The 57,671-nt window shown below is 42.9% G+C and carries 55 protein-coding genes and 2 tRNA genes (2 of these 57 running past the window's edge); 11 read left to right on the top strand and 46 right to left on the bottom strand.

Annotated elements, in window-relative coordinates; genetic code table 11:
- The 7 genes from mutS to Ami103574_RS08775 all read left to right on the top strand — a co-directional run.
- On the top strand, positions 1 to 1,632 hold the 3' portion of the coding sequence (gene mutS / locus Ami103574_RS08745; RefSeq protein WP_163066655.1) for a DNA mismatch repair protein MutS. 1,101 nt of this gene lie to the left of the window's left edge; the window shows 1,632 of its 2,733 coding nt (coding positions 1,102-2,733); its start codon lies beyond the left edge, outside the window; it ends in the stop codon at positions 1,630 to 1,632.
- The gene (gene mutL, locus Ami103574_RS08750) at positions 1,625 to 3,613 is read left to right on the top strand and encodes a DNA mismatch repair endonuclease MutL (protein ID WP_163066657.1); all 1,989 of its coding nucleotides are present in this window, start codon (positions 1,625 to 1,627) and stop codon (positions 3,611 to 3,613) included. The genes mutS and mutL overlap by 8 nt, the downstream gene beginning before the upstream one ends.
- A gap of 35 nt (positions 3,614 to 3,648) precedes the next feature.
- Positions 3,649 to 4,581 (top strand): tRNA (adenosine(37)-N6)-dimethylallyltransferase MiaA, encoded by a 933-nt coding sequence (gene miaA / locus Ami103574_RS08755; protein ID WP_246213117.1) that lies wholly within the window; start codon positions 3,649 to 3,651, stop codon positions 4,579 to 4,581.
- Positions 4,560 to 5,690: a tyrosine-type recombinase/integrase gene (locus Ami103574_RS08760; RefSeq protein WP_163066660.1), complete on the top strand. Its 1,131-nt coding sequence runs from the start codon at positions 4,560 to 4,562 to the stop codon at positions 5,688 to 5,690. The genes miaA and Ami103574_RS08760 overlap by 22 nt, the downstream gene beginning before the upstream one ends.
- A gap of 61 nt (positions 5,691 to 5,751) precedes the next feature.
- A complete protein-coding gene (locus Ami103574_RS08765) occupies positions 5,752 to 7,047 on the top strand; it encodes a methionine gamma-lyase family protein (protein ID WP_163066661.1) in 1,296 nt (431 codons plus the stop codon).
- 24 nt (positions 7,048 to 7,071) lie between these two features.
- Positions 7,072 to 7,812, top strand: a complete 741-nt coding sequence (locus Ami103574_RS08770; RefSeq protein WP_163066662.1) for a TVP38/TMEM64 family protein — start codon at positions 7,072 to 7,074, stop codon at positions 7,810 to 7,812.
- A 307-nt stretch (positions 7,813 to 8,119) separates the two neighbouring features.
- The gene (locus Ami103574_RS08775) at positions 8,120 to 8,428 is read left to right on the top strand and encodes a LysM peptidoglycan-binding domain-containing protein (protein ID WP_163066663.1); all 309 of its coding nucleotides are present in this window, start codon (positions 8,120 to 8,122) and stop codon (positions 8,426 to 8,428) included.
- Here the strand turns inward: Ami103574_RS08775 and Ami103574_RS08780 are convergent.
- The 3 genes from Ami103574_RS08780 to Ami103574_RS08785 all read right to left on the bottom strand — a co-directional run bounded on the left by Ami103574_RS08780 (position 8,419) and on the right by Ami103574_RS08785 (position 10,163).
- Positions 8,419 to 9,321, bottom strand: a complete 903-nt coding sequence (locus Ami103574_RS08780) for a 4Fe-4S binding protein (protein ID WP_163066664.1) — start codon at positions 9,319 to 9,321, stop codon at positions 8,419 to 8,421. The two genes, Ami103574_RS08775 and Ami103574_RS08780, sit on opposite strands and share 10 nt — an antisense overlap.
- On the bottom strand, positions 9,314 to 9,463 hold the full coding sequence (locus Ami103574_RS16095) for a CD1871A family CXXC motif-containing protein (RefSeq protein ID WP_408609080.1): 150 nt from the start codon (positions 9,461 to 9,463) through the stop codon (positions 9,314 to 9,316). The genes Ami103574_RS08780 and Ami103574_RS16095 overlap by 8 nt, the downstream gene beginning before the upstream one ends.
- Before the next feature lie 79 nt (positions 9,464 to 9,542).
- Positions 9,543 to 10,163: a TlpA family protein disulfide reductase gene (locus tag Ami103574_RS08785; protein WP_163066665.1), complete on the bottom strand. Its 621-nt coding sequence runs from the start codon at positions 10,161 to 10,163 to the stop codon at positions 9,543 to 9,545.
- Positions 10,164 to 10,679: 516 nt separating this feature from the next.
- On the opposite strand from Ami103574_RS08785, the gene Ami103574_RS08790 reads away from it, so the two are divergent.
- From Ami103574_RS08790 to arsA, 3 genes are read left to right on the top strand one after another with little or no spacing between them, the layout of a single operon-like run.
- Positions 10,680 to 10,982 carry an ArsR/SmtB family transcription factor gene (locus tag Ami103574_RS08790; RefSeq protein ID WP_163066666.1) on the top strand — a complete coding sequence of 101 codons (303 nt, stop codon included), beginning with the start codon at positions 10,680 to 10,682 and terminating at the stop codon, positions 10,980 to 10,982.
- 57 nt (positions 10,983 to 11,039) lie between these two features.
- Complete coding sequence (gene arsD, locus Ami103574_RS08795; RefSeq protein WP_163066667.1) at positions 11,040 to 11,411, top strand: arsenite efflux transporter metallochaperone ArsD; 372 nt, start codon at positions 11,040 to 11,042, stop codon at positions 11,409 to 11,411.
- A complete protein-coding gene (arsA, locus tag Ami103574_RS08800) occupies positions 11,408 to 13,147 on the top strand; it encodes an arsenical pump-driving ATPase (RefSeq protein ID WP_163066668.1) in 1,740 nt (579 codons plus the stop codon). Before arsD ends, arsA begins: the two co-directional genes overlap by 4 nt.
- A 179-nt stretch (positions 13,148 to 13,326) precedes the next feature.
- Here arsA and Ami103574_RS08805 read toward each other — a convergent pair whose 3' ends face one another.
- The 13 genes from Ami103574_RS08805 to alaS all read right to left on the bottom strand — a co-directional run bounded on the left by Ami103574_RS08805 (position 13,327) and on the right by alaS (position 25,609).
- The gene (locus Ami103574_RS08805) at positions 13,327 to 13,755 is read right to left on the bottom strand and encodes a zinc-ribbon domain-containing protein (protein ID WP_163066669.1); all 429 of its coding nucleotides are present in this window, start codon (positions 13,753 to 13,755) and stop codon (positions 13,327 to 13,329) included.
- 63 nt (positions 13,756 to 13,818) lie between these two features.
- Positions 13,819 to 14,157 carry a hypothetical protein gene (locus Ami103574_RS08810; protein ID WP_163066670.1) on the bottom strand — a complete coding sequence of 113 codons (339 nt, stop codon included), beginning with the start codon at positions 14,155 to 14,157 and terminating at the stop codon, positions 13,819 to 13,821.
- A gap of 179 nt (positions 14,158 to 14,336) precedes the next feature.
- Complete coding sequence (locus tag Ami103574_RS08815) at positions 14,337 to 14,837, bottom strand: hypothetical protein (RefSeq protein WP_163066671.1); 501 nt, start codon at positions 14,835 to 14,837, stop codon at positions 14,337 to 14,339.
- 230 nt (positions 14,838 to 15,067) lie between these two features.
- Positions 15,068 to 16,171 carry a hypothetical protein gene (locus Ami103574_RS08820; RefSeq protein ID WP_163066672.1) on the bottom strand — a complete coding sequence of 368 codons (1,104 nt, stop codon included), beginning with the start codon at positions 16,169 to 16,171 and terminating at the stop codon, positions 15,068 to 15,070.
- Between the two features lie 327 nt (positions 16,172 to 16,498).
- Positions 16,499 to 16,804 carry a GIY-YIG nuclease family protein gene (locus tag Ami103574_RS08825; protein ID WP_163066673.1) on the bottom strand — a complete coding sequence of 102 codons (306 nt, stop codon included), beginning with the start codon at positions 16,802 to 16,804 and terminating at the stop codon, positions 16,499 to 16,501.
- Positions 16,805 to 17,245: 441 nt separating this feature from the next.
- Positions 17,246 to 17,542, bottom strand: a complete 297-nt coding sequence (locus Ami103574_RS08830) for a barstar family protein (protein ID WP_163066674.1) — start codon at positions 17,540 to 17,542, stop codon at positions 17,246 to 17,248.
- A gap of 100 nt (positions 17,543 to 17,642) precedes the next feature.
- Positions 17,643 to 18,584: a TRM11 family SAM-dependent methyltransferase gene (locus Ami103574_RS08835; protein WP_163066675.1), complete on the bottom strand. Its 942-nt coding sequence runs from the start codon at positions 18,582 to 18,584 to the stop codon at positions 17,643 to 17,645.
- 194 nt (positions 18,585 to 18,778) lie between these two features.
- A complete protein-coding gene (locus tag Ami103574_RS08840; RefSeq protein WP_163066676.1) occupies positions 18,779 to 20,620 on the bottom strand; it encodes a M56 family metallopeptidase in 1,842 nt (613 codons plus the stop codon).
- Positions 20,592 to 20,963 (bottom strand): BlaI/MecI/CopY family transcriptional regulator, encoded by a 372-nt coding sequence (locus Ami103574_RS08845; protein WP_163066677.1) that lies wholly within the window; start codon positions 20,961 to 20,963, stop codon positions 20,592 to 20,594. The genes Ami103574_RS08840 and Ami103574_RS08845 overlap by 29 nt, the downstream gene beginning before the upstream one ends.
- A gap of 259 nt (positions 20,964 to 21,222) precedes the next feature.
- On the bottom strand, positions 21,223 to 21,747 hold the full coding sequence (locus Ami103574_RS08850; RefSeq protein ID WP_163066678.1) for a CarD family transcriptional regulator: 525 nt from the start codon (positions 21,745 to 21,747) through the stop codon (positions 21,223 to 21,225).
- A gap of 310 nt (positions 21,748 to 22,057) precedes the next feature.
- Positions 22,058 to 22,510, bottom strand: a complete 453-nt coding sequence (ruvX, locus tag Ami103574_RS08855; protein WP_163066679.1) for a Holliday junction resolvase RuvX — start codon at positions 22,508 to 22,510, stop codon at positions 22,058 to 22,060.
- Positions 22,511 to 22,602: 92 nt separating this feature from the next.
- On the bottom strand, positions 22,603 to 22,851 hold the full coding sequence (locus Ami103574_RS08860; protein WP_456298132.1) for an IreB family regulatory phosphoprotein: 249 nt from the start codon (positions 22,849 to 22,851) through the stop codon (positions 22,603 to 22,605).
- A gap of 127 nt (positions 22,852 to 22,978) precedes the next feature.
- The gene (gene alaS, locus Ami103574_RS08865) at positions 22,979 to 25,609 is read right to left on the bottom strand and encodes an alanine--tRNA ligase (RefSeq protein ID WP_163066680.1); all 2,631 of its coding nucleotides are present in this window, start codon (positions 25,607 to 25,609) and stop codon (positions 22,979 to 22,981) included.
- 152 nt (positions 25,610 to 25,761) lie between these two features.
- Between alaS and Ami103574_RS08870 the strand changes: the two genes are divergently transcribed.
- A complete protein-coding gene (locus tag Ami103574_RS08870) occupies positions 25,762 to 26,718 on the top strand; it encodes an aldo/keto reductase (protein WP_163066681.1) in 957 nt (318 codons plus the stop codon).
- A gap of 1 nt (position 26,719) precedes the next feature.
- Here Ami103574_RS08870 and Ami103574_RS08875 read toward each other — a convergent pair whose 3' ends face one another.
- From Ami103574_RS08875 to Ami103574_RS09020, 30 genes are all read right to left on the bottom strand, one after another.
- The gene (locus tag Ami103574_RS08875) at positions 26,720 to 27,106 is read right to left on the bottom strand and encodes a SpoIIIAC/SpoIIIAD family protein (protein ID WP_163066682.1); all 387 of its coding nucleotides are present in this window, start codon (positions 27,104 to 27,106) and stop codon (positions 26,720 to 26,722) included.
- 10 nt (positions 27,107 to 27,116) lie between these two features.
- Complete coding sequence (gene spoIIIAC / locus Ami103574_RS08880; RefSeq protein WP_330586982.1) at positions 27,117 to 27,314, bottom strand: stage III sporulation protein AC; 198 nt, start codon at positions 27,312 to 27,314, stop codon at positions 27,117 to 27,119.
- 30 nt (positions 27,315 to 27,344) lie between these two features.
- The gene (locus Ami103574_RS08885) at positions 27,345 to 27,863 is read right to left on the bottom strand and encodes a stage III sporulation protein AB (protein WP_163066683.1); all 519 of its coding nucleotides are present in this window, start codon (positions 27,861 to 27,863) and stop codon (positions 27,345 to 27,347) included.
- 32 nt (positions 27,864 to 27,895) lie between these two features.
- Positions 27,896 to 28,813, bottom strand: coding sequence for a stage III sporulation protein AA (gene spoIIIAA / locus Ami103574_RS08890; protein ID WP_163066684.1), 918 nt, complete (start codon positions 28,811 to 28,813; stop codon positions 27,896 to 27,898).
- 111 nt (positions 28,814 to 28,924) lie between these two features.
- Entirely contained in the window at positions 28,925 to 30,286 is a 1,362-nt protein-coding gene (locus Ami103574_RS08895; RefSeq protein ID WP_163066685.1) for a hemolysin family protein, read from the bottom strand.
- 129 nt (positions 30,287 to 30,415) lie between these two features.
- Entirely contained in the window at positions 30,416 to 31,639 is a 1,224-nt protein-coding gene (locus tag Ami103574_RS08900) for a peptidase U32 family protein (protein ID WP_163066686.1), read from the bottom strand.
- Between the two features lie 48 nt (positions 31,640 to 31,687).
- On the bottom strand, positions 31,688 to 32,344 hold the full coding sequence (locus Ami103574_RS08905) for an O-methyltransferase (protein ID WP_163066687.1): 657 nt from the start codon (positions 32,342 to 32,344) through the stop codon (positions 31,688 to 31,690).
- Positions 32,345 to 32,355: 11 nt separating this feature from the next.
- Positions 32,356 to 33,399, bottom strand: a complete 1,044-nt coding sequence (mltG, locus tag Ami103574_RS08910; RefSeq protein WP_163066688.1) for an endolytic transglycosylase MltG — start codon at positions 33,397 to 33,399, stop codon at positions 32,356 to 32,358.
- Positions 33,400 to 33,495: 96 nt separating this feature from the next.
- Entirely contained in the window at positions 33,496 to 34,056 is a 561-nt protein-coding gene (gene efp, locus Ami103574_RS08915; protein WP_163066689.1) for an elongation factor P, read from the bottom strand.
- 136 nt (positions 34,057 to 34,192) lie between these two features.
- Positions 34,193 to 34,531: a YlbF family regulator gene (locus Ami103574_RS08920; protein WP_163066690.1), complete on the bottom strand. Its 339-nt coding sequence runs from the start codon at positions 34,529 to 34,531 to the stop codon at positions 34,193 to 34,195.
- A gap of 3 nt (positions 34,532 to 34,534) precedes the next feature.
- Entirely contained in the window at positions 34,535 to 36,214 is a 1,680-nt protein-coding gene (locus Ami103574_RS08925; protein WP_163066691.1) for a ribonuclease J, read from the bottom strand.
- Positions 36,215 to 36,244: 30 nt separating this feature from the next.
- Positions 36,245 to 38,716, bottom strand: coding sequence for a leucine--tRNA ligase (leuS, locus tag Ami103574_RS08930; RefSeq protein ID WP_163066692.1), 2,472 nt, complete (start codon positions 38,714 to 38,716; stop codon positions 36,245 to 36,247).
- Between the two features lie 3 nt (positions 38,717 to 38,719).
- Positions 38,720 to 39,070, bottom strand: coding sequence for a ribosome silencing factor (gene rsfS, locus Ami103574_RS08935; protein ID WP_163066693.1), 351 nt, complete (start codon positions 39,068 to 39,070; stop codon positions 38,720 to 38,722).
- Positions 39,063 to 39,641 carry a bis(5'-nucleosyl)-tetraphosphatase (symmetrical) YqeK gene (gene yqeK, locus Ami103574_RS08940; protein ID WP_163066694.1) on the bottom strand — a complete coding sequence of 193 codons (579 nt, stop codon included), beginning with the start codon at positions 39,639 to 39,641 and terminating at the stop codon, positions 39,063 to 39,065. Before yqeK ends, rsfS begins: the two co-directional genes overlap by 8 nt.
- On the bottom strand, positions 39,619 to 40,221 hold the full coding sequence (nadD, locus tag Ami103574_RS08945; RefSeq protein ID WP_163066695.1) for a nicotinate-nucleotide adenylyltransferase: 603 nt from the start codon (positions 40,219 to 40,221) through the stop codon (positions 39,619 to 39,621). The genes yqeK and nadD overlap by 23 nt, the downstream gene beginning before the upstream one ends.
- Positions 40,222 to 40,232: 11 nt before the next feature.
- Positions 40,233 to 42,017 (bottom strand): aspartate--tRNA ligase, encoded by a 1,785-nt coding sequence (gene aspS / locus Ami103574_RS08950; protein ID WP_163066696.1) that lies wholly within the window; start codon positions 42,015 to 42,017, stop codon positions 40,233 to 40,235.
- Positions 42,018 to 42,032: 15 nt separating this feature from the next.
- Positions 42,033 to 43,286 carry a histidine--tRNA ligase gene (gene hisS / locus Ami103574_RS08955; RefSeq protein WP_163066697.1) on the bottom strand — a complete coding sequence of 418 codons (1,254 nt, stop codon included), beginning with the start codon at positions 43,284 to 43,286 and terminating at the stop codon, positions 42,033 to 42,035.
- Positions 43,287 to 43,291: 5 nt separating this feature from the next.
- Complete coding sequence (hemZ, locus tag Ami103574_RS08960) at positions 43,292 to 44,704, bottom strand: coproporphyrinogen dehydrogenase HemZ (RefSeq protein WP_163066698.1); 1,413 nt, start codon at positions 44,702 to 44,704, stop codon at positions 43,292 to 43,294.
- Positions 44,697 to 45,317, bottom strand: coding sequence for an MBL fold metallo-hydrolase (locus Ami103574_RS08965; RefSeq protein WP_163066699.1), 621 nt, complete (start codon positions 45,315 to 45,317; stop codon positions 44,697 to 44,699). Before Ami103574_RS08965 ends, hemZ begins: the two co-directional genes overlap by 8 nt.
- A gap of 14 nt (positions 45,318 to 45,331) precedes the next feature.
- Entirely contained in the window at positions 45,332 to 45,781 is a 450-nt protein-coding gene (gene dtd, locus Ami103574_RS08970; protein WP_163066700.1) for a D-aminoacyl-tRNA deacylase, read from the bottom strand.
- 62 nt (positions 45,782 to 45,843) lie between these two features.
- Positions 45,844 to 48,030: a RelA/SpoT family protein gene (locus Ami103574_RS08975; protein WP_163066701.1), complete on the bottom strand. Its 2,187-nt coding sequence runs from the start codon at positions 48,028 to 48,030 to the stop codon at positions 45,844 to 45,846.
- Between the two features lie 36 nt (positions 48,031 to 48,066).
- Positions 48,067 to 50,277 (bottom strand): protein translocase subunit SecD, encoded by a 2,211-nt coding sequence (gene secD, locus Ami103574_RS08980; RefSeq protein ID WP_163066702.1) that lies wholly within the window; start codon positions 50,275 to 50,277, stop codon positions 48,067 to 48,069.
- Positions 50,278 to 50,480: 203 nt separating this feature from the next.
- On the bottom strand, positions 50,481 to 50,846 hold the full coding sequence (locus Ami103574_RS08985) for a TIGR04086 family membrane protein (protein ID WP_163066703.1): 366 nt from the start codon (positions 50,844 to 50,846) through the stop codon (positions 50,481 to 50,483).
- 163 nt (positions 50,847 to 51,009) lie between these two features.
- Positions 51,010 to 51,438: a preprotein translocase subunit YajC gene (yajC, locus tag Ami103574_RS08990; RefSeq protein WP_163066704.1), complete on the bottom strand. Its 429-nt coding sequence runs from the start codon at positions 51,436 to 51,438 to the stop codon at positions 51,010 to 51,012.
- Positions 51,439 to 51,551: 113 nt separating this feature from the next.
- Positions 51,552 to 51,638: transfer RNA gene (locus tag Ami103574_RS08995), tRNA-Leu, on the bottom strand.
- Between the two features lie 107 nt (positions 51,639 to 51,745).
- A tRNA-Leu gene (locus tag Ami103574_RS09000) sits at positions 51,746 to 51,827 on the bottom strand.
- Between the two features lie 94 nt (positions 51,828 to 51,921).
- Positions 51,922 to 53,601 carry an ABC transporter substrate-binding protein gene (locus tag Ami103574_RS09005; protein WP_163066705.1) on the bottom strand — a complete coding sequence of 560 codons (1,680 nt, stop codon included), beginning with the start codon at positions 53,599 to 53,601 and terminating at the stop codon, positions 51,922 to 51,924.
- A 78-nt stretch (positions 53,602 to 53,679) separates the two neighbouring features.
- Complete coding sequence (gene coaE, locus Ami103574_RS09010) at positions 53,680 to 54,288, bottom strand: dephospho-CoA kinase (RefSeq protein WP_163066706.1); 609 nt, start codon at positions 54,286 to 54,288, stop codon at positions 53,680 to 53,682.
- Between the two features lie 19 nt (positions 54,289 to 54,307).
- The gene (polA, locus tag Ami103574_RS09015; RefSeq protein WP_163066707.1) at positions 54,308 to 57,046 is read right to left on the bottom strand and encodes a DNA polymerase I; all 2,739 of its coding nucleotides are present in this window, start codon (positions 57,044 to 57,046) and stop codon (positions 54,308 to 54,310) included.
- Positions 57,031 to 57,671, bottom strand: partial view of an anti-sigma factor family protein gene (locus tag Ami103574_RS09020; RefSeq protein WP_163066708.1) — the 3' portion only. The gene runs 256 nt beyond the window's last position; only the last 641 of its 897 coding nucleotides appear in the window; the start codon falls outside the window, past its right edge; it ends in the stop codon at positions 57,031 to 57,033. The genes polA and Ami103574_RS09020 overlap by 16 nt, the downstream gene beginning before the upstream one ends.

Below are 57,671 nucleotides of genomic sequence, written 5' to 3' on the forward strand. Positions count from 1 at the left end.
AAAGATTTAATTGCCTTAGGCAATTCCCTCTTTATTCTTCCGGAATTGAAAGCGGAATTAGCTTCGGTGGATAATCCCTTGCTGGCCAGTTTAAATCAGGAGATAAGCATCCAGCTGATGGAAGTCTATGAACTGATTGAACAAGCGGTGGTAGAAGAACCTCCTTTTACGATTAAAGAGGGCGGTATCATCAAAGCAGGATTTTCCAAAGAGTTAGATGACTTACGCTTTTCCATCAAGGATGGGCAAACTTGGATTGCAGAGCTGGAAGGAAAAGAGCGGGAACGGACCGGGATTAAGAATCTGAAAGTCCGCTTCAATAAGGTCTTTGGCTATTATATCGAGATAACCAAATCTAATTTAGATATGGCACCGGAGGACTATATTCGGAAGCAGACTCTGGTCAACTGTGAACGCTTTATTACCCCGGAGCTGAAAGAGATGGAAAGTTTGGTCCTTCATGCTGAATCTAAGATTAACCAGATGGAATATGAGATTTTCGCAGAGCTTCGAAGCAGTATTCAAGAATACATTGGCCTGATTCAGAAGGCTTCCGGTGCAATTTCTACTATTGATGTACTTACTTCATTTGCCCACGTGTCTGCCGCCTTAGGTTATGTAAAGCCGGAGGTTAACGACAGTGGCCTTTTGAATATTCGCAACGGTCGGCACCCGGTCATTGAAGAAATGATTCGTGATGGAATCTTTGTCTCTAACGATGTATATGTTAACGACAGCGATGCCAGTATGCTGCTGATTACCGGACCGAACATGGCCGGAAAATCGACTTACATGCGACAAACTGCCCTGATTGTTCTTATGGCTCAGGCTGGCTGTTTTGTCCCTTGTGAAAGTGCTGCCATCGGGGTAGTTGATCGAATTTATACCAGAATTGGTGCATCTGATAATCTGGCTCAGGGACAGAGTACCTTTTTCGTGGAGATGAGTGAGCTGGCTTATATTTTAAACACCGCAACGGATAAGAGTCTGATTATTCTGGACGAAATCGGCCGAGGTACCAGCACCTATGACGGTCTTTCTATCGCCTGGGCGGTAGTAGAATACCTGTGCAACGAAAAAAATAAGATTCGCACGCTATTTGCTACCCACTACCATGAATTGACAGCCCTGGAGGAATTGGTTCCCGGGGTGAAAAATCTCAATGTAGATGTAGCGGAAGAAAATGGAAACATCGTCTTTCTGCACAAAATTGTCTCTGGCAGCGCCAGCAAAAGCTATGGGATTCACGTGGCGAAGATTGCCGGGGTTCCGAAAATGGTTCTGGAAGCAGCAGAAAATAAGCTGACTGGACTAGAAGGAGGGCAAGACGGCAGTCCACATCTGCTGGATGCAGGCAAAGAGCGGAAAGAAAGCAGCAAGGCTTTAGAGGGTTCAGACAGGAATAAGGCATTAGGAGATGTGGAAGAAATAGCCGAATCTTTAGAGCAGCTATCTGAAAGTCATAAAAAACAGCCGATAAAAGAGGACAAGTCGCAAGGAGAGCAGCTGTCTCTGTTTAGTTTTGCACCAAACCCGGTGATTCAGCGGCTGAAGAGCATTGATTTGATGAAGCTGGCTCCTTGGGAAGCCTTAAAGATATTGGCAGAATTGCAGGAGGCTGCAAATGATTAGAATTCTTGATAAAAATGTAGCAGATAAGATTGCCGCAGGAGAAGTGGTGGATCGGCCTTTATCCATCGTCAAGGAATTGGTGGAAAACTCCATCGATGCGGGAGCCACCAATATTACGGTGGAAATGCGAAATGGAGGGAAGACGTACATTCGGGTAACGGACAATGGCAGCGGTATCCCAGAAGATCAGGCAGAGCTGGCATTTTTACGCCATGCCACCAGTAAAATTGTCACGGATGAGGATTTAAGCCACATTCTGACTCTGGGGTTTAGAGGAGAAGCCTTATCTAGTATTGCAGCGGTATCCCGAGTGGAATTGATTTCTAAAACGGCTGATTCTAAAACCGGTTTTTCTTTAAAGATTCACGGCGGGGAAGTCTTTGAGAAGGTTGCTACCGGCTGCCCAGAGGGAACCACAATCATTGTTTCTGATTTATTCTATAACACGCCTGCCAGATTAAAATTTATGAAGAGTGATTCTACGGAAAGTACGTTAATCATTGACTTTATTTCTCGAATTGCTTTGGCCTATGCCCATATTAAAATCCGCCTGATCAACAATGGTACCATCTTATTTTCCACCAACGGAAAAGGGGACAAGTACAATAACATCCTTACCGTGTACAGTAAAGCGGTAGGGGATGGCCTTCTGTACGTGTACAGTGAACGGGAGGATATGAGGCTGGAAGGGTATATTTCCAGGCCGGATGTGAGCAAAACCAACAAAAAGCAGCAGCTGTTCTACGTCAATGGGCGGGTCATCAACAACCGAATCATGGATTTAGCTGTGCAGGATGGTTATACTGAGCGGCTCTTTGAAGGACGCTATCCGGTGGCCTATTTGTTTTTTACCATCCAGCCGGAACTGGTAGATGTGAATATTCACCCAAACAAGAAAGAGGTTCGATTCCATCGAGATTTAGAGGTACGGAACTTTATCGCCCAGGCCATCAAGAGCGGTTTGCTGTCTCAGCAGGCTATTCCTCAGGTAAAAGGCGGTCAAGTGATGAAAGAAGGGGCAAGTGGGTTACTGAATCGCATTGCTGCGGCAGAGGCGAAAATACAGGGTGAGGTAAAATCTAGCCCTTCGTCTTCCCAGCTGATTTCGAGAGGAGAAAAGCCGCCCCTTCAAGGAAGTCTTGGGGCGGGAGGAAACGCCACGGGGGAAGAGAGCGCAACCCTTCAGCAAAAAATTCAGCAAGCGCAGGTAAATGACCAGGTAATCCAGGTTTTAAAAGAAAACAAACAGCAACTCCTGCAAAGTGAAAAGCAACAAGAACAAGTAGACATAAAAAATATATTGTCAACCTTGGCGCGAGAACAGGAAGAACAGAATTATGCTGTTGGGATTACCCCTCCTAGAGAAGCCTTGACCGAAAAGACACAAAAGGAGCAGAATGCAGCATTTTTTAGAGAACTGCAATTAACTGGAACCATTTTCAACACCTATATTACGGCGGTAGAAGGAGACTGTTTCTACTTAATAGACCAACATGCAGCTCATGAACGGATTTTCTATGAAAAACTGCTGGGGCAATACCGCCAAGAAGAAAAGCTTCGACAAGGTATTTTGACGCCTCTGGTGGTAGAGGTGCCTTATACCATTAAATCCGCTGAAAAGTCTTGGGTACATATTCTGCGGAGTATGGGTTTTGACATAGAGCCTTTCGGCTTAAAAGCTTATGTGGTGAAAGAAATCCCCGCCTTTATGGAGTTGTCCGAAGGAGAAAACTTGGTCAATTATTTCCTGGAAAATATAGAGGAAGATGTAGATATTAAAAATCAGGCCAAGGTGGATCGAATTATCATGCGGTCTTGCAAGTCGGCGGTTAAGGCCAATGATGTTCTTTCCCCGGCAGAATGCCGTCAGCTGATAGAGGATCTAGCCCTGTGCGAAAACCCGTATTCTTGTCCTCACGGCCGTCCGACCTTTATAAAAATGACAAAATACGAAATCGAAAAAATGTTTAAGCGGGTGTAAAATCTCCTTGCTGAAAAATATAGGTGAAATGGACAATGAAGAAAGAAATAATCATTATTGCAGGTCCCACTGCGGTGGGCAAGACTAAATATGCCATAGAAGCGGCTAAAGCTTTAGACGGAGAGGTTGTCTCTTCGGATTCCATGCAGCTCTATCAATTCATGGATATCGGCAGCGCCAAGCCCACCAAGGAGGAGCGAGCGCAGATTCGGCATTATCTGGTGGATGAAGTGGATCCCAGAGAGGCTTTTTCTGTAGCAGAATATCAACGGCGGGCCAAGGCAGCCATCCAGGATATCTTTTCTCGAGGAAAGACGCCAGTTGTATCTGGAGGCACCGGTCTCTATGTGAACTCTTTGATTTATGATATGGATTTTTCAGCACCCCCGGCTTCTCAGGAATACCGTCATCAGCTGGAGCAGCTGGCTTCCAGCCAGGGCAAGGAATATCTGCACCGGCTTCTGGAAGAAAAAGACCCTCAGGGGGCTGAGCGAATTCATCCCAACAATGTGAAAAAGGTCATTCGGGCTTTGGAAGTGGCGGAGCATGCAGGGACAGGTATCAAGTCCTTTGAACAGTCCTTTGTTCCCACTAAAGATTATACCTGCTGTCTTTTAGGCCTTTGCCGTCAGCGGGAAGAGTTGTATGGGCGCATCGACCAACGAGTCGACCTGCTTTTGGATATGGGGTTGGTAGAGGAAGTTCGCGGTTTGCTGTCCATGGGTCTAACGCCAGAGAATATTTCTATGAAGGGCATCGGCTACAAGGAAATCATGGGTTACCTCCAAGGGGAATACGACCTGGAGCAGGCCGTCTATCTAGTGAAGCGGAATACCCGGCATTACGCCAAAAGGCAGATGACTTGGTTTAAACGGTATGAGGACATGACTTGGTTCGACCTTTCTTCCTATGCAGATGACGAGCTGGCAATAAAGGAGATGATCATATGGCTGAGCAAAAACAGATAAAAATTCAGAATAAGATGGGAAAGCCCGAGAATATTCTCAAAAAAGAGCAGGATATATTTGACCAGTGCAAGGCACTGGAAGAGGAACTGCCAACCTTTATGAACGGATTTTTCGCTTATTTGCGGGGCAGCGTTCTGCCCATGACTCGGTTGGCCTATCTGACGGATATCAAGTTTTTTTGCAGTTATCTAATGGATTCTGGTATGTTCCAGGTGAAGGCTGTTCGGGGATTGTCAGCTCAAGACTTTGAAGCGATTCGGGCCAGAGATATTAACATATTTTTGGATTTTGCCAGACGATATGAAAAAGAACGGCAGGACAGCATCTACATCTATGAAAACACCAATCGTTCTTTGGCTAGAAAAAAGTCCTCTCTATCGGTGCTCTTTAAGTATCTGTTTCGGGACGAGATTCTCTCTAAAAACATTACAGATGGTCTGGACCCCATCCGGGTGCCAAAACCGGGGGAACGAGAGATCAAGGCACTTACTGACGAAGAAGTCCAGCTGATGCTGGGGACGGTTTCTGACGGCAGAGGTATGACAAAAAAACAGCTGGAATTTTGGAAAAAGACAAAAAAGCGCGATAAGGCCATTTTAGTTTTATTCATAACTTATGGGTTACGGTTATCGGAGCTTCAGCAGCTCAACGTAGACTCCTTCAACTTTGATCGAGGAGAGTTCAAGATTTACAGAAAACGGGGCAAAGAATCCATCATGCCCATCAACCAGTCCTGTCAGCTGGTTATTCAGGACTACTTAACTCAGGAACGAGCTTCAGACGAGAAACTAGACGAAGAGAATAGAGGGGCGCTATTTCTTTCCCTTCAAGGCCGGCGGATGACGGAGCGGCAGATTCGGGAGCTGGTGAAAAAATACACCGCCTATGCCCTGAAGACCTCTCAAAAAAGTGGCTATAGCCCGCACAAGCTTCGGGCTACGGCGGCCACCAGTCTAATTGGGCGAGGGGAGGACATTTACGACGTCCAGGTGCTGTTGGATCACGAAAATGTGACCACCACCCAGCTGTATGCAAAACATAAGGAGAATGTAAAGCGCGATTTGGTCAATAATATGGAATGGGAGCTGGAGCGCACAGGCAAACGATAATAAGCGATTCTGTTTACTATAAAAATATTATGAAATACACAGAGGAAGGGCTGAATTTTATATGCAAAAGAATACATATGACTTGTTGACAACGAAAATGGGCATTGCTCCGGCGGTGCTGAAATTGATAGATGAATCCGAAAAAAAAGTAGCACCTTTATATGAGGAACTGGACGATATCATGGCCTTTAATCAATATAAGGTGCTGGAAGCTTTTCAAAAAAATAAAATTAGCGATATGCACTTTAGCTGGAATACGGGCTACGGCTATGATGATCCTGGACGGGAAGCCATGGAAAAGGTTTACTGTGATATTTTTAAGACAGAGGCGTCATTGGTACGACCTTTGATTGTAAATGGGACCCATGCTCTGACGTTGACCTTGACCGGTATTTTACGGCCGGGAGATGAGCTGATTTATTGCACAGGTGCACCCTACGACACCTTGGAGGAGGTTATCGGCCTACGGGGAGAGGGAAAAGGATCTTTAAAAGAATTCGGCATTACCTATAAGCAGGTGGAACTTAATGCTCATGGCCGTATCGATTTGGAGGCTTTGGGACAGGCTATTAATGAACATACCCGCATTGTAACGGTTCAGCGGGCTACAGGCTATGGCTGGCGTCGTGCCATTACCATCCCTGAGATTGAAGAATGGGCTTCTTTCGTTCATGGAATCCGGCCAGACATTGTCTGCATGGTGGATAACTGCTACGGAGAATTTTTAGACACCAAAGAGCCGACAGAGGTAGGAGCGGATATTATAGCTGGTTCGCTGATTAAAAACCCTGGTGGTGGATTAGCTTTAGCAGGAGGTTATATAACGGGCAGAGCAAATTTGGTGGAAAATATCGCCTATCGAATGACGTCTCCAGGGATTGGCGGGGAATGCGGCCTCATGTTCGGTCAGACTAGAACCATGCTCCAAGGATTGTTTCTGGCACCTAAGACCGTGAATGGAGCGGTGAAAGGCGCTATTCTCTGTGCGCAGGCATTTGAGAGCTTGGGCTATGAAGTCTGCCCACGGCCAGAGGAAAAGCGCAGTGATATTATTGAAGCAGTAAAATTGAACACTCCGGAAGCCATGTGTGCCTTTGCAGAAGGCATCCAGTCGGCGGCACCCATTGATTCCCATGTAAAACCAGTGCCTTGGGCTATGCCAGGCTATGACAGTCAGGTCATTATGGCTGCCGGCGCTTTTGTTCAAGGGTCTTCCATCGAACTAAGCGCAGACGGGCCGCTGCGGGAACCCTATATCATTTATTTTCAGGGAGGGCTGACTTATGAACATTCAAAGTTCGGTGTAATCCAGGCCCTTCAAGCCCTTTATGAGAAGAATTTGCTGAAAAATCTATAAATCTATAGCAGGGGAGTGAGACTGTTGAAGGTTGTTACGGATAGAAAAGAACAGGCAAAAATTAGAATTAAACGGATTGTAACCCTTGCTAAGTTATTGCTGCTGCTGGCATTAGTGGTGGGGCTTTCGTTGTATATCGTGTTTTTTCAGCGGGAATTTATCAGTCAGTTTAACAGCCTGGAGAATGTCCGGATTTATTTGCAAAAATACCAGACGGCCAGTGTGTTGGCTTATATTGGCATACAGGTTTTACAGATTGTAATCTGCATCATTCCTGGACAGGCTATGCAATTTGCCGCCGGTTATGTCTATGCTTTCTGGTTTGGCTATTTGTATTCCATTATCGGAGCAGCGCTAGGTACGGTGATTACCTTTTATCTGGCCAGGTTCTTGGGACGAGATGCTCTCTACTTGATTTTCGATGAAAAAAAGGTATCTAAGTTTATTGATCGGCTAAACAGCAAACGCGCGTTTATTTTAGTATTTGTCATCTTTTTAATACCCGGCCTGCCAAAGGATCTTTTTACCTATGCTGCGGGGGTCTCGGAAATGAAGCTAAAGGTTTTTTTGATTATCAGCTTGGTTGGCAGGACTCCAGCCATGATGTCGTCTATCATGATTGGCAGTATGTTTAACAAAGGCAGTTATGTGGGCATCGTGATTCTGGCCTTGCTGATGACGGGGCTCTTTCTCTGGGGCGCGAAGAATCATGATAAGTTGACCAAACTCATGGATCAGTGGTATAAGAAGCTGATTCACCTGTGAGGCAGGGCTATATTCAGCAGATTATAATCATAAGAAGTCATTGGAGATAAGTTTAAATAGAAAAAATAATAAACTGATGGGAACCCGTCCAGTAATGGCCGGCGTTCTTTTTTTGTGCAGAAAATGTAGGGACTTTTTACATATATTGATTGGGGGTGAGAAAGTGGGGGGGAAGAGGAAGAAAATAAAATTACTTTGCTTTTATAATAAAAAGTAGAACAAATGTTTATAATAAAGATTGACAAAGAACATAAATTCGTATATTATGACTTTGTAAACATAAGTTCTTAAAATAGGAGGGGTTGTTATGAGGAGCAGGAAATATCGGATTAAATCCAAATTTAGATTTACTACAGCGATTGCTGTCACGTTTATTCTATTGGGTTTTATGACCAATACGGTTCTGGGGTTAAATGATGCCAGCAGCCTAACTAGATTGCAGCCACCCATAGAAGTTCAGATTGCACCGGGAGACTCCTTATGGGCCTTGGCTTCTGAATATGGACCGGATCATACAGATATCCGGGAAGTAATCAATGATATATGCAAGTTAAATCAAATCGCAGCAGAGCATCTTTATCCAGGTCAGATGATTCTTATTCCAGATTATAGCTGATTGATTTTTGAATTTGATTCTTGGATTTCAGCAGCTCGTTTCTTTAGCGGAACTTTCTTCATAGACTTAGAAGCGCAGGCATGGGCACATCGACCACAACGAATACATTCTAAATCATTGAGTCCTTGAGCGGGATTCACAGTCATTTTGCAGACAGCCTGACAGGCTCCGCAGTTTGTGCACCCATCTCCACAGGTTTTATATTTAATAAGTGAGACTGGATTGAACAAAGAGTAGATTGCACCGAGAGGGCAGATGTATTTGCAGAAGGGGCGATATATTACCAGACAAGCGACTATGGTTAGAACCAACAGCAGGTTCTTCCAGGCGTAAAGCCATCCTACGGTCTCTTGTAAACCTTTGTTCGTTAAAACTAAAGGCCAACCGCCTTCTAACGTTCCGGCTGGGCAAATAAGCTTACAGAAATAAGGCGCACCCTGGCCAATGATATCTACTACAAACAATGGCATGAGGATGACGAAAATGACTAAGACCACATATTTCACATATCTTAGCTGTCGGTCGCCTCTAAAAGTCCGTACTTTTTTGAAAAAAGGAATCTTATATAACAACTCCTGAAAAAGGCCGAAAGGACACAGCCAACCACAGGCAAAACGCCCCATAAAGGCACCTACAGCGATTAGAAATCCCACTACATAAAAAGAAAACTTAAATTCGTAGCTGCCGATGACGGCCTGCAGTGCTCCAATGGGGCAGGAGCCTATGGCTCCCGGGCAGGAATAGCAATTCAGCCCGGGAACGCAAACATTTTTTAATTTGCCTTGGTAAATCTTTCCCTGAACAAAGCCGATGAGAAAGCTATTGGTAATCAGTGCCCATAGCACCTGAACTTTAAATCTAAAAAAATCATTATTTTTTCTTTTTTTATCCAATGCCTATACACTCCAAACATATGTTAATAGCTTTTTCAAACAAAACAGCCGTTTCTCCACGAAAAATTCCAAAGCCCATAAAGCAAAGGCCCATCAGTATAAGGAATACAGAAAAAAAAGTATGTTGTTTTCTTTTTAACATAATATTAAAATCCTTTCTGTGCACAAACGTTCTTATAGAATGGGCTTTTTCCTAACTTCTAGTACCGTCTGCGCAGCTGTCAGCTACCTAAGTTTTTCTGTTCCGTTTCGATAACCTTCAGCCATTCGCTTTTGTTCCGCGACCCTAGATAGGTTTCTCCTACGATATTGCCATCTTTATCAACAAAGAACGTCTGAGGAACAGAGCTTATATCCTTTAAAAGGCCGGTCCGAAGTACATCGTCTGGTAGCAGTACCATGTATTCTGCTTTTGTGGATTCAATGATCTTATTTAATTTGTCCATTTTGCTGGAATCGATTTTTCCATCTTCATTAACATCTAGCACGATACCAATAACATTCACTTTTTTATCGGCCATTTCCTTGTATACTTCATTTAATTCCGGAATTTCCTCGATACAAGGGGAGCACCAGGTAGTGAAAACATTAACTAAAGTTAAATCATAGTTGCTAAAGATGTCCTTCGTTACTGTATTTCCAGCCAAGTCCTGGGCTTTGAAGTCACCTACGGAGGTGGCAGTTTTAGACGCTACAGGCTGTATAGTATCTTGAACGCCCAGCGTGTTTGTGCCGCCATCTTTTTCTTTGTCCAGCTGCATATCGGTAGCAGGCTGGGAACACCCACTGAGCATAGACAAAGTCAATAGTGCGGCCAATCCTAATAAAAATAATCGTTTCATGTGTTCATTCTCCTTCAAATCATTTCAAATCGTTTTGGTTTGATTTATTTTGTCTGTTCATATATAACACATATGAGTACAAAGGGCTGTAAGGCTGACTAGTCGCCATGCGTATTAGACTTAGTATAAATATATATGAACATTGTACTAAATTGGACCTTCATATGAAAGGTTTTGTTGTTAGTATTTGATAAAAATAAGGATTTAAAGGTTTTTTAATAAAATAAAAATAGTAATATCTGACACCGGAGAGAAGCTTGAAAAGAAGGTCGTTATATATTTATTGCTACAAAGAAAAATGATATGAATTTAATTATTGTTTAAATATCACATTGACATTTATCAATATGGTGCATATAATGTGTGTACGATACATTGATGATTATCTATGTATATTGAAAACTAGATAGAACTAAAGTGTTACCTGGTGATTTTTAAGTATGTATTGAAGGAATAACTTATTAAAATCAGTTGACATTGTTAAGCGTATTAAAAGATTATTTTGGAGGTAGATTCTTGGCGATTGATTACAAAAGATATGCATTAATGATGAAAGCATTGGGGGATGAAACAAGATTGAAAATCTTTTATATGCTTACAAAAGGCGAACTGTGTGCTTGTAATGTTCTTGAAGAATTTAATATTACCCAGCCGACATTATCCTATCATATGAAAATCCTCTGTGATTGTGGATTGGTCAACGGAAGACGCGATGGAATATGGATGAAATACACTATTAATAAAGAAGCTTATTATTATTTAAAAGACTTTATAGATAATGTAAATCCATCTAACTTTGATATTTGCTCTAATTGTTAAATTTGAAAAGAATGTCAGAGAATTAAAAGAAAAGATGATAAAAAAGGAGATAGAATTATGAAAAAGATGATTATTTTTGATCCTGCTATGTGCTGTTCCACCGGGGTTTGTGGCCCAAGTGTTAATCCAGAATTACTTCGAGTAGCAACTACTTTAAATAAACTAAATAATAAAGGGATTATCGTTGATCGATATAATTTAGCAAGTAGCCCTCAGGCATTTGTAGATAATAGCACAATAAATACCTTAATAAATAGTGAAGGTATAGATATACTTCCAGTGACAATTTTAGATAATGAAGTAGTTAAAATTAAAGAATATCCTTCAAATAACGAATTTTGTGAAATGCTAGAACTTCCATTAGATACACTAAAGTCTACCGTAAAGGCTAAACCAGGCTGTGGATGTAAGGGAGGATGCTGTCAATGATCTTTGATCCTAACAAAATAAATTTAACTAAATATTTATTTTTTACTGGAAAAGGTGGAGTAGGGAAGACCTCTACAGCTTGTGCGACGGCTATCGCTTTAGCAGATCAGGGAAAACGTATCATGCTAGTGAGTACAGATCCAGCCTCAAATCTGCAAGATGTTTTTAATACTGAGTTAAACAATAAAGGGGTTCCGATAAAAGGAGTTCGCAATCTAGTAGTTGCAAACTTTAACCCTGAAGATGCAGCTAATGAATATAAGGAAAGCGTTATAGGCCCTTTTAGAGGTAAGCTCCCCGAGGTGGTTATAAAGAATATGGAGGAACAACTTTCTGGTTCTTGTACGGTCGAAATAGCAGCCTTTAACGAATTCTCAACTTTTATTACTGATGAAAAGGTAAAACGCGATTTCGATCACGTTATATTTGATACAGCACCGACGGGCCATACGCTTCGAATGCTACAACTCCCTTCCGCTTGGAGTAGCTTTATTAGTAAAAGTACTCATGGAGCATCTTGTTTAGGTCAATTGGCAGGGCTTGAAGAGAAAAAGGAAGTCTATAAAAATGCTGTTAAAATACTTGGTGATAAGAACTTGACTACGTTAATATTAGTTTCAAGGCCAGAGAATGCCCCGTTAAAAGAAGCTGAGAGAGCTTCGAAAGAATTACAGGATATTGGAGTTCACAACCAAATTCTCGTTATTAATGGGATGCTTAAAGAAGCTAACGATAGCTTATCTCAAGATATATTTCATAAACAACAAAGAGCGCTACAAGATATACCAGAACATTTAAGAGACTTAACTTCTTTTGAGATTCCCTTAAGACCTTATAACGTAACAGGGCTTGAAAATGTAAGAGCATTTTTTAAGGAAGACAATATTAAATGCAGTAGTGAAAAATTGCAAGTTAATGAAATACCTATGCTAAAAACAGTTGTAGAAGATTTATATACATCTAAAAAAAAGGTTATTTTTACAATGGGTAAGGGCGGTGTTGGCAAAACAACAATAGCCGCGGCTATTGCTTTAGGATTAGCAAATAAAGGGGTGAAAGTACATCTTACCACTACTGACCCCGCAGATCATTTAAAACTTGTTTTGGATGAAAGCTATGGCATTACTTTAAGTAACATAGATGAGAAAAAGGAACTAGATAAGTATAAAGAAGAAGTTTTATCAAAAGCAAGAGAAATGATGAGTGAAGAAGATCTTGAATATGTGGAAGAAGATCTGAGATCTCCTTGTACACAAGAAATTGCTGTTTTTAGAGCTTTTGCAGAAATCGTTGAGAAGTCAGAAAATGAAATTGTTGTTATAGATACCGCACCAACAGGGCATACGCTATTATTATTAGATTCTACAGAAAGTTATAATAGAGAGATACAGCGAGCCCAGGGAGATATACCGGAATCGATTAAAAAGCTTCTGCCAAAGCTCAGAAATGAGCGGGAGACAGAGGTAGTCATTGTAACCTTGGCAGAAACGACACCAGTTTATGAAGCTAAACGGCTAGATGAGGACTTAGAACGTGCTGGAATAAAGAGTAAGTGGTGGGTTATTAATGCAAGTTTATTTGCCACAGATACTACGAATGAGATTCTAAAAGCCAAAGCAAGTCATGAAATAACCTGGATAAATAAAGTTAGTGAAATTTCTAACGGCAGTTTTGCAGTTGTTTCGTGGAAAAGTGAAGAAATTAAAGATGAGAAGCTTTTAGCTTTATTAAAATAGAAAAGATGGTCTTTGAAAATACCCCTTATTAAAGAATTTCAGTTGACAGAACCTATGAGCATAAGTTTAAATAACGGTTGTTTGTCTATTAACTCCACACAACTATTCCTAAAATTAATATTTTAGGAATAGTTGTGTGGCGCAATTTGGGTTTATATTAGTACTTTTATAAATTATCATTAATTTCTATACTTCACTCGTACTCGCCCTTTACATATTGTACACGAATTCCTATTACGCAAATAATCTTTTATGCGCCTATTAATCGGGTATATATAAGTTTTATTACATATAGGACAAATCCACCAAGCTCTTTTTTTAGATGCTGGCAATTCATACCTTGGATTCATGCGTAAAGTGTTATTCTGAAACTTCCATTCTCTATCTATAAGTTCTGTATATAATGCTTTTAATGATGTTTTTTCCGGTATCGCAATCTTTCCACTATAGTATGGACAGGAAGCTTGTTTATGAAATCTTGCAAATGGACTTGCAATAAAGATATCTCCACAGTCTTCGCATTTCCAACTGATAGTAGCCTGCATCTCTACAGATAAATAGTCCTTATCATAAATAGCTTCTTTATACAGCTTCTCTGAATATTGCATGTCAAATCTGCTATTATTGAAACCTACACTAAACATCAAATCCCAATTTAGCTTTTTGTATTTTTAATCCAAATCATATTCATAAATTGGATTTATAAGTTTTAATATTGATACAATAGCATTATTATACCCTGACATTTTTTCTATCTCTTTTTCATCTGAAATTTCTTCCTTTTCAAACTGTATTCCGATTTTTTTAACTACTTCAAGGTATTTGCTTACAAATTCATCTTCACCCATTATTTTAATATCTACTAACATTTCGTTATAAGCTAACCGTTCACCCTCATCATTTTTTTTAGATTCTATTTTATCAAATATACTGTTGGTAATTGTAAATTGTATTTTTCTCTCAATGATATCTGCTATGCTGAACTGGATTATTTTTTTATCATTTAACATAAATGTACTTCTCTCCTTTATTCAAATTTATTTTAATATCCTTTCGCTAAATTAAATACAGATGAAAACTGATTCCCTTCTGCATTTAAACATAATGGGAAGTTTACAAATACGTATTCTCACATTACTGAAGATCAACGACTTAACTATTTCAATAACCTTTTAATAGCCTAAATGGCTTATATATAGGTGAAATAGTCTGTACTAATTATTCCCTTATTAATTTCTAATGAGATTACATCTTCATATTCGGCTTTCTTTTGAAAATCAAAATTTGATACCAAAGTTCCCAAATCTAAACCTGTAAGTTTTCTAAGATAGACTATGTTTGTTCCCTTATTTAACATATTTAAAATTGCTGTTATTTTATAACTTTCAGGTGGATATATGTATTTATCTTTCTTGCCCCCAGGCTTTTGCTTTAACATTTCGTTTATACCAAGCTCGGCATATGTTTTAAGAAACGATGAACTTACCATAGAAGCAACTATATTTTTCCTCTCTTTTACTACATCATATAAAAAATGAAACAACTTATCATTTTCTGAATATATCTTACTATATTCTTTTTCTGCAAAATCAATAGTTTCTATTATTTCATTTCTAAGGCTATTAGGTACTTTAATAGTTATTCCATTATACTCTATGTTTCTAGTAACACCATCTTTGATATTGTACACCTGAAGTTCGAGCATCTCATTTGGCTTTAATACTTATTTGTTGGAACTTCTTATAATTGCTACAACCTCTTTGTCCGTCATAAACATTAGGTGAATCTTTAACAGTAGTAAGTTTAATATCAACGTGCTAATTAATGAATTATGGATGGCTTTATTCTTTAATTAAAAGCGCTTATTTCGTTTCCATTCATTAATTGTCCATATAATACCGAATACTAAGAAGATAAAAACTACCATTGGAAAACTATATCTAATATGTACAGTAACACATTGAGTAGCACGCCATTTCTGCTTCTCTTTGACTCATTTTCAGCCGCCATATATGAAACTTTTAGCTTCGTTGCCTCTTTATGGTGCTGAAATGAGTTGGTATTATATATATAGCTAAGTAAATTATGGGTTTCTATTGGAACGTGTGGAGCAAAAAACAGATTTTCCAAATACAAATCATTGCGAATAACTTCGTTCATATCTTTGGTTATTTCCAGATTAATGATTTGTGACAAATATATGGTTAGTTTAATAGCCTCAAGTATAATTCCGTTGTATAGAGGAATATCAACATCATCTGGATTGTAGTTTGTAATAACGCTTGCACCATCTTGCGGATAGTACTGATAGGTTTCTGTGGTGCTAATGTTTTCGAGTGGTGATGGCAATTCTCTTGTGCCGATTAGATTGCAAAAATAATCTGAAACATCGTTAATTTCATTTGATAACACGAGTGTATTATGAATAAAAGAATAATCCTCCGGCACAAATTTTTCTCCGATTATTTCGGAAAAGAAGCTGCTGACATTATTATATATTATCTCTGATATTTTATCGTTGGAGGGCGTTGTGCTTTCTTGCCCAAAGTATTGATATCCATTAATGGTCAATAGATTATAGTTGCCCTTCTTACCGAAAACATCATCTTTTTTTAGTGTACTCCCTGTTTCAAAATCAATGACCTCAAAAGTTATTATTAAAGTTCTATTCACTGAAAATATAACAGGATCAATTTTAAAGTATAATGAATCCGCTAAAACGGATTGAGCGTGGAGCAGTTTAATGCAAAATCCCGTACGCTCTATTATTTCATCAAAGTCATCTAGTGTATGCTTTTTTTTGATGGGTTCAAATGAAAAGGCGGTATTTTGTTGAATATAGTCACATTTCGCACTTAATTTTAACGTTCCTTTGGATGATATAAGTTTGTCATCCATCAACATATAGGTCAGATTATGTTTATCCAATAATGTATCTAAGTCTGGTTTTTGCTTAAATGATAGTTTGGATTTAGAATATTTTGTTGTTTCGTATGCACTCATAAAGACAATTGTGTCGCTCACCGAAACACCCCCTCATTATTTTTCTTAAAGTGTATATAATATGAATTTCCCATTATTGCTATTAAGCTCACATAAAATCAATGAACAAGTGACTTGCACGTTTCTACAATATCCACAATTATTATATATGATTAAGTAAATAATTTCCACTTATTCAAAATGTTTTTATTGAAAATTAAAAAGTATATACAAATGGATAAAAAAATGAATCTAAATTGTAAATCCCTGTACAAAAAAGCACTAAACCCAACTCCCCTTACAATTACTTTATCGTAAGGATATTTGAGTTTAGTACTGAAACTTTAGGTTATTTACACTTCCTCTTTGCTAATTATCGTTATAGCCGTTCTTAATTGTATTAAAACACATCTTCCAGTACTGTTCTCTTTCCAGTATTTTTTTTGGGTCATAAGATAATCCAAAATATTCTATAAGTGTGTATGTGAAGTACTCTTCAAAGTATTCGGATCCTTTTTCATTGTAAAGAGCAATCAACTTTTTATTACAACCGTGCTTGGAATCCAAATAATTGCCCCAGCGTTGTGCAACACCTTCTTCACCTGTTGCCGACCCAATATATAGTTTTCCATTCTTCGTATCCGTCAAGCAATAAATCCCGGTTACCTTTTTCATCGCCTCGTAATAGTTAGGCATAATTTTTCCGTTGAAAACATCCTCTAATTTTCTAAATGGCAACTGAAAAAGCAATGTAAGATAGTATTACTAACTTCTGATAATTGATATAATCATTATATAACGCCGACTTTTTTGTCGCATTTATAACTAAAAATAGCCGTTACTATTAATTAATCTAATATAACAATACTTCAAGATATCACATATTTCAACAAATTAATAACTAAGTCGTAAATTAGATACAATTTATTTATCGATTTTGATCTCAAGCAATGCTTGATTTAAGTAAAATATTAATTATTCTTAAAGTTCTTCAAAAAAGTACTAAATTCTATCACTAAATCTATGATAAAGTACGACTAAATGAAAAAAGTACTAAACTCGAATAACCTTGCAATCACTTTATTGTAAGGTTATTTTAATTTAGTACTAAAACTTTCAGTATAATTCCAATTTACAATCATGTCCAGAGTTATTGCAATCTAATATAATTTCTATAATTTGCAGGATAATGTCATTGCCAAGGCACGCTTTACTCTTGTTATAATTTATCCATTTTAGTAGTATCGGCTCTTCATATGAATGAGCACCAAAATCACCACGCAACAAATCATTGAAAGCATTAAAATTATGCCCTGTTTTCCAATCTAGATTCTTTGTAAGTAATTTATCTATTTCACAAAAGAATCCATCTAAATTACTAAAATTATTGCCATCTATAATAAAGCTCTTCATTATTTTCCCCTTTGCAATTCTACAGTAATGAGCTGCCCATCTAAACAACTGCGGAGCTCAATTTAGTGCTAAACCTTTCAGTTATTTTTAGAATACCACCTTAATTCTCGCATATCCAAATATATCGTGCAAAATCCCCTTTAATTGTTTTTTCTGCTCGGCAATAATCAACAATCTTTAATTGTTCTTCACATAACTTCTCTTTAATATCTGTTGCCGTAACGATAATCATCCGCTTTGCAATATGCCTGGCGTGCTTGATGATATCCCATTGCTTTTCTTCATCATAATGGCTAAAGTTATTATACGGTAAATCAATAATCACGGCATCGTAATATTCCGTGATCGTTTTCATGTCGCCTGTTGTTATTTTCGCATGATATTGATAGTGGCTTAAATTTTGACGGGCTAACTCGGCAACTTTAGGGCTAATCTCCCAGCCGCATATATTATATCCTGCAAAAACGCCCTCTAAGATGACCGTCCCTACCCCACAGCAGGCATCTATTAAGCGCTTTGAGGTGTCCCCTCTGCTAGCTGCATTGATAAGAACCTTCCCCATCTCTCCTCCTAATGCACTGGAAAAGGAGTAAGGCTTTTGCTTGTGGGAACGCCACTTGTAATTGTTTTGCTTTAAATAACCAAAGTACCAATAGTCTTGATAATAGGTAATACTTAACATGCTTTTAGGGGATTTAAACGAAGGGTATCCATATATGCGCAGGCCCACTTCTTTCGATAGCTTTTTACCTTGTCCAATATTAGGATCTCTGTTATACATGGGAACATATTTAACCATAAATTCACTGGCTCTAAAGTCTTCTGTCATAATGCGTTCTAGTATTTCATTAAAAGTTTTTTCCTTATATATAACCTTTATTCTATTCTTTAGAAAAGGGCTAACAGAAGGATCAACCTCTTTGTTTGTGAACAGCACTTTATCTTCGAACTTCTCATCAAAGAGCGCCGAAACTTCGAAGGCACATAAATTGTAATCCTGCACATTATAGTTTACATTGTAAATATATTGATCGTTATTCATCGTTAATCTCCACATGGCTCATGCCCTGTTATCTTTATTGATTTTCAAATTTTACTACAACACTCATAATTATTATATAGGATTAAAAGATTAATTTCCATATATTATAAGAGGATGGCTCATGCCATCCTCTTATAATATTAGACCTATTCTTCTTCTTCGCTCCAGCTGAAGCAATTCTTTCGGCCAAAATTTTAAAACTTGTTTTTTACTTCTTCCTTTGTCTCTGGCGTAAGTAGAAGTGGCCCAAATGGATCAGTGTTATTTTGCAAGATAGAAACATTGACAATGTCTATACTTTTGGCTGTGTAGAACACGGCAATCAGCTTCTTAGCTTTAGATAATTCAAGATCGGTTTTCATGTCTTTGGCTAGCAGCTGATAAAGCTCCTTCATGGAACCAATTTTTAGGTCAGATTTCTGTTTAATCATTGCCCCAAGAAAGGCCTTCTGCACTTCTATACGTCCAAGATCTCCTTCCAGATAGCCTTTTCTGTAACGAATCAGCATTTCTGCTTTCTCGCCGTCAAGAACCTGCTTCCCTTCCTCAAGATTGATAGACAGATTTTGATAAGGATCTTCGTATACCATTTTCATAGGCACGTCAAATTCTACGCCACCCAGTGCATCCACTAAATCTCGGAAGTTTCCAGTATCAAGTTTGATATAATTATCAATCTCAACTCCCAGCATTTCTTTCACTTTCTCTATGACCGCTTCTGGCGGATTTTCACTTGCATAACCGGAGAGTTTTCGCTGAGCAAGCCCATAATGCCCATCATCAGGCAAAACTTCTAAATCCCTTGGGAGAAAAGCAATGTTTACTTCGTTCCTGTCGTTGTTATACCCCAGCAGAAGAAAGGTGTCTGGAATGGCGGTGCCTTCTCCGCTGCATATTACCAGAACGTTGGCTTGATCATCTTCTAACTGCTCCGCTAGCGACATGGGATTGGACAACAGGCTGACGGCAAAGAGAACAATAAGGAATACGGAGATAACACCGACAGCTAGGCCGGGTTTCTTGTATTTTATGATATGTTTCACTCTTTCCCCGGCGTTGGTTTCACGAAAAGCCAGTGCACAGCTTTTTTGGATGTTTCCCTGGTTTGAAGCCATATGTAGCAGCGTTGATGCATAATCTTCCCTCGTTCCGGTCTTTAAAGCTTTCACTGCACCTTCGTCACAAGACATTTCCATATCTTTATTGAAAAGCCGGAAGGCAATCCATAAGATTGGATTGAACCAATGTACACATTGAGCTAGGAATGCCAAAGGTTTGACAAGATAGTCCAATCTTTTGATATGGTAAAGCTCATGGAGTAGGATATGCCGGAGCTGCTCCCTTTCTTCTTCGCCTGACAAATGGGTTATAGAAACTGGCAGCATCACTCTGGGCTTAAAAATGCCGTAAACAAAAGGCCCCGCCACCTTGTCCGACTCATACACAGCCACCCGCCTATTGCTGATTCCAGTTGCTAGCTTGCATTCTTCCACCAGTTGGTAATCCTCAAAGAACGTCGAAGTGCTCATACTTCGGCAAAGCTTTGTATAAGATACAGCATTATAAATCAGTAATAGGAGAATTCCCAAAATCCATAAGGCCACCATCGCTGCCATAAGATAATTTGCCGTCATGGGGGCAACGGACACCTGAGTCGGTAACAATCCGCCTGTCGAATCTATTGGTGTCTCCGGCAGCAGAGGAGCGCCCCCCAGTTCCTGTGCCTTATAGCCAGATAAAACCTCAAAGTTAAGGTTTCCTATCAACGAGGCAGCCTTTATGGAAGAAGTATACGTATCCAGCCCTGGCTTTATGCTTCCCAGCATACTGAATATGGAAGAAAAGGACACCGGCGAAACCATTCGGTATAAAACAATAGCCCACATCCCATAGGAAAAGGTGCGAGGTAGTGCCTTCCCTATGCTGGAACGTAAAATCATTATAATTAAGGCAGCCATTCCGGCAGTTATGCTCATATTCAAAACTGTCAAGCATATATTCAACACATTACTCCCCCCTTTGCGTTCTGCTGGCATCAATAACTCTCTTTAGTTCCATAGCTTCCTGCTCTGACAGTGGCTCTTTTTTTAAAAAGGTAGCCAGGAACATGGGCAGCGAACCCCCAAAGGATTTTTCTAATAGCTCTTTACTCTCTTGTATTTGAATTTCCTCTTTTGCCACCAGGTACGTCACGGTAGCATTTTCGTTCTTTAGCAGCCCCCTTTCACCTAATTTCCTTAAAACCGTATAGGTGGTTGACTTTTTCCATCCCAAGATCTGTGCACACAGGGCTACTAATTTTGTAGAGTTCACCGGTGCATGCTGCCAAACCACCTCCATAAATTTGTATTCAGATTCAAATAACTTATAATCGGACATTCGTTCCCCCTCCTCAGTCATCTCTAATATAGGTTTATTGCAATAAACTTTACAAAAATGAGTTTAACGCAATAAACCTCACCTGTCAACCATTTTATTAAAAAGCACTAAAATCTAAATGCTCTATGGTACATAAAGTAAAACTTGCTAACAAATGAATAAGCCGCGCCTATATAGGACATTGAATTGTAACAATGCCTATGTGGGCGCAGCTTATTTCTTTTGATCTAGGAGAGCTCTTTAAATAATTTTATAGAAATTACTGCATATCGTAACCGGTTTCCATCCGATTTACGGAATCTTCAATATATTGGTTAACCTCGCTTCTAGGTATATCCAAGGCTACAGCCAATTCGCTGTTTAACAGTTCCTCGGCGATTTTCTTGAACTTCTCGTCGGTCTGTCCTAGGTTCTTGCCCTGGAGCCGTACAGCCTTTCTCTTCACATAAACCGATTTCATAATGTAGATGAGATCGGTGCATTTGTGGGAAGACAGCAGCTTCTTATAATGCTCCTCCATCGCCTTATAGTTTTGGTTTTCAATGACCTCAGCCTGAATATGTGGAATTTCCTGGATGATTTGCTTGGCTTCAGACTTAGAAACGATGGGCCGCATGTAAATGCTGGTATCCACGGGAATAAAAATCTTTCCATCGCTGTATACAGGAGATAAGGTATAATATAATTTTGATGGGTCGATACCCCCTATTTCCGGGAGACCGATCGCTTCCACCCGGCAGACCCCCTGACTTCCATAAATAATAAGGTCTCCAACTTTATACATAAATGCCTCCTTTAAACTTAAACAGAACAACGGATATGGAACGTATCTGATGATAAGCCCTATATCTATGATACCACAAAAAAACATAAAAATGTAATTAATTTTTATTGATTTTTTTTTAATCCATGCTATAATACAAGGTTAGCATACATTGTCTTGCTTATTTTGTCATATGCTGTCCTTTTTTATATTTCTTCCCAGAAGTATCTGGTATGAATAAAACAAATGCACCAACAAAGTTAAAAAATAATTTCAAAGTTTGTTGGTGCATTTTCTGTAATTTCTTATTACGTGCAGAAATGAGGTATCCTTACTCTTGATTCTGCCTTCTCTCAAAGGCCAGTCTATCCAGATAGCCTTGTAAAATCAAGATGGCTGCCTGCTTATCAATGACATCTTTTCTCTTCTTGCGGCTTACATCCGCTTCAATCAGTACCCGCTCCGCCATGACTGTAGTCAGGCGTTCATCTTGAAAGACCAATTGAATATCTGCCATGCCAGAACTTTTTAACTTGTTGGCCAGCATCGTCTTAAATTCATAGACTTTCTCTGTCTGAATGCTGTCTGTGCCATCTAGCTTCTTCGGTAAGCCGATAACCACGGTATCACAGTTATATTCCCGGATATAATCCAGGACCTTTCCGGTGTCCTTGCGGATTCCCACCCGTTGGATGGTCGTAATCCCGTTGGCGCTCAATAGAAGCTCATCGCTGACCGCTACGCCGATGGTCTTATCCCCTACGTCTAAGGCAATCTTCCTCATATATCAATCCTCCGTAAATATCACTTTTGTGATATTTTCTACATCATTAAAAAATAAGGCGGACTTTCGTCCGCCCTTTTTCAGTCTGTATATTACTTTTTCAGAAATGCTCGCAGCAATTCCTCTACCAGATCATCCCGTTCGATGTGTCTAATGATATTTCTAGCGTTATTGTGGCCAGTTATGTAGGAAGGATCCCCTGAAAGGATATAACCCACCATCTGATCGATTGCATTATAACCTTTTTCATCCAGCGCATCATAAACGGTTTTTAAAATATCCTCCGTAGTTTTTTGGTCGCTTTTTTCCGAGCTGTTAAACATGATTGTGTTTCTATCCAATCCTACTCACCTTCTTCCTTTTCTATTATTATACACATATTTCCATAATTAAAACAACCCCCATTTTCATATTTAATATTGTTGTAATATTTACAGCAATATTATCATGAAATTTTGGAGAAAAAGATTACTTTCCGCTGACTAAGGCTTCAGCTACCTGGAAGGCATCCGCAATCTTGCTTGGGTCCTTGGCACCGGCCTGAGCCATGTCGGCCTTGCCGCCACCACCACCGCCGGCGGCGGCAGCAATCTGCTTAATCATATTTCCTGCATGATAGCCTTTTTCCAACAAATCATCCGTAACAGAGACCATAAAGGTAGCCTTGCCGCCGTTTTCCGCAGCGAAAACCAGGATGTAACCTTTGTTCGCCTTTTTGATGTCGTCTGAAATCTGGCGCAGGTCGTTAATATCGTAATCCGTAAAGGCTTTGGTCAACAACTTAACCTCGCCGATAACTTTTGCTTCATCCAGTATGGAATCCAGAGAAGAGCTGATGGCACTCTTTTTTATTTCTTCTAGTTCCTTTTTCAAGCCTTTTACTTCTTCTGACAAGCTGGACACCTTGCTGAGCAGACCTGACGGATTGGTCTTTAAGACTTCCGCCGCCTGTTCGATGACCGCCTCGGTCTCGTTCAGCCGTTTGGCAATGTTTAGACCAGTAGTCGCTTCAATTCGCCGGATACCAGCAGCTACGCCGGATTCGCTTAATATCTTAAATGCGCCAATTAAACCCGAGTTCGCCACATGGGTACCACCGCACAGCTCCTTGCTGAAGTCACCTACAGATACTACCCGTACCCTGTCGCCGTACTTTTCTCCAAACAGCGCAGTGGCTCCTGCCTTGGCAGCATCCTCCATGGACATTTCCTCAACTGTTACCGGCAGGAAGTGCATGATTTTATCGTTGACGATTCGCTCTACTGCTGTCAGCTGCTCTTTGCTCACTCCTTCATAGTGGTTGAAGTCGAAACGCAGGCCCTCTGCGTTCACGCTGGAACCAGCCTGCTGAATATGACTGCCGACAACTTCCTTCAGCGCCTGGTGAAGCAAATGAGTAGCTGTATGGTTTCTGGAAATGTGATTGCGCACAGGTACATCGACTAAGAGTTTTACGGTGTCTCCTACACTCAGTTGGCCTTTGACAATCCGCAGCTTGTGGGCGAAGTTGCCCTGAAGCTTCGTCACTTCCAATACCTCCGCTGTAAAATTGTCATGGAGGATAAGCCCATGGTCATAAATCTGACCACCGCTTTCTGCATAGAATGGAGTCTTATCCAAAATAATTCGGACATCGTCTCCCATTGCAGCCTTTTCCACGGAATTTTTATTGCAGAAGATGCCTTTCACAACGCCGGTATCAACCGTAGTCTTGTAACCGGTAAATTCTGTCTTGCTGCCAGAACCAAATTCTAAATTTTCTTCTGACCAACCATCGTCATCTACAGACTTTCTGGCAGCACGGGCCGTCTCTTTCTGATGGAGCATATTGGCATTGAAGCCATCGATATCGGCGGTACACTGATTTTCAGCCAAGATTTCCTGCGTCAATTCCAGTGGGAAACCGTAGGTATCGTACAGTTTAAAGACCTTTTCTCCGGAAAGTTCACTAGACCCTTCCTTTTTCAGCTGCTCCACATATTCGGCAATGATGTTGGTGCCTTGGTCGATGGTAGAGCTAAATTTTTCTTCTTCGATAGTAATAAGCTTGTGAATATAATCCCGCTTTTCTTCCAATTCTGGATACGCCTTGCCAGACATCTGGATGACCCGTTCAGACAGCTGAACCAGGAACGGCCCTTGGATATTGAGCAGCTTGCCGTGACGGGCTGCTCTTCTCAGGAGCCGCCTCAGGACGTAACCTCGACCTTCATTGCTTGGGCTGATGCCATCGGCAATCATAAAGGTAACCGAACGGATGTGATCCGTAATAATGCGGATAGATACGTCGGTCTTCTGTTTCCCATGTCCGTATTCGATTCCAGATTTTTCTACAACGCCGTCTAAGATATACTTAATCGTGTCAATGTCGAAGATGGAGTCCACCCCTTGCATGATACAGGCAAGCCGTTCCAGTCCCATACCTGTGTCAATGTTTGGATGAGCCAGGTCAGAATAGTTCCCTTCTTCATCCCGGGAAAACTGTGTGAACACGTGATTCCAGAATTCTACATAGCGGTCACAATCGCAGCCTGGCTTGCAGTCTTCGTTGTCACAGCTGTAGGATTCTCCTCTGTCAAAATAAATTTCCGAACAAGGACCGCAAGGACCAGTGCCGATTTCCCAGAAGTTATCTTCTTTTCCCAGCCGGACAATCCGTTCTTCTGGCAGACCGATTACGTTCTTCCAAATGTCAAAGGCATCATCGTCATCCTGATAAACCGTCGCCCAAAGCTTGTCCTCTGGCATGTGGAGCACCTGAGTGATAAATTCCCAGCCCCAAATTAGGGATTCTTTTTTAAAATAGTCACCAAAGGAGAAGCTGCCCAGCATCTCGAAGAAGGTACCGTGTCTAGCTGTCAGGCCGACGTTGTCAATATCACCGGTGCGGATACACTTCTGGCAAGTGGTCATCCGCTTGCTAGGTGGTGTTTCCAGCCCAGCAAAATAAGGCTTTAGCGGTGCCATACCGGAATTTATAAGAAGCAAACTCTTGTCCTTTTCAGGAACCAAAGAGAAGCTCTTTCTCTTATAATGCTCTTTGCCCACGTAAAAATTTTGGAAAGCCTCTCGAATTTCATTTAGTCCCAGTTTTTCCATATATATTTATTCCTCCTGTGAATTTTTGTCTTTATATCTCTTAAAAGTTTTTCTGTATAACTTGTCTAGTATACCATAAATTATAGTATAATTAAAGAACTTAATCAAGAAAATGCAGCGGTATAGAACGATAAAAGGATGGATGAAGTAATATGGAAAAGAAAGTTTTGGGAAATACAGGATTAGCGGTTACTCCGGTGGGTTTTGGGGTGCTGACCATGGGAAAAACACAGTTGGACAAGCCCCTTTACGAAGGAGCGGCTCTGCTGCGGTATGCCTTGGAACAAGGATTGAATTTTTTAGATACGGCCCAGTATTATGAGACCTATCCTTATATTCGAGAGGCGCTGAAAGGAACTAATTATGAACCAATCATCTCGTCTAAATGTTTGGACCCCTCCTACAGCCAGATGAAGGCGGCAGTAGAGGAAGCCAGAAGCGAGTTAAACCGGGATGTGATTGATATTTTCTTGCTGCATGAAGTGCGTAGCCAAGAGGATTGGCAAAACCGAAGCGGCGCTTGGTCCTATTTGCAGGAAGCACGAGAAAAAGGCCTGGTAAAAGCTATCGGTGTGTCCACTCACCATGTAGATGTAGCTTGGCAGGCTGCTCAAGAGCAAGAACTGAATGTGCTCTTCCCCTTGATTAACTTTAGAAGTTTAGGCATTCGCAAGGGCAATCAACCCGGCACGAAGGAAGAGATGGCTGCTGCTATTGAAAAAAATGCAGCTGAGGGCAAAGGCGTTTTCACCATGAAAGTCTTTGGCGGCGGTAACTTAACCGGCCATTACCTGGAAGCGCTGGATTATGTTCGCAGTCTTGCTGGCATTTCCTCCATGATGATTGGCTTCGGTCAGAATCAGGAGGTAGATCGAATTCTGGAATACTTGGATGGCTCTATCGACCCACATTACCGACCGGACATGACTAAAAAACAAATTCACATCGACAAGGGGGATTGTGAAAGCTGCGGGGCCTGCATCCGTCGATGTCCCAATCAGGCGCTATCTTGGTCACCTGAGGGCCAAGCAGCGGTGGATCATCAGCGCTGCTTGACTTGCGGCTATTGTGCGCCAGTCTGCCCCGTACGAGCCATTCTCTTACTCTAATCTACTGCAATACACCGTTAATCAGCTGTAAGATGGCAATGAGGATGGGAATGGATAGATAGAAGATGATAATCTTTCCGGCCAGCTCTACCTTGCTGGCAATAGCTCCCTCCCCGGAATCCTTGCAGAGTTGGGCGGTAAAATCAGCGATGTAGGCCACCACCAGCACTTTGATAATAATCGGAAAAAAGGTTTTTCCATAGGTGATGCTCCCGTAGATGTTTTGCAGGAAGGAAAAGACGGACATTAACTTTTCCAAAGCCATGGAAAAGATAATAATTACCGTGGCCAGCACTACATACAAGGCTAGCTCCGGCTTGAATCCCTTGACGATTTGGCTGCAAATGACGCCCACCAGAGCAATAAGGGCGATTTTAAGGATATCCATACTTCACCGCCTACAGCTCAAACAAGGTTTTTACTGTATCGAAAAACTCACTGATCATACGGATGATAAAGAACAGCACTACAATGATTCCTGCCAAGGTAGTCATCAGGGCATAATCCTCCCGGCCTGCCTTTGCTAGAATCTGGTTAATTACGGCTATAGCAATGCCGATTCCTGCTATTTTAAATATAATGTCAACATCCATCATCTTTTGTATCCTCCCCACTTTTATTCTTATTCATATCAATATAATGACCAGGGTGAGACCGATGGCAATGCCTAAACTTTTGTACATCTTTCCCTTGGTCTGATTTTCTTGCTGAGCTTGCTCTAGCTGTCCTTCAATCTGCCGGTAGGCCCGCTGGAGGACATTGGTCTGTCCATATACATCTGTCCCACCCAAGGCTTTTCCAAGGTCGCCGATAGCGGCGATATCATCTGATGTAAAAGCACAGTCTTCTTTTAGCTCCTTGGTATGGATCAGCCAGCTTTCTGCCAATGAGCTGGCTGCGCCTTTCAAGTCAACAGCCACTTTAGCAAATAAGTGCTTGGCGGCCTGTTCCGCCCTTTCTTGAGAAACCATTTCCAAGGCATCTGGCAGAGGTGTCTTGCGATAGGCAATTTCATCCTCCAGACCTTTTAAGCCTTCCAGGATGCTCTGTAAATTGGCAACTCGGCATTGATATTCCTGGGATTTCACGTAGCCCAGGCCGCAGCAAATCACAAAGATCAGTGTGTTTAAAGCAATGGCAATCAAGATTTTATCCCCCTTTTATTTTTTACAATTATTTACGTAATCTTTTTATGGTATAGTTCCTGGTTTTCCCGGGCATAAATGATTTCTCGGATGGACCCCGTCTTGGGCTGATTGGATAAAAAGACCATACAGGAAAAGATTCCTTTTTGTACCAATCCTCCAATGGCCGAGTTCAACAGGTCTTCATAGGAATTGCCGTGTATGGTGGTAATCAGGCTGACTCCAGCACACATGGCGGCTTCCACCGCATAAACGTCAGCACTTTTGCCGATTTCGTCGGTGGCAATAACATGGGGAGACATCGAGCGAATGAGCATAATAATGCCTTGTTCCTTGGGGCAACCATCTAATATATCTGTACGTGGCCCCAAATCATAATAAGTATTGCCCTTATAGCTGCCTGCCAACTCAGAGCGCTCATCGCAGACCCCTACCCTGTAGCCTCTGGTGCTCAGATTTCGGATTAGATCCCGTAAAAGAGTCGTTTTTCCGCACTTAGGCGGAGAGACAATTAAGGTGTTGTGAAGACTGCCGTCTTCCCTGAACAGATGAGGGAGACAGGCATCGGAGGCACCAATGACCTCCCGGCTAAAGCGGATATTTAAAGAGGAAATATCTTTAATCAGACGAACTGCGCCTTTTTCTAAAACCGTCCGCCCACAGACTCCCACCCGATGTCCCCCTTCCATGGTGATGTAGCCGTTAGCTAATTCCGTCTCATAGGCATAGAAGGAATAGTGCAGAATGCGGTTCAACAAGCTGGTCAGCATGTCTTGGTTCACGATGTAGGATAGCGCATATTCCTGATCGTTAGACAGGATGGAAACGGGCTGTCCGCTTTTAAAGCGGAATTCTTCTGCCTGATTTAAAAGGCTGTCGGGAAGAGCCCTCATCGCTTCTTCCAGCTCCTTCGGCAGCTTTGTCAATATACTTTGCAGATTTTTATCCATCTAACAACACCTCCATACCTTAAAGATATGGCTTGGACAAGAAAATATGATAAAAAAGAAGCGCAAAAAAACACATTCCCTTTCGGGAATGTGTAGTATATGAATTGGAGTTTATAGTTCTTCTCGTTCTGAGGTCTCTTCTGGCAGGGCTTTGGGTACGATATAGAGTTTTACTTTCTCGATTCGCCGTTCCTTGACGGATTCGATTTTAAAAACACAGTTTTCATATTCAATGACCCGCTCCTCCTGCTCGTCTTCATCCGGAATTTCGCCCAGAAGATCGATCAGCAGACCACCCAAGGTCTCACTGTTCTCGGATTGGAGATTCAAGTTCAGCTGTTCATCTAAATCATTTAAGCTGATAAACCCATCGACAATATACGTATTATCGTCAATCTTTTCAATGGGCAGTTCTTCTTCATCGTATTCGTCATCAATATTGCCCATGACTTCTTCAATGATGTCTTCCATGGTGACAATGCCGGAAAAACCGCCATATTCGTCAATCAGGATGGCAATATGCTGTTTCGAACTTTGGAGGTCGAAAAACAAGGAATCGATATTCTTGGTTTCCGGAACGAAATAAGGCTTTCGCAGAATTGGACGAATATCTACATTTTCAAACCCGGCTTCTCTAGCTTTTATCAGGTAATCTTTGATATGCAGTATGCCAATGATGTTATCGCTGTCATCCTCGTATACCGGAATCCTGGAATATCGAAGCTCCATGAGCTCATCGATATATTCTTCGGTAGGATCGTTAATGTCAATATAAAACACATCGGTTCGCGGTGTCATCACCTCATAGGCCAGCTTATCGTCAAAGGCAAAGATGCTGTTAATCATTTTCTTGCCGTTTTCTTTGAGAACGCCGGTCTCTTGGCCTACTTCCAACATGGACATGACTTCATCTTCAGAAAATTCTTCGTCGTTGGTGTTGGTCTTCTGTCTGGTCAACTTCAAGACGATATTCACAGAAAAGGATAAAATCCATACAAAAGGTTTGCTGATTTTAGACAGAGCCACAATGGGGCGTACCACCAGCATAGCTATGCTTTCTGCATGTTGCAGGGCAATTCGTTTCGGATACAGTTCTCCTAAAACAAGAGTGACATAGGACAAGATAATGGTAACTACTAAAATGGAGATATAGTTTCCATAGGCATAAGGGATGCCTAGCTTAATCAGCCACTGAGTCAGGCCATCCGACATGCCTACTGCTGCCGAAGCACTGGCTAGAAAACCGGCCAAGGTAATGGCCACTTGTATCGTGGATAAAAACACATTAGGGTTTTCCAACAAATCCCGCACCATGGCCGCTTTTTTATTTCCATCCTGGGCAAGAAGCTTAATCTTGTTCTTGTTTACCGATACGATAGACATTTCTGCCGCTGCAAAAAACGCATTTACAAAGATTAAAAATGCTAAAAATATAATTTGTGCCATTGCTGGCATACTGGGGTCCGAAGACATTTTTTCTTTCTCTCCTTTTTTCTAATCTAGGTCCTATCCATCACATGGGATATGCCCAGATTTCATAAAAAGCTATAACTAATTTGTTGTAATGCTAGTACACATTACAATTACTACGAGTATACCATCTTATCGCTTCTTGCGCAACATAAATCCAGCAGTAACAGGCTGATTTACCTTTATCTGTAAAAGTTGTTGCGGATGAGGCGCTGATTCCAGTGGCTGACCGTCTTCATCCAGCAGAACCTCTAAGGTCTGAGTGAAAAAGTCCGTATAAGGGCCAAAAATCTCAATTTCCTCCCCTACGCTCATCTTATTCCGCTGTTCTACCAGAGCTAATCCGGTAGCGGCATCATAGTCCTTGACCAAGCCGGTAAAAGAATACTCCCTAGTATAGGCGCTGGTTTGATAGTCCTGATCCTTATTGGTGGCTTTATCAAAATAAAACCCAGTGGTGAACTCTCGGTGACTGACTTTTTTCAATTCCTGCAGCCATTCCTCTTGAAATTCATAGTTTTCAGGATTCTCATAGTACGCGTCGATTGCTTTACGGTAGGCACTGACGATGGTGGCTACATAAAAGACACTCTTCATGCGCCCCTCTATTTTGGCGGAGGCAAGACCCGCTTCAATCAATTCCGGGATGTATTCAATCATACACAGATCTCTGGAATTTAGAATATAGGTGCCCCGCTGGTCTTCCTCTACCGGATAATACTCATTTGGCCGCTGCTCCTCTACCAGACTGTATTTCCACCGGCAAGGATGAGCACACTGCCCCCGATTGGCATCTCGCTCAATCATATAGTTGCTCAGCAGACACCGACCGGAATAAGAGATGCACATAGCGCCTTGAACAAAAGCTTCCATCTCCATTCCCTCCGGCAGCTTGCGCTGAAGCTGATGAATCTCCTGGAAAGTTAGTTCTCGAGCTAAAACAATGCGTTTAACCCCCTGGTGGTGCCAAAACTCGGCAGCTTTGAAGTTCGTCATATTGGCCTGTGTGCTCAGATGAAGCTCTGCCTGAGGAATAGCCTCCTTCAGCAAGAGCAAAATGCCCGGATCGGAAACCAAAAAAGCATCGATATCCAAATCCTTAATTTTGTTCAGGTATTCCTCAAAAGGTTTGATATCTTCATTGTGAGCATATATATTTACCGTCAGATAAGCTTTTTTTCCTCTGGCATGAGCGTATTCTACCCCTTCTCGGATTTCCTCCAGGGTGAGATTTCCTGCCCCTGCCCGCAGGCTGAACATTTCTCCACCGAAATACACGGCATCTGCACCGTAATCGATGGCAATTTTTAATTTTTCCAAATCTCCGGCCGGAGCCAAAAGTTCTATTTTCTTCATAACATCCTCTGTGTTCATAATATTTTTATCGTAAACAAATCGATTTATTTACAGTTGAAGTAGGCTTATAGACAGCCCATCCCCTATCGGCAGCATAGCCGTATGACAGTAGTCCAGTTGGTGAATATATTGAACGAATTCCCGCATTTTGCGAATATTAGTCTTGTGCTTTCCCTGAACGTCGTATTGATTGGATACAGTCATAGCTTTCATCAATACGTTGTCACATAAGATCAGTGCATCTTTTTTTGCCAGGGGAAGTGCAGACTCCCAAAAACGCTGGTAATGACTTTTGGCTGCATCAATAAAGATTAGGTCAAAAGGTGAATCGTTTTCCTTTGAAAGCCGTTCCATAACCTGGGAACCATCTCCCTGATATACCTGTATCCGCTGACTGTAGCCTAGCTTTTCAATGTTTTGCTGAGCTACTTTAGCCGTTTCTTCATTATATTCAATGGTGACAATTTGAGTCCCTTCCCAAGCAGCAGCAAAGCAACAGGCCGAATAGCCCACCGCCGTGCCCACCTCCAGAATTCGCTGGGGGCGTTTCATGCGAATGAGATTTAAAAGCAACCCTTCTGTATCTTTCAGAATAATCGGCACCCGAGCTGCCTCTGCTTCCAGCCGCAGTTTCCCCAGCTCAGCCGTAGGCGGCTGATAAAAGCCATCCAAATATGCGGTTACCTGCTCGTTAATAATGTTCATAACCGTCTCCCTTACAGTGACTTAATATAAGCCTTTTTATTTTTCATGAACTCTTCATAGGTGTTGGAAAATTTATGTGTTCCATTTTGATCGGCGCTGAGCACGTAGTAATAATAGTTGGTGCTGGCCGGGTATAAAGCAGCTTCAATGGAGTCGATTCCTGGTGAGCAAATCGGTCCTGGAGGCAGCCCTGTGTTTTGGTAGGTATTGTAGGGGGAATCCACCTGTAAATCTTTATTTGTTAAACGGCTCTTATGCTCTGGCAAAGCATACTGCACCGCCGCATCAATTTGCAGGGGCATGTTAATGGCCATGCGATTGTAGATGACGCTGGCTACTGTAGGCCGTTCGGCGGAAACCAAGGTTTCTTTTTCAATCAACGAGGCAATGGTGACAATCTGATACATGCTGTAGCCCATTTCCTGAGCTCGGGCATAATATTCCTCCCCCACCAGCTTGTCAAACTGTGACAGCATCTTCTGGATGATATCGTGTTCACTGGCAGTAGTATAAATATCATAGGTTTCAGGATATAAAAAACCTTCCAGCCGATTTTCTCCCGGAGGGAGAAGCTCCATAAACTTGTAATCAAAGGAACCCGATTGAACTTCTGAAAAGAAAGCTTCTTGATTGATGAAATTCTGGGCATGCAGCCGCTCGGCTGTTTCCTTTACGGTCAACCCTTCTGGAATGGTGAAGCGGCTGGTGCTGGAATCCCCCGATATAATAATGTCCATAATCTGCTGAAGCGTCATGGAAGGTGACAGGGAATATTCTCCCGCTTTGTACTTCCCATCATTACCATCTATTTTGGACAGCAGTTGAAAGCGGCCAGCGCTGGCTATAATCTGTTCTTCCTGCAAAATCTGTCCAATATTGCTGGTGCCAGATCCTTGAGGAATGTTTACGGACAGCACCTGAGTGTCCCCTGCATTCAAGGGTTTTCCCAAGTTGCTTACATACCAGATGGATAATCCCAACAAAAGCAGAATAATCAGCAGTAAACCCCCTGCATACTTTTTTCCTGGCGCATGGCGCCGGCGTTTTTTTCCCATATGTGTTACCTCTTTTACTATGAATATTTCCTAGAGTATAACTAGAAAGGGGCGTTCAAGAACGCCCCTTTTCACTATCGTATTCAGTTGCTGCGATTATTTAGATCTTCCTAAATAATCACCTGTTCTTGTGTCGATCTGAATAACCTCGCCTTCTTCGATGAAAATTGGAACCTGAACAGTTGCACCGGTTTCAACGGTAGCCGCCTTTGTTACGTTGGTGGCCGTATCGCCCTTTACACCTGGTTCTGTTTCAATAACCTTCAGGTTGACAAAGTTCGGGGCTTCTACCATAAATGCGGAACCCTTGTAGAACTTGATGGTGGCATCATCGTTTTCCCGCAAATACTTGATGGCATCTTCTACTTGCTCTTCCATGAGCGGAACCTGCTCAAAGGTCTCTTGATCCATAAAGTAGTAAAGTTCCCCATCGTTGTACAAATACTGCATCTGCTTTGTTTCAATGTGTGCCTTCGGAAATTTATCGTTAGGGTTAAAAGCTTCTTCTCTGGTAGCTCCTGTCAGGATATTCTTGTACTTGGTTCGTACGAAAGCAGCGCCCTTTCCAGGTTTTACGTGCTGGAAGTCTAGGATTACATGGGGTTCACCATTTAGTTCAAAAGTAATACCTTTTCTAAAATCACTTGCGTATAACATATTTTACTCCTTTATAATTAGTGTACGTTCATTTAAAAGACCTCATTTTGGAGAATCATTAAATCGTTTACAGATTTCACGGTATATATTATACCAAAAGATGGACCCGTTGCCAAGTCCTCAAGTGAGAACTGTGCTACTGATTGCTGCCAGGAGCAATTACTTCTCCGAGGATTTTGTAAATGTCGTTCATCATCAGTGAAAAACGCAGCTCTGCCTGCAAATACTGTGCAGCCAGAGGATCGCTCATCATGATTCCATACAACTGCTGAATCTGACCGGTAAATTCGGCATCAATTTCCTGACCTGTGAGCTGCATGGTCTGCATTTCCATCTGCTTGCCTTGAAAATCGTTAATCATCGCTGTGATTTCTTCATTTTGAGAAACCGTGCTCTTCATGGCTTCGTACTGCTTTAACTCTTCTGAATCCTTAATGGCGGTGGCCAGGTTTCTGGCTAAATCATACACATTCATCTCTTATACCTCCAAGAATATAGGAAGGATTACCGGACTTCTTTTGGTCTTCTTATAGATAAAGCCCCTCAGATCGTCTCGGACAGCCCCCTTCAGTGCATTCCAATCCTTTATATTTTCCTCACAGCAGCGCTCTAAGGTTTTGGTTACCAGCTTTCTGGCCTGATCAATAAGATTTTCATTTTCCCGTACATAGACAAAACCCCGGGAAATGATGTCCGGACCAGAGCAAATGGTTCCGGAAGACCGATTGATGGCCGCTACTACAATAATTAATCCAGATTCAGACAGCAGCTTTCTGTCTCGGAGCACAATGTTGCCCACATCTCCTACGCCCAGGCCGTCTACGTAAATAGCTTGTGCCGGCACTTCTTCGTTGGTGATTTCTGCGCTGTTGGACGTTAGGTTCAGCACATTTCCGTTTTCCAGAATAAAGATATCCGACGGATCCTTGCCGAGGCTCTCTGCAATCTGAGCATGTCGCTTCAAATGCCGATATTCCCCGTGAACCGGCATAAAGAATTTTGGCCGAATCAAGGAATGCATTAGCTTCAGCTCTTCTTCACAGGCATGTCCGGAAACATGGATGTCTGCAATATCAGAATAAATTACATCGGCACCCTTTTCAAACAACTTGTTGACCACGTTGGAAACCGTCTTTTCATTTCCCGGTACCGGGCTGGAGGATAAGATAACCTTGTCCCCTTTTTTGATGGTGATAGCCTTGTGGTCGGCGGAAGCCATTCTGGACAGAGCGGACATCGGCTCCCCCTGACTTCCGGTAGTGATGATAACTAATTCTTTATCTGGAATATTTTTCGTCTTATTGATGTCTACCAACACGTTGGCTGGCACTTTCAAATAGCCCAGCTCCATGGAGATGTTCACTACATTCACCATGCTTCGCCCCGATATGGCTACTTTTCGTCCTACCTTCACTGCATTATCGATGATTCGCTGTACCCGGTGTACGTTGGACGAGAAGGTAGCGATGATGATTCGAGTCTCTGAATTTCGGAAAATATTTTCCAAAGTGATGCCTACTGTCTGCTCCGACATGGAGTAGCCAGGCCGGGTAGCGTTAGTGCTGTCGCACAGCATCAGCTGAACCCCTTTGCTGCCCAATTCTGCCAAGCGGGCAAAGTCCATAGGTGCTCCGCCGATTGGCGTATAGTCCACCTTAAAATCTCCGGTATGGAAAACCCGACCCGCCGGTGTCTCAATACACCAGCAGATGGAATCCGCTACGGAATGGGTACTGCGGATGGCTTCCGCAGTAAATACCCCCAGCTGAACCTTATCTCCATGAGCTACAGTATTCATCTTCGCTCGGATTCCGTGCTCTTTCAGCTTGTTCTCCACTAAGCCCAGCGTTAGTCTGGTGCCATAGATTGGGGCATTAATCTGCTTTAAAAAATACGGGATAGCACCAATGTGGTCTTCATGACCGTGGGTTAGGATAATGCCTTTAATCTTCGCTTTGTTCTTTACCAGATAGGAAAAATCCGGGATAACGATGTCAATTCCGTACATTTCATCTTCAGGGAAGGACATGCCGCAGTCGATGATTAAGATATCATCCTTGTATTCCAAGACGGTTATGTTTTTACCGATCTCATTTAACCCGCCTATTGGAATAACTCTCAATGGAGTGCTGCTCCTTTTGTTACTTCTTTTTCTCATTCTTTCTCCGTTCTACTTTGGCTGCAAAATTTATTTCACAACGATATTTAATAGCTTGTTCGGTACGGCAATAATTTTCGCAATCGTCTTTCCTTCTGTTAAGGTCTTGATTTTGTCACTGTCCATAGCCAGCTTTTCCAGCTCTTCCTTTGACAAACCGTTTGCTACGTTCATTTTTTCCTTAACCTTTCCGTTAATCTGAATGACAATCTCCACCGTATCTCGGACCATAGCAGCCGGATCATACGTCGGCCAACTCATTTTGTAGACCGATCCCTCATGACCCAAACTCTGCCACATTTCTTCGCAGATGTGGGGGGTGAATGGCGATAAGATAAGCACCAGATTTTCTACGGCAGCTTTTAAAAGCCCCAAATTGATATCTTCAATTTCCTTATACCGGTACATCTCATTGACCATCTCCATGATGGAGCTGATCGCTGTATTAAAGCTGAATCGTCCGCCTACATCCTCCGAAACTTTTTTAATGGTTGTGTTCATCTCAAAAGCCAAAGATTTATCTTCTTCTGTTTCTAATATATATGAATCCGGCGCATGCTTTATCACATCCGTCAGTTCGTAAACTAATCTGTATACCCGGTTTAAGAACCGGTAGCTGCCTTCTACGCCGGCATCGGACCAATCCAGTTCCTTGTCAGGCGGTGCAGCAAATAAAATGAACAGACGCGCTGTGTCCGCGCCGTACTTTTCAATAATTTCCGCAGGGGTTACCACGTTTCCGATGGATTTAGACATTTTCTTGCCATCTTTGATGACCATTCCCTGAGTCAATAAGTTTTCAAAAGGCTCTTCGTTGGTAGTGTAGCCCAAGTCGTAAAGAGCCATCTGGAAGAAACGAGCATACATCAGGTGTAAAATCGCATGTTCTACCCCACCGATGTACTGGTCTACATTCATCCAGTATTCCTGCTTCTCTTTGGAGAATGCTTCTTTATCGTTTTTAGCATCGGTATACCGCAGGAAATACCAAGAGGAGTCCAAGAAGGTATCCATGGTGTCCATCTCTCTCCGAGCCGGCTTGCCGCATGTTGGGCAGACGGCATGAGCAAAGGTCTTGCTGGTGGCTAAAGGCGATTCACCTTTTCCCGTAAACTGGACGTCTGTAGGCAGCAGAACCGGCAGATTCTCTTCTTTTTCAGGTACCCAGCCGCAGTCTTCACAGTAAATCATTGGAATCGGCGTACCCCAGTATCTCTGTCTGGAAATCAGCCAGTCTCTCAATCTGTAATTGATGGACTTCTTACCAATGCCTTTTTCTTCTAAATAATCAATAATCTTAATAATGGCTTCCTGATTGTTCATGCCTGTGAACATGTCAGAATGAATCATCTTGCCTTCTGCAACGAAAGCTTCTTTTAAATTATTTATATCAATGGATGGGTCCGCTGGCTCAACCACCGGAATAATCTCACAGCCAAATTTTGTGGCAAACTCAAAGTCTCTCTCGTCATGAGCCGGTACAGCCATAATAGCGCCTGTACCATAGTGCATCAAAACATAGTCAGAAATAAAGATTGGAACTTTCTTACCATTTAGTGGATTGATGGCATAACGGCCCATAAAGACCCCTGTCTTCTCGTTGGTGGTAGAGGTTCGTTCAATATCAGACTTATGTTGAACCTCATCCAGATACTTTTCCACTTCTGCTTTCTGATCGGTTCCCTCAACCAGCAGCTTTACATAAGGGTGCTCCGGCGCAAGGACCATGTAGGTCACGCCGTACAGGGTGTCTGGTCTGGTGGTAAAGATTTTCAGCTTTTCAGAAAAACCATCGATCTCAAAATCCACCTCGGCACCGACACTCTTGCCAATCCAGTTCTTCTGCATGATCTTTACCTTGCTTGGCCAGCCTTCCAGCTGATCTAAGTTGTCCAGCAGTCGATCTGCATAATCCGTGATTTTAAAATACCATTGAGATAATTCTTTCTTTCCCACCAGAGAGTTGCAACGTTCACAGTTGCCATTAACCACCTGTTCGTTGGCCAATACGGTCTGGCAGCTTGGGCACCAGTTTACGGGGTTTTCTTTCTTATAGGCCAAGCCTTTATTATAAAACTGAATAAATATCCACTGCATCCACTTATAGTATTCTGGACGGCAAGTAGCCACTTCCCGATCCCAGTCGTAAGCAAAGCCCAGTTCTTTCAACTGCTGAGTCATTTCCGCGATGTTTTCCGTAGTCCATTTGTCTGGAGCAATGCCGTGCTTAATTGCTGCATTTTCTGCTGGCAAGCCAAAAGAGTCGTACCCCATGGGATGGAGCACGTTGAAGCCAGCCATGTTCTTATATCGGGCGATGACGTCTCCGATGGAATAGTTCCGCACATGGCCCATGTGCAGCTTGCCTGACGGATATGGAAACATTTCCAGAACGTAATACTTTTCTTTATCTTTATCTTCAGAGGTCTCAAAGACCTTATTCTCTTCCCAATAATTCTGCCATTTCTTTTCAAATTCCCTGAAATTGTACTTCTCTATCATTGATCAATCCTCCAAATCCAGTTCTAAAAATTCACAATCGCCCCAAACTTTCTCGATGTTGTACCGTTGACGCATTTCGGTAGTCAAGACATTGATAATTATATCACCGTAATCCATGAGAATCCAACCGGAACTTGGCTGCCCCTCCACACTTTTAACCACAATCTGCTCTTTTTCTAAACCGTCGTCGATATCATCGCTCAGGGCCTTGATCTGTCTTTCGCTGTTTCCTGAAGCAAGCACGAAGTAATCCGCGAAGGAAGACTTATCACCGATATAGATACACACAATATCCTGTGCTTTTTTCTTATTTAATATTTCAGCAGCCAGTATAGCTGTTTCTTTACTATTCATTTACATCTCCTTTTATTTTCAATTCCATTAAGTAATCTCTGGCTTTCACCGTGTCGTCGTCCAGCGGTGACTGCTGGGAACGAACGTAATCGATGGTCCGTGATAAAGATAGCAGGCAGGCCTGATCTAAATCAGTAAATGCCGCTTTTCGCAGCTCCTCTACCCCTGGGTAGTTTCGACCAGGCTCGATAGCATCCGCCAGATAAATAATCTTTTCCAGCTGAGACATACCGGCTCGTCCGGTGGTGTGATAACTCACCGCCTGAAGGATATCCGGATCTGTTATGCCATAATCCTTCTCCATGAGCAAGGCTGCAATCTTACTATGTGCCAAGTTTCTGTTGTTTAGATATTTTGAATCCAGGCCCAACTGCATGACCCAGTTGTTCATCTCCCCTTGAGGCAGTTCCCGGAACAAGTCGTGAAAGAGAGCGGCAGTTTCAGCCTTTTGTGGATTAATGCCATAAAAAGATGCCAATTTCAACGCCGTATCCCGCATGGCGAAAATGTGTTTTTTTCGCTTTTCTGAGATATTTTTTTCTATCTGCTCAACGATACAGTCCCTTTTCATAAATATACCTTTCCACAGCTGTCGGAACCAGTTGTTCAATAGACTGGCCCTTTTTAATCCGCTTTTTGATATCAGTGGAGGAAATAGGCAGTTCTCGATTGTTCAGCAGCATCACTGGTGTGTTGTAGGCTTGCTGAATCCGTCCGATGCAAGCCTTTAGCTCTTCTTCTTTATACCCCGGTCTGCTGCCGACAGCAAAGCTGGATTCGGTCAGAAGCTCCTCTGCCCGGTGCCACAACTCGATATGAAGGAAGGAATCTGTCCCTAGAATAAAAAACACCTCCGTATTCCCATAGCTGGATTTAAGCCGCTGCAACGTGTTAACCGTGTAGGAAATCTCATCGGTTTCCAACTCCGTATAGGAAATCTCAAACGTTTCTTGTTCTTCCAATGCCAATCTCAGCATGTGGACCCGGTCTTCTTCGGCGGCCACCTTTCTTTTCAATTTAAAGGGTTGGCGCTTGGCTGGAATGAAAATCACCCGGTCCAGCATCAATTCTTCCTTTGCCTGAATGGCCAGACCCATATGTCCTAAGTGGACTGGATCGAAGGTCCCGCCGAATATACCTATTTTGTTCATAACCTCTCCGTTTAAAGTAGCTCCACGTCTGTTGTACTTATTTGAATCTGTAACTCATCCAGCTGCTCTTCCGGCACCCAGGTAGGCGCATCGCTGACCAGACACTGAGCGGCCTGATTTTTTGGGAAAGCCATCACTTCCCGAATGCTGTGTTCCCCAGACAGAAGCATGGCTAGTCGGTCCAAACCGTAAGCTAAACCTCCGTGAGGCGGCGTTCCGTACTTAAAGGCCTCCAGCAGGAACCCGAACTTACTTTCGCAAACTTCTGGACTGAGGCCTAGTACTTCGAACATCTTGGCCTGCAAGTTCTTGTCGTGAATACGGATGCTTCCGCCGCCCAGCTCCACACCGTTTAAGACGATGTCGTAAGCAAGAGCTTTTACCTGACCTGGCTGAGAATCCAACATCGGCACATCTTCCGGCCGTGGGCAGGTGAATGGATGATGCATAGCGGAATAGGAGTCTGTTTCATCATCATACTCGAACAGTGGGAAATCTACCACCCAGAGGAAATTGAACTGTTTGTCGTCCAAAAGTCCCAGCCGGCCGGCAATTTCCCGCCGGAGAAAGCCTAAGGTGTCAAAGACGATTTTTGGTTTGTCTGCTGCAATCAGAATCAAGTCGCCCGTTTTGGCCTCAAATACCTGAGAAATTTCCTGAAGCTGTTCCTGATTGAAAAATTTGTTTACCGAAGAATTAATTTCTTCTGCTCCCATTCTCAGCCAAACCAGCCCCTTTGCACCGTAATGCTTGGCTGCATCCGTGAGCTTGTCCAGGTCTTTCCGGCTAAAATGCTCCGAGCCCCCATCAATATTGATTCCTCGAACATCGCCTTTTGCTGCCAGCGCATCGGCAAAAACTTTGAATTCCGTACCGGCAACCACCTGGTTGAGTTTCTTGAGCTCAAAGCCAAAGCGGGTATCGGGCTTATCGCTGCCATACCGCTCCATGGCTTCATCATAAGGGATTCTTAAAAATGGAGTTTGAACCTCTACCCCCATAACCTCCTGCATGAGCTTTTTCAGAAAACCTTCTTGAATCTCAATCACATCGTCCACGTCCACAAAAGACATCTCCAGGTCAATCTGAGTAAATTCCGGCTGCCGATCTGCTCGCAAATCTTCATCTCGGAAACAACGGGCAATCTGCATATAGCGGTCTGCTCCGCCTACCATCAACAACTGCTTGAAGAGCTGCGGAGACTGAGGCAAGGCATAAAACTTCCCAGGGTTGACCCGGCTAGGCACCAGATAGTCTCGGGCACCTTCTGGGGTGGGTTTATTTAGCATAGGGGTTTCAATCTCGGTAAAACCAGTGCTGTCAAAGTAATCCCGAGCTACCTTGGTAATGTTGTGGCGGAAGGTGAGATTTTTCTGCATCTTTACTTTTCGCAAATCCAGGTAGCGGTATTTCAACCGCAGGTTTTCATCTACATTATCGTCATCCTTGATATAGATAGGAGGGGTATCAGCCTCAGAATAAATAACCAGATCTTCGGCGAAGACCTCAATGTCACCAGTAGGAAGTTCCGGATTTTTAGACTGTCTCTCCTCTACTCTGCCCTTAATGCCTACCACGTATTCGCTGCGAAGGCTGTCTGCTCGCTGAAAAATCTCCGCAGGAATTTTGTCATCAAAAACCACCTGCACAATTCCGGTCTTGTCTCTCAAGTCACAGAAGATTAGGCCTCCCAGATTTCTCCGCTTTTGAATCCAGCCGTTTAGGACCACCTGCTGATGGGTATGGTCTGCATTCAGTGTGCCGCACATGTGTGTCCGCTTAAAAAGATTGCTCATTTTTTGTCTCCTATCCTATTTTTTCAATTCCTCGATAATCTGGTCCATAGGCACTTGCCGCTGCTCCGACGTGGCCATATTTTTAAGGGCAAGCCGACCCTCCTGCAATTCGTTGTCGCCAATAACCACCGTGTACTTGGCACGGATACGATCGGCATATTTGAACTGGCCTTTAAAGTTTCTAGCCAATAAATCCATTTCGGCTTTGATACCTGCCTGCCGGAGTTTTCGCAGCAGGGACAGTCCGTAATTCCTGGCGGATTCTCCCATGACAGCGATGAATACATCTGCTGATTCCGGTTCCGGAATAGAGATGCCGTTCGCCTCCATGGTCAGCAATAACCGCTCCACACCAAGGCCAAAACCTACCCCCGGTGTAGCTGGTCCGCCTAGCTGCTCGATCAAATTGTCGTATCTGCCGCCGCCACAGACCGTGCCTTGAGCCCCAATCTTATTAGAAACAAACTCAAAGGCCGTTTTCGTATAATAGTCAAGGCCTCTAACGATGCCTGGGTCCACTGTATATTCTACACTCATAGCTTGCAGGTTCTGCTGGAGCTGGTCAAAGGCTTCCTGGCAGTCCTCACACAGATAGTCCAGCATAATTGGAGCACCTTGAACCAGTTCCTGACATTTCTCGGACTTACAGTCCAGAATCCGCATGGGATTCCGCTCATAACGTCCTTTACAGGTGTCACACAGTTGATCGTATTTTGGTTTTAAAAATTCCCGTAGAGCTGTCCGGTACGTCTCTCTGCAAGAAGGACAGCCAATGCTGTTAATACGCAGCTCCAGGTCCTGTATATTCAAGAGATTTAAAAAATCAGCAGCCAGACAGATTACTTCCGCATCCGCCATCATGTTCGCAGCACCGAAAACCTCTATGCCCAACTGGTGAAATTCCCGGAGTCTGCCGGACTGAGGCTTTTCATATCTAAAGCAAGGAATTACATAGTACATTTTCGTCGGCTGAACCTCAGCAAACTGTTTGTGCTCTACAAAAGCCCTTACAACAGGTGATGTGCCCTCTGGCTTTAGCGTGATGCTCCTTTTCGCATAATCCTCAAAGGTATACATCTGCTTTTCTACGATATCCGTAGTATCGCCAACACCTCTTGTAAATAATTCCGTATGCTCAAAGCTGGGGGTACGCACTTCTTTAAAGCCGTACTTTGCGCATATATCGGCAAAAGCTTTTTCAACAAAATGCCATTTGTACACCTGATCTGGCATGACGTCTTTCGTCCCTTTTGGTGCATTTGTCAACATAAAAACTACCTCCTAAACAAATTTTCATCTTTTCTTTGCAGCATGTCCTCCAGCCGATCCATGTAGATTTCAAAATTGGATACGTTCGGTACCCGTTCCAGCCGATTTTCTGCCGGATAACAAGCTTTCGATATGCCTCCTGCGCCCAGCGCCACAATCGTCTGCCCTTCCTCCATGATGCGGATGTTGTAGATGCCTTCCGAGCCCTCCTTGGCGTAGCCCACGTTTTCCAAGCTTCCAGCCATGTGCTTCTGACGGTACAGATAATAAGGTCGATATCCTGCCTGACCAAGCTTTTCCTTGGATAGAGCCAGCATGTCTTTCACAATGCGGGCCTGTTTATAATGAAACGCTCGGTCCACGTCAATGAGCCGGGATGCCCGTTTGACTGCCAGGGTATGCACGGTGATGTTCTCCGCTCCCAGCCCAATCATGGTATCTAGGGTATTTGCAAAATCCGCTAGAGTCTCCTCCGGTAAACCAGCAATGATATCGGTGTTGATTACTTGAATCCCCACCTCTCTGGCCATAGCGAAGGCTTCCAGAAATCCCTGACTGCTGTGGGAACGCCCAATCAGCTCCAGCGTTTTATCCTGCATGGTCTGAGGGTTGATGCTGATTCGCTCTACTCCATGGGCCTTGAGGACATGCAGCTTGTCCCAGGTGATGGTATCTGGCCTGCCAGCTTCTACTGTAAATTCCCTGATGCGGCTGAGATCGTAGGCCTTTTCTATTTCGGACAGCAACTCTTCCAGCTGACTAGCAGTCAGGGAAGTAGGGGTGCCCCCTCCTATGTACACGGATTCCGGAAAAAGACCAGTCTGGTGCATTTTTTCACCAGTGTGGCGAATCTCTCGGTGTAAAGCCTCCATGTAAGCCTGAATAGCCTCCGGTTTGGACTGATTGGAGGTAAAAGAACAGTATAAACAGCGAGTAGGGCAAAAAGGAATGCCCACGTAAAGCCCCACCTCTTCGGGGGTTGGCTTTTTCAAAACGGACTGTTGCACTCGGTAGGTATCGCACAGCAGTTTTATTTTCTCGTCGTTGAACAGATAAAAGTGCTTTAATTTATCAGCGGCCTGTTCCAGGCTGCCTAATTGCTGAACCAGCTCTCCTACCAGCTTTACTGGCCTTACACCAGTATGAATCCCCCACTCTGGCTGCAATCCAGTCAAGACGGATAATCGGCGGTAAATGTCCTGTTTCAGTTCATTTTTTTCTCTATAGTTAAAACTTAAAGTTTCGTATTCCGGCGTCTCTTCAACCGAATCAACCAGCACCTTTTTTGTTTCTGCGGCATTCTCTGCTGATAAGTCCTCATCACAAATCAGCACGTATTCCTCTGGCTGCAAAAACACTTTAATTAGTGCATCATATTCATATTTATTTGTTATCCCATTTAAGATGATTTTATACAAATGGATTGCTCCTTTTTTCCAGTCCGATGGTGGTGGAGCCCATATGCCCTGGATAGACAATGGTGTCCTCCGGCAAAGTGAAAAGCTTACGGTGAATCGAATCCTTTATTTCAGGGAAAGACCCTCCCGGAAAATCTGTCCGGCCAATGGACTGCTGAAACAGGGTATCGCCGCTGAAAACCACATTGCCCAGCAAAATACACATACCGCCCTTCGTGTGCCCTGGTGTATGAAAAAAGGTCAAATCCAAGCTTCCCACATTTAAGGTATCCTGATCTTCAGCCCAAATATGGGGCTCTAGAGTTATAGTCTGACCGCAGCATTCCCGAGACATGTTCAGCCGCGGGTCTGCCAGCAGCTCTTTCTCATGGATGCAAGCCACCAACTTCGCAGCAGGAAACATAGAAAGGTAATCCTGTACGCCACCAATGTGATCCCCGTGACCGTGAGTCAAGATGATGTATTGAATATCACAGCCGTCCGTCTTTATCAAGTTGGCCATCTTATCACTAAAGCCTCCAGGATCTACGATAAAGCCCTTATTGGTGTGCTCGTCTCTGACGTAATACGTGTTCACACCCAGCATGCCGCTGGGGATACAATTAATTTGCATAAGCTTTCCACCTTTTAAAATAATTTTTTACTATCCAGCAATATGGTCACCGGACCGTTATTGTTAATCCGTACCAGCATATCCGCCTGAAATATACCTTCTCCGATATAAATACCCTTTTCTTTGATTTGGCTAACAAACTGGTCGTAAAGTTCCTTTGCCTGTTCCGGCCGGGCTGCCTTAATAAAGCTAGGCCGTTTGCCCTTTCTGGCGTCCCCCAGCAAAGTAAATTGAGACACGGCCAAAATACTGCCGCCGATGTCTGTCAGGGATAGATTCATCTTCCCCTCCTGGTCCTCAAAGACCCGAAGTCCAGAAACTTTATCTACCATATAGCGGACGTCTTGCATGTCATCGGTATCTTCCACCCCTAACAAAATGACGAATCCCTGCTTTATGGCTCCTGTAATCTGTCCGTCGACGGTTACATCTGCATCTGTTACGCGTTGTACTACTGCTCGCATGCTGCCTCCCTGCTTATTTTTATATAGTTTTCATAATTATAATATGGTAAACTCAGACGAAATCACAAGGTGGCCCGATATACATCGGCTACTCCTGGCACACTTCGCAGTGACCGCAGCACTTTTTCCATTTGATTGGTATTAGAAATGGATAACGTCATGGTAATGTTAATAATCTGATCTTTGGCACTCTTGGCGTTGACTCCCGTAATGTGTACGTCCATATCCTCACAGACTCTGGATAAATCGGAGAACAGCCCTTTGCGATCTTCCGACAAGATACAGATGTCCGCATTGTAGGCTTGATTAATCTCGTTAGAGTCCCATTCCACCTCGATAAAGCGGCTGCGTTCCCCTTCCGGCATAGTTAATACGTTGACACAGTCCTTTCGGTGGACGGAAATCCCTCGTCCCTTGGTGATGAAACCGACAATCTCATCTCCCGGTACCGGGTTACAACATCTGGACACCCGGATCAATAGGTTATCTACACCTTTAACGGATATGCCAATCTGCTTCTTCTCTTGAGGATGTTTCTTCTTCTTTTCACTGACGGCAATGTTACTAAGGGTGTTCTCACTCCGTTTTAGTTCTTCTTGCTTTTCCTCGTGATAATAGTCAATGAGTTTAAGGGCTGACCGCCCTAAGAAAGCGCCGCCATAGCTGGCTTGAATAAACAAATCGTCTTGAGAAGTCAGGTTTAAAGTCTTTACCAAGCGATTGAGATAGGCATTTTTCATGACTTGTATCGGTTCGTAACCCTTTTTCCGCAGATACCGCTCAAACATGTCCTTACCCTTTTCGGCTACGTCTGGTTTGTTCTCCTTCTTTAAGAAGCTGCGGATTTTATTTCTGGCGTGGCTGCTTTGTGCAATCTTCAGCCAGTCTTTACTCGGGCCCTTGGAATTGGATGAGGTGATAATCTCTACAATGTTTCCGTTTTCCAGTCGGTGATCGATGGGTACCATTTTACCGTTGACCTTGGCTCCGACGCACTTATAGCCTACAGCAGAATGAATCTTGAAGGCAAAGTCCAGCGGCGTAGAGCCTGCTGGAAGTTCAATGACATCTCCGCCCGGCGTAAATACAAATACCTGGCTGGCAAATAAGTCCACCTTCAAGGTCTCCATAAATTCCTTCGGGTCGTTCATATCTTTTTGCCATTCCAGAGTCTGTCTCAACCATGCCAGCTTCAACTCTTCCCCATTTACCTCTTTGGAAGAGATGCCTTCTTTATATTTCCAATGGGCAGCGATACCCAACTCCGCAACCTTATGCATGTCATAGGTTCGAATCTGAATCTCAAAGGGATCGCCGTTATCACCGATAACTGTCGTGTGAAGGGACTGATACATATTAGGCTTCGGCATGGCGATGTAATCCTTGAATCGTCCCGGTATTGGTTTCCACATGGTATGAACTACCCCCAGTGCTGCATAACAGTCCTTGATGGTGTCCACGATAATTCGTACCGCAGTCAGGTCAAAAATTTCGTCAATTTGCTTGTGCTGATACTTCATTTTTTTATAAATGCTGTAAAAGTGTTTTGATCGTCCGTTGATATCATAATGGATGTTTAAATCGTCCAAGCTGCTGCGTATTTCATCAATTACTTGGTTGATAACATCCTCTCGCTCCTCTTTTTTCGCCTTGACTGCGTCCACCAGTTCGTAATACGCATCTTTATCCAGACATTTGAGGGCAATATCCTCCAGCTCAAACTTCATGGCATAAATACCCAATCGGCTGGCCAGAGGTGCATAAATATCAAGGGTTTCCCGGCACTTATCGATAATCTTGCTCTCATTCATATAGTTGATGGTACGCAGGTTATGGAGCCGGTCGGCCAGTTTGATAATCAGGACTCGAATATCCTTGGACATGGCCAAAAACATCTTGCGGAGGTTTTCTGCCTGCCGCTCTTCCTTGCTCTCGAAAACAATGGAACTAAGTTTGGTGACTCCGTCTACCAGCAGGAGAACTTCCTCACCAAACTCTTCTTTCAGCTGTTCCTTCGTGTATGGAGTATCTTCAACGACATCATGAAGTAAACCTGCAACAATGGTATTTTCATCCATTCCCAGCTCAGCCAAAATTTTGGCTACGGCCATGGGGTGAATCAAATACGGTTCCCCAGATTTTCTAAGTTGTCCTTCATGCATTTCTTCGGCTTTTTTGTAAGCCTTGCTGATCAGCGCCACGTCATAGTGAGGGTTGATCGCCAAAAGGTCGTTTAAAAATTGTTCCATACTTAACCTGTAATCTTCCTTCAACTGCGATAAATATTAATGAGATTTTTTGCTGGTCTTTCCTTTATACTTAGGTCCTCCTGAAAGCTGTGACAATTCAAAGTAAATTGGGCTGCACGTGAAGATGGAGGACATTGTTCCCACCACTACACCGATGAACAGCGGCAACATGAATTCCCGGATGGAATCTGAAGCCAAAATAAACATAGGAATCATAACAATCAAAACTGTTGAGGAGGTCATGATGGACCGGGTTAAGGTCTCGTTAATGCTGTAATCAATCAGCTCCTCCAACTGACTCTTTTTCATCAGACCCAGATTTTCTCGAATTCGGTCAAAGATAACGATGGTGTCGTTGGTAGAGAACCCGACGACAGTCAGCAAACCTGCTATAAATGGATTGTTGATGGTGATGTGGAAAAGACCATATAAAGCGATAACGGTCAGCGCATCAATAACAACTCCGGCAATAGCTGCTACACCAAACTTCCACTCAAAGCGGAAAATGATATAAATCAACATCGCAATACAGGAAATGACTACCGCTTTTATTGCATTGCTTCTCAAGTCTTTTCCCACAGAAGGGCCGAACTGTTCTACAGCAACTACATTTTTTTCTGTAATGCCAAAGTCTTTGTTAAACTGCTCAATCAGCTGGTTTCTACTTTCATTTTCCAAGGAGGCCATGGTTTTAATAATGACACCAGAATTATTTTCCCCAGAATATACCAGCTCAGAGGCATGGATACCTACTGCTTTTAACGATTCTTCTACTTTGGACAGTTCTACCTGTTTGCCCATATTGAATTGCATCATGGTACCACCAGTAAAGTCGATTCCGTAGTTGTATCCCCTGATACCGCCTACTCCCAAGCCGACGATGAGTACGGTAGCTACGATGCAGTAGTAGATTTTTCTATGCTTAACAAAGTGAAATTGTCTTTTGATGGAGCGTTTTGGCGTGTTGTCTTCGTTCATGCCATAGTATTTTTTTGCGCTCCAATGCTTGGATTCGCTGCTCAGTGTCAAGAACAACTGTGTTACTACTGTAGCGGTGAGCAAGCTGGCGATAATACCTAAAAGCAAGGTGATGGCAAAACCCTTAACGGAACCAGTACCCAGCTGATAAAGCACGATAGAAGCAATAATAGTCGTACAGTGGGAGTCGATGATGGTGTTCAACGCTCTTCTAAAACCTGTATGCACGGCTACCCGTACAGACTTGCCACTGCCAATCTCCTCTCGGATTCTGGTAAAAATCAGCACGTTAGCATCTACAGCCATACCTACGGAGAGGATAAAGCCGCCGATACCCGGCAAGGTAAGAACGGTGCCCATCAGCGCCATAGCCCATAGAACCAGAATCACGTAAAGCAGCAAGGCAATACTGGCTGCGATACCCATGATGCCGTAAAAAGCCAGCATGATGAGAATGATTAAACCAATCGCAATGATACCTGCAATAACGCTGCGCTCAAAGGCATTGTATCCGATTGTGGCCGACTGGGTGGATGTATTCACTTCTTCCAGCGCTACTGGCAGAGAACCTCCGCGAATCAGAGCAGAAAGATTGGTTGCATCCGCCTGAGAAAAGCCCCCGTTTCCGCCGGTAATGATAGCCTGTCCATTCTGAATAACAGAGTTTACTACCGGTGCTGAAATAATCTGATTATCCAAAACGATAGCGATGGCTCGAGCATTAACATCTCCCATAGAAGGTGTTACAGCGCCGGATAATGCTTTTTGAGTAGCTTGTGCAAACGCTTCGGTGCCTTCCTTATTGAATTCCAAGGAAACTGCATAGCCGCCGTTTTGCTTGTCTGTGGTAATACTAGCATTTTTAACCATGCTTCCGTCCAGCATTTTAGTGCCGTCGGCTAGAAAAAATTGAAGCTGTGCTGTTCGTCCGATTTGCTTGATGGCTTCATCGGCATTATCTGCTCCTGGCAGCTCCACACGGATTCGCTTCTGCCCTTCAATGGTTACAATAGGCTCTGACAGCCCCATCTGGTTTACACGCTGCTCGATAACAGCTTGGGTCTGCTCCATAAGTTTCTTTAAGGAGTCTCCTGTAGCATCTGTCTTGGCCTCCATGACCACATAGACACCGCCTTCAATATCCAGACCCAGCTGAAGCTTATCCTTAACAGCAGGAATCGGTCCTGCGCCAAATATGGTTATGAACCATCCCAGAACAATAATTAGAATGACAAAAATTGATAAAGCTTTTCTCTTTTGTGCGCTCATTTTTTTATATTTCCCCTCTGTAATTAAGATTTGCACCATACAGGCAGCGCGGCCGCACGGTGTGCTGTTGATCTCGGACAAAATTGTTCATGGGAATCAACATATATAAAATACTACTTCTAGCATTTATAATCAAAAAGCACTTCATATCATTTTACTACTTTTTGTATATTTCTACAAGTACCAATCACAGTTGAAAATCGCTATTTTTTCACATTTACACCTATTATACCCCCAATGCCACCTATAGCCACAGGGATTAGATAAACAGGATGAAACGTATTTCGACTTAAATCCTGAAAATACATACAGTTTATGGAAAATACCAGCAGGAAAATGAAAAGTGCAGACAGTACGGCTGCCCATAAAAGACCTCTCTTTCCAATGAGTCTTCCCGAAAACACGCCTAAAAATAACGCAGCGATGCACATGGCCGCCAACAGGTAATGAATGGAAAAACTCTCTGGAACAGATGTAAACTTAATCAAAAATGCGAGGATGACCGTCAGCAGAAAAAAAAGCATAAAAGCAATGACATACCCCTTCACCAATTTGTATAGATAATTCATGACATTCCCTCCTAACCTATGGAAAACCACGGCAAATCCATTTAGAGATTGTATGTGGTCAACATAAGTATATGGAAAAAAAGGAGCAATCAGAACCAAAAAGGCGAAGGATAGAAAAAACCCCTGCAAAATCATGCAGGGGCATTAAACATGTTTTTTTATCTTATTCTTGTTTGGAATCTTCTACAGATGAATCTTCCTGTGCAGCAGGAACTTCTTCACTGTCTGCTTCTGCATCCTTTTTCAGTCTTTTAGGAAGCGCCTTTTTCGTTGTTTCTTCTGTGTCTTCAGAAGGTCTAGCCTTCTTTGGAGAAACCTTTGATTCTTCGCTGTTTACCACTTTAGAAACGGACCACTTCATCATTTCAAATTTAAGCTTTTCAGCCCCTACCTGGATTACGATGGTCTCATCCTTGACCTTGACAACCTTTCCGCAGATGCCTCCGATGGTGATGATTTCATCCCCAGCCTTGATGCTGTTGCGCATCTCGGTGACAGCTTTTTCTTTCTTCTTTTGTGGCCGGATCAGCAAAAAGTACATGATGACAATTAACAGAACCAGCGGCAATAAGTTTTGGTATAACGATCCCATTTCGTGAATCCTCCTTGTGTGTACATACTAGAATCAAAATGCGATTAGTTTCCTTATTTCTTGCGTTTTAAAAAGGCCTCTATGGGAGGCACTTTTAGTTCGCAAAATAAAAATGGTGCCGGCGATGGGGGTCGAACCCATACGGTGTTACCACCACGGGATTTTGAGTCCCGCACGTCTGCCAATTCCATCACGCCGGCGCATTACTATAAGTATATCATATTGCTTGTTCAATTTCAAGCACAAATATTGTTTTCGTGCTATTTTTTGCCAAAATAATTTATTGCCTACAGTTATCTTCATCATTTGGTGCGCCCGACCAGACTCGAACTGGTACGATTGCTCACACGCCCCTCAAACGTGCGCGTCTGCCATTCCGCCACGGGCGCAAACCATAAATCACGAAGAATATAATAGCATAGTCTAAAAGGAAAGTAAAGGGGTTTTCTGCAAAAATCATGGGAAATATACGAAAACTGTCAGCTATTGGACTTCTGTCTCCTGCTCCCCTGTTGCGGAGTCCACTACTTCAAGGTCTTCCGTCTTTACCTGAGCGTATTTGCAGTACCAATTCTGAGCATTTCCATAGAAGTTGTTAAACATGTAGCTCGCTTCATCGCCATTCAAGCTTTCTGCCTTCAATGCACCATAAGTCTTATAGACGATGGGATAATAAGGAACTTCATTTACAAGAATATCTTTCAGCCCTTCTACCGTCTCCATTTTTTGTTCCTGGGAAATGCCGGATTTCAATTTATCCAAAAGCTTATCTGCCTTTTTATTACTGTAACCAATCAGATTACCATAACCAGAATGCAAGAGGTTCCGTAAATCGTAGGTTTCATTAATGTGAATGCCCCCGATAAATAAATCGTAATCTTTCTGCCGCAGCTTGTTATTGAAATCCTCTCCGTCAGCAGCATAGACAATATGGCTGGAAATAGATAGCTTATCTAAGGAAGCTTTTAAGTCTTCTGCCACAATCTTTCTGCTGATATCCGCCCCATTAACTAGAATTGTTAATGAGAGCTCTTTTTCATTTCGATCTTCCAGATAACCATTATCATCCCGATCGACATAGCCTGCAGAGGTCAGCAAGACCGCTGATTTTTTTAGATTATAAGGATAATTGTCCCCTGTATTCTCTGTGCCTAAATAGCCCGGGAAATAAATCGTGTCACTGAGAACTCCTTTTTTATAGTACGCACTTTCATTAAGTTTTTTTACATCTACAGCATAAGCTAAGGCCTGTCGGACTTTCTTCTCCGTCACCGCTTCTCTGGCAAAATTAAATCCCAGGACTTCTACGTCATTGGCAAGGAAGTTCTTAGAAGAAATCTTTTTATCTGAAACTAAGGTATCTCTGGATAAGTCCTCTAAAAATCCTAAAGAAATATTGTTAACCTCCAACAGTGGAATGACATCTTCTTTTTCAGGAAGTACTGTAAAAGATAAAGTGTTTTTCGGCTTCGTACCATTATAGTACGAATTGGCGACTAGGTTCAGTTTAGAGATGTCATTATAACTTTCCACGGCATAAGGCCCCGAACCTACCGGAATAAAATCTGTAGAAACTACTTTATAGGCTGTATTTTTGCCATAGCTTCTCTCTGATATGATAGGGAAAAGGAAATTTTCCATGGATACATCGCTCTTGTCTTTAAACCTCACCACCACAGAATAACGATCATTTTTCTCCACGGATACGGATTTAATATTTCCTACATAGCTGCTATAGATGGTATTGCCAGATGTGGCGGCGGCTATGTAATTGTCAATGGAGTATTTGACATCATCTCCTGTCAAGTTACTTCCGTTGCTAAAATAAGCATCTCTCTTGATGTGAATCGTGACCGAAGTCTTATCTCCGCTATAATTGTAACTGGATGCCAGCTGATTGGTCAAAGATAAATGTTCATCAAGAGTGAAAAGACTCTCAAAAATCAATTTGCTGATTTGATAAGTATCAGAATCTTTAGAGGTAACCGGATTGAGCGTACGAACTTTTTCCATTGGCAGCTCTACTGTCTGAGACTGGGTATAAGTCACGTTCTCTTCATCGGATTTGTTCAGAAGATTGTAGACCTGTCCTTGTTGGCTGTAAAGAATAATGGCCGCCAGCACCAGCAGGACTGCGCCTATTATGGATATTTTCTTGATCATGTTTCCCTTCCTGTTTGACTTTCTCGCAAGGCTGGCGGTTTTCCACTACCAGCTTTTAGGTCAGGCTTTCGCCTGCGTTTATTTTTTCACTGCTTCGAAATTCAGGGCTTCCAGCAGCCCATCAATCTGCTTGTATAGGTCCTCTGGAACGGTGGAATTATTTAAAACCTTCTGGGCTCGCTGCCGCTGCTCCTGCCTGCTCATCTGATTATTTATGCGGGCTTCCACCTGCTGCCGGGTAGCGCCATCCCGCTCCATGACCCGTTGGATACGAACCTCGTCTTCTGCATCTACAATCCAAATCTGGTCCGCCTGCTGATCCAGCCCCGCTTCAAAGAGTAACGGCGCATCCAGGGCAATCAGCTGCCGACCTTCTTGCCGGTACTCCTCCAGCTGCCGCAGCACGATTTGAACAATCTGCCGCAGCATAATGCTGTCCAGTTTTTCTTTTTCAGATTTGCTGGAAAAAGCGGTATCCGCTAGAGCCTTTCTATCCAAGCTGCCATCTTTCAGCAGAATCTCCGGTCCAAAAGCTTCTGTCAGCTCTTTTAACACCGGCGAATCTGGCCCGACCATCTCCCGGGCTACCTGATCTGCATCGATGACGGGGCAGCCTTTTTGGGCCAGATAGCTGGATGTAGTGGATTTCCCACTGCCGATGCCCCCTGTCAAGCCGATTATCTTCATATTTGCCTACCTGCTTTCCCTATTTTAAATCGTACCAGTTCTCTCCTTGGTTGACTTCTACCGCCAGTTTGATTTTCAAGGTCATGGCCTTTTCCATACAATCCTGTAACAACGTTTCAATGGTCTCTTGTTCTTCCACAGCTGTTTCAATAATCAACTCGTCATGAACTTGAAGAATAAGTCTAGATGTAGCACCAATACGATGGAGCTGCCGATATACCTGAATCATGGCCAATTTGATGATATCTGCTGCCGTGCCCTGAATCGGGCTGTTCATAGCCAATCGTTCACCCAGCTGCCGAACCATATAGTTGCTGGCATTGATTTCGTGAATGGCCCGCTTTCGCCCCATTAAGGTTGCTACATAACCATTTTCTTTGCAGAACTGAATCTGCTGGTCCATGAATTCTTTAACTTTAGGATTGGTTTTAAAGTATTCATCAATATATTTTTCCGCTTCTTTTCTGGTGATATTCAGTTCCTCTGACAAGCCAAAACCACTCATGCCGTAGATGACGCCAAAATTGACCGCTTTCGCATTGCTTCGCTGTAAAGGTGTTACATCCTCTTGAGGGACTTTAAATACACGGGCTGCTGTAATCCGGTGAATATCATCCTCATTGTTAAAGGCTTCAATCAAGTGCTGCTCTTCCGACATATGTGCTAACACCCGCAATTCAATCTGAGAATAATCCGCCCCTACTAAGGTGAACTGCTCCTCTGGAATAAAAGCCCGGCGCAGCTTTCGCCCCAGTTCCTGGCGGATCGGGATGTTTTGGAGGTTCGGCTCTGTACAGCTTATTCGCCCTGTAGCTGCCACCGTCTGTTGGAAATGCGCGTGAATTCTTCCATCCTCGTGAACCAGCGGTAAGAGGCCGTCAATATAAGTCCCCTTCAACTTGGAGAGGGTGCGGTATTCTAAAATGCACGGCACGATATCGTGCTCATATTTAATCTTTTCCAAAATCTCTGCATTGGTGGAATAACCTCGTTTGGTCTTCTTTCCAGCAGGCAGACCCAGCTTTTCAAAGAGGATAGCGCCCAGTTGCAAGGGAGAATTAATGTTAAATTCCTCTCCGGCACAATCGTAAATTTTGCTGGTCAACATCTCAAGCTGCGTTGAAATAAAGGTTCCAGCAGACATCAGCTCCTGCTTATCCAATTTGAAGCCGTAGTCTTCCATAGAAGCCATAGGTTCTATCAACGGAAGCTCCACCTGATAATAAACCTCTTCTAGCTCTTCTTGTTTCAGTTTGGCTTCTTGAATCCAGCGGAGCGCCTCCACGGTCTCTCCCCAGGTTTTCGTATAGGCCAAATAGTTTTCTCCCGGGTTATCAAAGAGTGCCAACTGGCTGTTGGCTGCCATAAATTCTTCTTCATTTTCAATTTCTTGATGGAGCAGCTCAAAAGCCACAGTTTTCAAGTCATAGTTGCTTTTTGATGGTTCTAAAACATATTGAGCTATGGCACAATCAAAGGCCGTATGAAAAAGATATCCTTGTTCTGCTGCCAGCGCCAGTTTTCCTTCACCTCTTAGTGCATTTAGAAGAACATAATACTCATTAATCAGGTAATATCCGGTTAATTTTATCTTTTTCGCTACTAATTCTTTAGCAAAATACTTTATTACCTCTTGATTTTCTTCACAAAAGATAAAAGCGACCACATTTGTTGACATAATTCCGATACCGTACACCTTTGGGGTGGCCCGATGATTTTTATCAGAATAGACTTTGATTGCTACTTCTTCCCCTTCTTGTATTTGAGAAAAAAGGGTTTGCAGCTCTTCTTTAGAAGTCACCGATAGCGGCTGTCGTTCTTTCCGTTCCGGTCGCTTCTCCGCTGCTTCCGAAATTGTCAGTTGATTTACGGCTCCTTGCGCTAAGTTAGTTGCTTTCAATCGCTTCAGCAGACTGTTAAACTCCAGCTTTACATACACTTCTACCAACTTTTCATAATCGGGTTCCTGAAGCAGATATTCTGAGAAATCCGTGTCCTCAATAGGCACATGAGTATTAATTGTCGCCAAGCGTTTGCTCATCACTGCCAGCTGAGCGTTTTCCTCGATCCGCTCTTTAAGTTTTCCTTTCGGCATGGACTCTACCTGGGCCAAAAGCGCCTCCACCGAGCCGAACTCTAAAATCAGCTTTTGCGCTGTCTTCTCTCCTACCCCAGGTATGCCGGGGATATTATCGGACTGATCGCCCATGAGCCCTTTGAAATCAATAAACTGTGTGGGTGTAAACCCATACTTTTCAATTATAGCGTCGTGGTCATACATCTCAAACTCAGAAATCCCTTTTTTGGTAATGAGCACCCGGGTCTTGTTGGTAGCCAGCTGCAAGGCATCTCGATCACCGGTAATAATCAGCGGTTCCAGTTCTTCTTCCTCCGCTTGTCTGGCGATGGTACCAATTAAGTCGTCTGCCTCATAGCCGTCCAACTCCAGCATTTTTATCTTCATGGTTTCCAGCACCTCTTTCAGCAGAGGCAGCTGCATCGCCAGTTCAGGCGGCATTTTTTTTCTTCCGGCCTTATAGTCTTCATATTCCAAATGCCGAAAGGTAGGCGCCTTCTTATCAAAGGTCACCACCAGATAGGCTGGTTCATAGTCGTTTTTGATTTTTGTCAGCATATTAAGAAAACCGTACACTCCCTGAGTGTACAGTCCGTCTTTCGTCATCATCGGGCGTTGCATGGCATAATACGCCCGGTTTATCAAGCTGTTTCCGTCTATAATTACTAATCTTTTTTCCATAGTTCCCCATCCTGACCGCAGTAAACGGCCCCTTCCTTTATCTCCTGTCCCGCCGGGCCTGCCTTCGTAACTGTAATCTCTATCAGCCATGAGGTCCCGTCTTCGCTTAAGGTGCAGGAATCCACTTGATAATCCACTCCATCCAGCAGCTGAGCCAGTTGCTCTATATAGTTGTTCAGCTGATCGGCCTCCGGCTGTAGGGTAACCGATTTTAACAGGGGCACATTCGATGGTGTCAGATCTAAGTTCATTGTTCCCTGATCAGCTCCCGTTTCCGGTTGCTCTGGTAAGCTGCTATTTGCCGCAGAATTCAGTTCCTGCTCCGCATGTTGATTGGTTGTCTCTTCCTGAGCTGGCAGCAACGCTTTGCTGTCAGAATTCTGCTGAGGAAGCGTCTCTTTATCAAGCACAGCCAAATTTTGTTGCTCCGCCGTTTCTTCCGGCTCGGCAGACTGGACTGCTGCCCTTTCCTGACGGCTGGCCAGGTCTCGGTCCGTACCGCTCAAATTTGCAAAGTCTTCTAAATTATTATTATACAATAAAAGCGAAAATAAACCAACTATAAAAACAGCAGCTATAGAGGATAGCCTTTTCCAGTTTCTCTTTTTTGCAGGTTTAACTCGCT

It is taken from the genome of Aminipila butyrica (assembly GCF_010669305.1).
GTDB classification, from domain to species: Bacteria; Bacillota; Clostridia; order Peptostreptococcales; family Anaerovoracaceae; genus Aminipila; species Aminipila butyrica.

Coding starts and splice junctions, on each gene's coding strand:
- ruvX (WP_163066679.1), bottom strand. CDS start 22,510: ATGAGGAAGATTGCCTTAGACGTAGGGGATAAGACCATCGGCGTAGCG.
- Ami103574_RS08985 (WP_163066703.1), bottom strand. CDS start 50,846: ATGAATTATCTATACAAATTGGTGAAGGGGTATGTCATTGCTTTTATG.
- Ami103574_RS08895 (WP_163066685.1), bottom strand. CDS start 30,286: ATGTCTTCGGACCCCAGTATGCCAGCAATGGCACAAATTATATTTTTA.
- spoIIIAA (WP_163066684.1), bottom strand. CDS start 28,813: ATGGATAAAAATCTGCAAAGTATATTGACAAAGCTGCCGAAGGAGCTG.
- Ami103574_RS08925 (WP_163066691.1), bottom strand. CDS start 36,214: ATGAGAAAAAGAAGTAACAAAAGGAGCAGCACTCCATTGAGAGTTATT.
- Ami103574_RS08840 (WP_163066676.1), bottom strand. CDS start 20,620: ATGCCAGCAGAACGCAAAGGGGGGAGTAATGTGTTGAATATATGCTTG.
- Ami103574_RS09005 (WP_163066705.1), bottom strand. CDS start 53,601: ATGATCAAGAAAATATCCATAATAGGCGCAGTCCTGCTGGTGCTGGCG.
- Ami103574_RS08875 (WP_163066682.1), bottom strand. CDS start 27,106: ATGGATATCCTTAAAATCGCCCTTATTGCTCTGGTGGGCGTCATTTGC.
- mutL (WP_163066657.1), top strand. CDS start 1,625: ATGATTAGAATTCTTGATAAAAATGTAGCAGATAAGATTGCCGCAGGA.
- Ami103574_RS08830 (WP_163066674.1), bottom strand. CDS start 17,542: ATGAAGAGCTTTATTATAGATGGCAATAATTTTAGTAATTTAGATGGA.
- hisS (WP_163066697.1), bottom strand. CDS start 43,286: ATGTTGACAAATGCACCAAAAGGGACGAAAGACGTCATGCCAGATCAG.
- Ami103574_RS08810 (WP_163066670.1), bottom strand. CDS start 14,157: ATGTTAAATGATAAAAAAATAATCCAGTTCAGCATAGCAGATATCATT.
- leuS (WP_163066692.1), bottom strand. CDS start 38,716: ATGATAGAGAAGTACAATTTCAGGGAATTTGAAAAGAAATGGCAGAAT.
- Ami103574_RS08920 (WP_163066690.1), bottom strand. CDS start 34,531: ATGAATGTGTATGATTTAGCCAGAAACCTGGCCACCGCCATTAAGGAT.
- nadD (WP_163066695.1), bottom strand. CDS start 40,221: ATGAACAAAATAGGTATATTCGGCGGGACCTTCGATCCAGTCCACTTA.
- arsD (WP_163066667.1), top strand. CDS start 11,040: ATGAAAAAGATGATTATTTTTGATCCTGCTATGTGCTGTTCCACCGGG.
- Ami103574_RS08975 (WP_163066701.1), bottom strand. CDS start 48,030: ATGGAACAATTTTTAAACGACCTTTTGGCGATCAACCCTCACTATGAC.
- coaE (WP_163066706.1), bottom strand. CDS start 54,288: ATGAAGATAATCGGCTTGACAGGGGGCATCGGCAGTGGGAAATCCACT.
- arsA (WP_163066668.1), top strand. CDS start 11,408: ATGATCTTTGATCCTAACAAAATAAATTTAACTAAATATTTATTTTTT.
- Ami103574_RS08805 (WP_163066669.1), bottom strand. CDS start 13,755: ATGCAATATTCAGAGAAGCTGTATAAAGAAGCTATTTATGATAAGGAC.
- Ami103574_RS08965 (WP_163066699.1), bottom strand. CDS start 45,317: ATGCAAATTAATTGTATCCCCAGCGGCATGCTGGGTGTGAACACGTAT.
- alaS (WP_163066680.1), bottom strand. CDS start 25,609: ATGGAAAAACTGGGACTAAATGAAATTCGAGAGGCTTTCCAAAATTTT.
- Ami103574_RS08775 (WP_163066663.1), top strand. CDS start 8,120: ATGAGGAGCAGGAAATATCGGATTAAATCCAAATTTAGATTTACTACA.
- Ami103574_RS08870 (WP_163066681.1), top strand. CDS start 25,762: ATGGAAAAGAAAGTTTTGGGAAATACAGGATTAGCGGTTACTCCGGTG.
- Ami103574_RS08905 (WP_163066687.1), bottom strand. CDS start 32,344: ATGAACATTATTAACGAGCAGGTAACCGCATATTTGGATGGCTTTTAT.
- yqeK (WP_163066694.1), bottom strand. CDS start 39,641: ATGAAAAGGGACTGTATCGTTGAGCAGATAGAAAAAAATATCTCAGAA.
- aspS (WP_163066696.1), bottom strand. CDS start 42,017: ATGAGCAATCTTTTTAAGCGGACACACATGTGCGGCACACTGAATGCA.
- Ami103574_RS08765 (WP_163066661.1), top strand. CDS start 5,752: ATGCAAAAGAATACATATGACTTGTTGACAACGAAAATGGGCATTGCT.
- mltG (WP_163066688.1), bottom strand. CDS start 33,399: ATGGGAAAAAAACGCCGGCGCCATGCGCCAGGAAAAAAGTATGCAGGG.
- miaA (WP_246213117.1), top strand. CDS start 3,649: ATGAAGAAAGAAATAATCATTATTGCAGGTCCCACTGCGGTGGGCAAG.
- Ami103574_RS08825 (WP_163066673.1), bottom strand. CDS start 16,804: ATGAAAAAGGTAACCGGGATTTATTGCTTGACGGATACGAAGAATGGA.
- spoIIIAC (WP_330586982.1), bottom strand. CDS start 27,314: ATGATGGATGTTGACATTATATTTAAAATAGCAGGAATCGGCATTGCT.
- Ami103574_RS08835 (WP_163066675.1), bottom strand. CDS start 18,584: ATGAATAACGATCAATATATTTACAATGTAAACTATAATGTGCAGGAT.
- Ami103574_RS08900 (WP_163066686.1), bottom strand. CDS start 31,639: ATGAAGAAAATAGAACTTTTGGCTCCGGCCGGAGATTTGGAAAAATTA.
- secD (WP_163066702.1), bottom strand. CDS start 50,277: ATGAGCGCACAAAAGAGAAAAGCTTTATCAATTTTTGTCATTCTAATT.
- Ami103574_RS08845 (WP_163066677.1), bottom strand. CDS start 20,963: ATGTCCGATTATAAGTTATTTGAATCTGAATACAAATTTATGGAGGTG.
- efp (WP_163066689.1), bottom strand. CDS start 34,056: ATGTTATACGCAAGTGATTTTAGAAAAGGTATTACTTTTGAACTAAAT.
- yajC (WP_163066704.1), bottom strand. CDS start 51,438: ATGGGATCGTTATACCAAAACTTATTGCCGCTGGTTCTGTTAATTGTC.
- Ami103574_RS16095 (WP_408609080.1), bottom strand. CDS start 9,463: ATGTTAAAAAGAAAACAACATACTTTTTTTTCTGTATTCCTTATACTG.
- dtd (WP_163066700.1), bottom strand. CDS start 45,781: ATGCGAGCAGTAGTACAACGCGTAACAGATGCAGATGTAACCGTCGAC.
- Ami103574_RS08850 (WP_163066678.1), bottom strand. CDS start 21,747: ATGTATAAAGTTGGAGACCTTATTATTTATGGAAGTCAGGGGGTCTGC.
- Ami103574_RS08760 (WP_163066660.1), top strand. CDS start 4,560: ATGGCTGAGCAAAAACAGATAAAAATTCAGAATAAGATGGGAAAGCCC.
- rsfS (WP_163066693.1), bottom strand. CDS start 39,070: ATGAATAGTAAAGAAACAGCTATACTGGCTGCTGAAATATTAAATAAG.
- Ami103574_RS08785 (WP_163066665.1), bottom strand. CDS start 10,163: ATGAAACGATTATTTTTATTAGGATTGGCCGCACTATTGACTTTGTCT.
- polA (WP_163066707.1), bottom strand. CDS start 57,046: ATGGAAAAAAGATTAGTAATTATAGACGGAAACAGCTTGATAAACCGG.